This is a genomic window from Bacillus sp. JJ634, assembly GCF_036962285.1.
GTDB lineage: Bacteria > Bacillota > Bacilli > Bacillales > DSM-1321 > Peribacillus > Peribacillus asahii_A.
Genome location: NZ_JBALMU010000018.1, coordinates 1 through 56,419, shown reverse-complemented (window position 1 = coordinate 56,419; position 56,419 = coordinate 1). Strand labels below are relative to the sequence as shown.

General features: G+C 37.1%; 54 protein-coding genes and 2 pseudogenes. 49 read left to right on the top strand and 7 right to left on the bottom strand.

Features of this window, described 5'->3' with window-relative positions; all coding sequences use genetic code 11:
• A pseudogene (locus tag V7068_RS03630) lies at positions 1-231 on the top strand (hypothetical protein); the annotation flags it as partial.
• Between the two features lie 139 nt (positions 232-370).
• Positions 371-586: a hypothetical protein gene (locus V7068_RS03625; protein ID WP_499711109.1), complete on the top strand. Its 216-nt coding sequence runs from the start codon at positions 371-373 to the stop codon at positions 584-586.
• A gap of 222 nt (positions 587-808) precedes the next feature.
• On the opposite strand, the gene V7068_RS03620 is transcribed toward V7068_RS03625, so the two are convergent.
• Positions 809-1,300: an RrF2 family transcriptional regulator gene (locus tag V7068_RS03620; protein ID WP_499711108.1), complete on the bottom strand. Its 492-nt coding sequence runs from the start codon at positions 1,298-1,300 to the stop codon at positions 809-811.
• A 135-nt stretch (positions 1,301-1,435) separates the two neighbouring features.
• On the opposite strand from V7068_RS03620, the gene V7068_RS03615 reads away from it, so the two are divergent.
• The 3 genes from V7068_RS03615 (at position 1,436) to V7068_RS03605 (ending at position 4,365) form a co-directional block, all read left to right on the top strand.
• Positions 1,436-2,077, top strand: coding sequence for an FMN-dependent NADH-azoreductase (locus V7068_RS03615; protein ID WP_499711106.1), 642 nt, complete (start codon positions 1,436-1,438; stop codon positions 2,075-2,077).
• Between the two features lie 1,025 nt (positions 2,078-3,102).
• Positions 3,103-3,570 (top strand): hypothetical protein, encoded by a 468-nt coding sequence (locus V7068_RS03610; protein ID WP_375348733.1) that lies wholly within the window; start codon positions 3,103-3,105, stop codon positions 3,568-3,570.
• Between the two features lie 384 nt (positions 3,571-3,954).
• On the top strand, positions 3,955-4,365 hold the full coding sequence (locus tag V7068_RS03605; protein ID WP_499711104.1) for a putative periplasmic lipoprotein: 411 nt from the start codon (positions 3,955-3,957) through the stop codon (positions 4,363-4,365).
• Between the two features lie 373 nt (positions 4,366-4,738).
• Here V7068_RS03605 and V7068_RS03600 read toward each other — a convergent pair whose 3' ends face one another.
• Positions 4,739-6,421 (bottom strand): GMC family oxidoreductase, encoded by a 1,683-nt coding sequence (locus tag V7068_RS03600; RefSeq protein WP_499711102.1) that lies wholly within the window; start codon positions 6,419-6,421, stop codon positions 4,739-4,741.
• A gap of 622 nt (positions 6,422-7,043) precedes the next feature.
• On the opposite strand from V7068_RS03600, the gene V7068_RS03595 reads away from it, so the two are divergent.
• The 16 genes from V7068_RS03595 (at position 7,044) to V7068_RS03520 (ending at position 25,633) form a co-directional block, all read left to right on the top strand.
• Positions 7,044-7,484 carry a YaiI/YqxD family protein gene (locus tag V7068_RS03595; RefSeq protein WP_127759208.1) on the top strand — a complete coding sequence of 147 codons (441 nt, stop codon included), beginning with the start codon at positions 7,044-7,046 and terminating at the stop codon, positions 7,482-7,484.
• Positions 7,485-7,527: 43 nt separating this feature from the next.
• Positions 7,528-7,719: a hypothetical protein gene (locus tag V7068_RS03590; RefSeq protein ID WP_127759209.1), complete on the top strand. Its 192-nt coding sequence runs from the start codon at positions 7,528-7,530 to the stop codon at positions 7,717-7,719.
• A gap of 337 nt (positions 7,720-8,056) precedes the next feature.
• On the top strand, positions 8,057-8,431 hold the full coding sequence (locus tag V7068_RS03585; RefSeq protein ID WP_499711099.1) for a hypothetical protein: 375 nt from the start codon (positions 8,057-8,059) through the stop codon (positions 8,429-8,431).
• Positions 8,432-9,226: 795 nt separating this feature from the next.
• Positions 9,227-11,122 (top strand): sigma 54-interacting transcriptional regulator, encoded by a 1,896-nt coding sequence (locus V7068_RS03580; protein WP_499711096.1) that lies wholly within the window; start codon positions 9,227-9,229, stop codon positions 11,120-11,122.
• Between the two features lie 195 nt (positions 11,123-11,317).
• Positions 11,318-12,094, top strand: a complete 777-nt coding sequence (locus tag V7068_RS03575; protein WP_499711094.1) for an enoyl-CoA hydratase/isomerase family protein — start codon at positions 11,318-11,320, stop codon at positions 12,092-12,094.
• Between the two features lie 319 nt (positions 12,095-12,413).
• Entirely contained in the window at positions 12,414-13,397 is a 984-nt protein-coding gene (locus V7068_RS03570) for a Bug family tripartite tricarboxylate transporter substrate binding protein (protein WP_499711093.1), read from the top strand.
• A 108-nt stretch (positions 13,398-13,505) separates the two neighbouring features.
• Positions 13,506-13,997 carry a tripartite tricarboxylate transporter TctB family protein gene (locus V7068_RS03565; RefSeq protein WP_499711090.1) on the top strand — a complete coding sequence of 164 codons (492 nt, stop codon included), beginning with the start codon at positions 13,506-13,508 and terminating at the stop codon, positions 13,995-13,997.
• 16 nt (positions 13,998-14,013) lie between these two features.
• The gene (locus V7068_RS03560) at positions 14,014-15,519 is read left to right on the top strand and encodes a tripartite tricarboxylate transporter permease (protein WP_499711089.1); all 1,506 of its coding nucleotides are present in this window, start codon (positions 14,014-14,016) and stop codon (positions 15,517-15,519) included.
• Between the two features lie 194 nt (positions 15,520-15,713).
• Positions 15,714-16,106, top strand: a complete 393-nt coding sequence (locus V7068_RS03555) for a PaaI family thioesterase (RefSeq protein ID WP_499711088.1) — start codon at positions 15,714-15,716, stop codon at positions 16,104-16,106.
• Positions 16,107-16,365: 259 nt separating this feature from the next.
• Complete coding sequence (locus V7068_RS03550) at positions 16,366-17,541, top strand: MFS transporter (RefSeq protein ID WP_499711087.1); 1,176 nt, start codon at positions 16,366-16,368, stop codon at positions 17,539-17,541.
• 74 nt (positions 17,542-17,615) lie between these two features.
• Positions 17,616-19,016: an MmgE/PrpD family protein gene (locus tag V7068_RS03545; RefSeq protein ID WP_499711085.1), complete on the top strand. Its 1,401-nt coding sequence runs from the start codon at positions 17,616-17,618 to the stop codon at positions 19,014-19,016.
• A gap of 28 nt (positions 19,017-19,044) precedes the next feature.
• Positions 19,045-19,821 carry an enoyl-CoA hydratase/isomerase family protein gene (locus V7068_RS03540; RefSeq protein ID WP_499711083.1) on the top strand — a complete coding sequence of 259 codons (777 nt, stop codon included), beginning with the start codon at positions 19,045-19,047 and terminating at the stop codon, positions 19,819-19,821.
• 379 nt (positions 19,822-20,200) lie between these two features.
• Positions 20,201-21,379 carry an acyl-CoA dehydrogenase family protein gene (locus tag V7068_RS03535; protein WP_499711081.1) on the top strand — a complete coding sequence of 393 codons (1,179 nt, stop codon included), beginning with the start codon at positions 20,201-20,203 and terminating at the stop codon, positions 21,377-21,379.
• Entirely contained in the window at positions 21,366-23,486 is a 2,121-nt protein-coding gene (locus tag V7068_RS03530; RefSeq protein ID WP_499711079.1) for an acetate--CoA ligase family protein, read from the top strand. Before V7068_RS03535 ends, V7068_RS03530 begins: the two co-directional genes overlap by 14 nt.
• A gap of 93 nt (positions 23,487-23,579) precedes the next feature.
• Positions 23,580-24,443, top strand: coding sequence for a 3-hydroxyacyl-CoA dehydrogenase (locus tag V7068_RS03525; RefSeq protein WP_499711110.1), 864 nt, complete (start codon positions 23,580-23,582; stop codon positions 24,441-24,443).
• Complete coding sequence (locus V7068_RS03520; RefSeq protein ID WP_499711077.1) at positions 24,440-25,633, top strand: thiolase family protein; 1,194 nt, start codon at positions 24,440-24,442, stop codon at positions 25,631-25,633. The genes V7068_RS03525 and V7068_RS03520 overlap by 4 nt, the downstream gene beginning before the upstream one ends.
• Positions 25,634-25,933: 300 nt before the next feature.
• On the opposite strand, the gene V7068_RS03515 is transcribed toward V7068_RS03520, so the two are convergent.
• Both V7068_RS03515 and V7068_RS03510 read right to left on the bottom strand, forming a co-directional pair.
• On the bottom strand, positions 25,934-27,067 hold the full coding sequence (locus tag V7068_RS03515) for a zinc-dependent alcohol dehydrogenase (RefSeq protein WP_499711075.1): 1,134 nt from the start codon (positions 27,065-27,067) through the stop codon (positions 25,934-25,936).
• Positions 27,068-27,175: 108 nt separating this feature from the next.
• Positions 27,176-27,319 carry a hypothetical protein gene (locus V7068_RS03510; protein WP_182480471.1) on the bottom strand — a complete coding sequence of 48 codons (144 nt, stop codon included), beginning with the start codon at positions 27,317-27,319 and terminating at the stop codon, positions 27,176-27,178.
• 279 nt (positions 27,320-27,598) lie between these two features.
• Between V7068_RS03510 and V7068_RS03505 the strand changes: the two genes are divergently transcribed.
• A complete protein-coding gene (locus tag V7068_RS03505; protein ID WP_499711073.1) occupies positions 27,599-28,456 on the top strand; it encodes an MBL fold metallo-hydrolase in 858 nt (285 codons plus the stop codon).
• 263 nt (positions 28,457-28,719) lie between these two features.
• Entirely contained in the window at positions 28,720-29,601 is an 882-nt protein-coding gene (locus V7068_RS03500) for a patatin-like phospholipase family protein (RefSeq protein WP_499711071.1), read from the top strand.
• A 21-nt stretch (positions 29,602-29,622) separates the two neighbouring features.
• Here V7068_RS03500 and V7068_RS03495 read toward each other — a convergent pair whose 3' ends face one another.
• Positions 29,623-30,000: an SA1362 family protein gene (locus V7068_RS03495; protein WP_127761318.1), complete on the bottom strand. Its 378-nt coding sequence runs from the start codon at positions 29,998-30,000 to the stop codon at positions 29,623-29,625.
• 95 nt (positions 30,001-30,095) lie between these two features.
• Positions 30,096-31,031, bottom strand: coding sequence for a DUF1385 domain-containing protein (locus V7068_RS03490; RefSeq protein WP_252290698.1), 936 nt, complete (start codon positions 31,029-31,031; stop codon positions 30,096-30,098).
• A 178-nt stretch (positions 31,032-31,209) separates the two neighbouring features.
• Between V7068_RS03490 and V7068_RS03485 the strand changes: the two genes are divergently transcribed.
• The 18 genes and pseudogenes from V7068_RS03485 to V7068_RS03400 all read left to right on the top strand — a co-directional run bounded on the left by V7068_RS03485 (position 31,210) and on the right by V7068_RS03400 (position 50,205).
• Positions 31,210-31,725: a YqhR family membrane protein gene (locus V7068_RS03485; RefSeq protein ID WP_499711068.1), complete on the top strand. Its 516-nt coding sequence runs from the start codon at positions 31,210-31,212 to the stop codon at positions 31,723-31,725.
• A gap of 73 nt (positions 31,726-31,798) precedes the next feature.
• Positions 31,799-32,245 carry a type II 3-dehydroquinate dehydratase gene (gene aroQ, locus V7068_RS03480; protein ID WP_127761315.1) on the top strand — a complete coding sequence of 149 codons (447 nt, stop codon included), beginning with the start codon at positions 31,799-31,801 and terminating at the stop codon, positions 32,243-32,245.
• A complete protein-coding gene (locus tag V7068_RS03475; RefSeq protein WP_499711065.1) occupies positions 32,246-33,307 on the top strand; it encodes a M24 family metallopeptidase in 1,062 nt (353 codons plus the stop codon). It begins immediately after the preceding gene.
• A 25-nt stretch (positions 33,308-33,332) separates the two neighbouring features.
• The gene (gene efp / locus V7068_RS03470; RefSeq protein ID WP_127761313.1) at positions 33,333-33,890 is read left to right on the top strand and encodes an elongation factor P; all 558 of its coding nucleotides are present in this window, start codon (positions 33,333-33,335) and stop codon (positions 33,888-33,890) included.
• 112 nt (positions 33,891-34,002) lie between these two features.
• Positions 34,003-34,995, top strand: a complete 993-nt coding sequence (locus V7068_RS03465; RefSeq protein ID WP_499711062.1) for a zinc-dependent alcohol dehydrogenase family protein — start codon at positions 34,003-34,005, stop codon at positions 34,993-34,995.
• Positions 34,996-35,363: 368 nt separating this feature from the next.
• Positions 35,364-35,657: a WXG100 family type VII secretion target gene (locus V7068_RS03460; protein WP_252286703.1), complete on the top strand. Its 294-nt coding sequence runs from the start codon at positions 35,364-35,366 to the stop codon at positions 35,655-35,657.
• A gap of 80 nt (positions 35,658-35,737) precedes the next feature.
• The gene (gene yukD, locus V7068_RS03455; protein WP_499711060.1) at positions 35,738-35,977 is read left to right on the top strand and encodes an ESX secretion system protein YukD; all 240 of its coding nucleotides are present in this window, start codon (positions 35,738-35,740) and stop codon (positions 35,975-35,977) included.
• Between the two features lie 14 nt (positions 35,978-35,991).
• Positions 35,992-37,314, top strand: coding sequence for a type VII secretion protein EssB (essB, locus tag V7068_RS03450; protein ID WP_499711058.1), 1,323 nt, complete (start codon positions 35,992-35,994; stop codon positions 37,312-37,314).
• 24 nt (positions 37,315-37,338) lie between these two features.
• On the top strand, positions 37,339-41,814 hold the full coding sequence (essC, locus tag V7068_RS03445; RefSeq protein WP_499711056.1) for a type VII secretion protein EssC: 4,476 nt from the start codon (positions 37,339-37,341) through the stop codon (positions 41,812-41,814).
• Positions 41,811-44,573, top strand: a complete 2,763-nt coding sequence (gene esaA / locus V7068_RS03440) for a type VII secretion protein EsaA (RefSeq protein WP_499711054.1) — start codon at positions 41,811-41,813, stop codon at positions 44,571-44,573. The genes essC and esaA overlap by 4 nt, the downstream gene beginning before the upstream one ends.
• Positions 44,563-45,051 carry a type VII secretion protein EssA gene (essA, locus tag V7068_RS03435; RefSeq protein WP_499711052.1) on the top strand — a complete coding sequence of 163 codons (489 nt, stop codon included), beginning with the start codon at positions 44,563-44,565 and terminating at the stop codon, positions 45,049-45,051. The genes esaA and essA overlap by 11 nt, the downstream gene beginning before the upstream one ends.
• A 114-nt stretch (positions 45,052-45,165) precedes the next feature.
• Positions 45,166-45,594: a YwqH-like family protein gene (locus V7068_RS03430; RefSeq protein WP_499711050.1), complete on the top strand. Its 429-nt coding sequence runs from the start codon at positions 45,166-45,168 to the stop codon at positions 45,592-45,594.
• Entirely contained in the window at positions 45,594-45,857 is a 264-nt protein-coding gene (locus V7068_RS03425; RefSeq protein WP_499711048.1) for a YwqI/YxiC family protein, read from the top strand. Before V7068_RS03430 ends, V7068_RS03425 begins: the two co-directional genes overlap by 1 nt.
• A 21-nt stretch (positions 45,858-45,878) precedes the next feature.
• Positions 45,879-47,789 carry a ribonuclease YeeF family protein gene (locus V7068_RS03420; protein WP_499711046.1) on the top strand — a complete coding sequence of 637 codons (1,911 nt, stop codon included), beginning with the start codon at positions 45,879-45,881 and terminating at the stop codon, positions 47,787-47,789.
• A gap of 9 nt (positions 47,790-47,798) precedes the next feature.
• Complete coding sequence (locus V7068_RS03415) at positions 47,799-48,281, top strand: UCP033725 family protein (protein WP_499711044.1); 483 nt, start codon at positions 47,799-47,801, stop codon at positions 48,279-48,281.
• Between the two features lie 115 nt (positions 48,282-48,396).
• A pseudogene (locus V7068_RS03410) lies at positions 48,397-48,849 on the top strand (pre-toxin TG domain-containing protein); the annotation flags it as partial.
• A 739-nt stretch (positions 48,850-49,588) separates the two neighbouring features.
• Positions 49,589-49,855, top strand: coding sequence for a hypothetical protein (locus V7068_RS03405; RefSeq protein ID WP_499711042.1), 267 nt, complete (start codon positions 49,589-49,591; stop codon positions 49,853-49,855).
• A complete protein-coding gene (locus tag V7068_RS03400; RefSeq protein ID WP_499711040.1) occupies positions 49,852-50,205 on the top strand; it encodes an Imm3 family immunity protein in 354 nt (117 codons plus the stop codon). Before V7068_RS03405 ends, V7068_RS03400 begins: the two co-directional genes overlap by 4 nt.
• Before the next feature lie 67 nt (positions 50,206-50,272).
• Here the strand turns inward: V7068_RS03400 and V7068_RS03395 are convergent, their stop codons facing one another.
• Entirely contained in the window at positions 50,273-50,860 is a 588-nt protein-coding gene (locus V7068_RS03395; protein WP_499711038.1) for a hypothetical protein, read from the bottom strand.
• A 176-nt stretch (positions 50,861-51,036) separates the two neighbouring features.
• Between V7068_RS03395 and spoIIIAA the strand changes: the two genes are divergently transcribed.
• The 8 genes from spoIIIAA to V7068_RS03355 are packed head-to-tail and all read left to right on the top strand — an operon-like array spanning position 51,037 to position 56,287.
• Positions 51,037-51,969 (top strand): stage III sporulation protein AA, encoded by a 933-nt coding sequence (gene spoIIIAA, locus V7068_RS03390; protein WP_127761298.1) that lies wholly within the window; start codon positions 51,037-51,039, stop codon positions 51,967-51,969.
• A complete protein-coding gene (spoIIIAB, locus tag V7068_RS03385) occupies positions 51,962-52,477 on the top strand; it encodes a stage III sporulation protein SpoIIIAB (RefSeq protein ID WP_499711036.1) in 516 nt (171 codons plus the stop codon). Before spoIIIAA ends, spoIIIAB begins: the two co-directional genes overlap by 8 nt.
• Before the next feature lie 21 nt (positions 52,478-52,498).
• Positions 52,499-52,702: a stage III sporulation protein AC gene (spoIIIAC, locus tag V7068_RS03380; RefSeq protein ID WP_110927473.1), complete on the top strand. Its 204-nt coding sequence runs from the start codon at positions 52,499-52,501 to the stop codon at positions 52,700-52,702.
• Between the two features lie 15 nt (positions 52,703-52,717).
• Positions 52,718-53,107, top strand: a complete 390-nt coding sequence (gene spoIIIAD, locus V7068_RS03375) for a stage III sporulation protein AD (protein WP_257467714.1) — start codon at positions 52,718-52,720, stop codon at positions 53,105-53,107.
• Positions 53,108-53,140: 33 nt separating this feature from the next.
• Positions 53,141-54,340, top strand: coding sequence for a stage III sporulation protein AE (spoIIIAE, locus tag V7068_RS03370; RefSeq protein ID WP_499711033.1), 1,200 nt, complete (start codon positions 53,141-53,143; stop codon positions 54,338-54,340).
• Positions 54,341-54,355: 15 nt separating this feature from the next.
• Positions 54,356-54,961, top strand: coding sequence for a stage III sporulation protein AF (gene spoIIIAF / locus V7068_RS03365; RefSeq protein WP_403031197.1), 606 nt, complete (start codon positions 54,356-54,358; stop codon positions 54,959-54,961).
• Between the two features lie 4 nt (positions 54,962-54,965).
• Positions 54,966-55,622, top strand: coding sequence for a stage III sporulation protein AG (gene spoIIIAG, locus V7068_RS03360; protein WP_499711030.1), 657 nt, complete (start codon positions 54,966-54,968; stop codon positions 55,620-55,622).
• 14 nt (positions 55,623-55,636) lie between these two features.
• The gene (locus V7068_RS03355) at positions 55,637-56,287 is read left to right on the top strand and encodes a SpoIIIAH-like family protein (protein ID WP_499711028.1); all 651 of its coding nucleotides are present in this window, start codon (positions 55,637-55,639) and stop codon (positions 56,285-56,287) included.
• Positions 56,288-56,419 lie beyond the last annotated feature (132 nt).

Here is a 56,419-nt window from a genome sequence, read left to right as displayed (position 1 = left end):
GAAGATACGAAAGCCTATTACCAAGACCAACTTGACGACATCCTTTCAAAAGAAGAAGTAAAAATGAAAATGAAGAGCGAACGAAAAGAATTCGCTCTTTTTGTCATGGAGAATTTTAAGAAGTTTCAATCTTTACTCTTTTTGTGTTATGACGGTAATTTAAAAGATGTTGATTTAAGAAAATTCATTTACCGGAAGAGATATGGAACAAGAAAAAATTATTTAAAATAAGAAAAAAATAAACTATCGAGGGCGTTAGTTCAAGAAGAACAGTCACTTCTTGCACTAACGAATGCAGGTTAGTGAAAGAAGAACTGGCTAAAATATTCTTATAGGTAGTATTGATATAATTAGTAAATGGAGGCAAATGATGAACTTTTTTGATTGGAAAATCGAAATGGCAGACGGTTTAAAACCGTATATAGATATTAAAAATAAAAGAATGGTTATTCTTACAACTGAGGATGATGAAATTCATATGGCTTTAGAATTTGATGAAAACAACAATTTAGTTATGCACCCAAGATGGAATATAAACATTATTATCTTAGGTGATAAACATTTGAAATTCACTACAAATTCATAAAGTTATTCTTCAAGTAACGGGTGCGATGCTTTAATAGCACAGGATCGCTTTTTCTTATTGAAGTAACGGGCAGGTTAGTTGAAGAGTGGTGTATATTTTTTGTTCAACAATCGGGCCAGCGCGACAAGTTCTGTTCTACTATTGTGGAATAAAAGTATGTTTTTTAACAAAATAAAGCAGCATAATTTAATATGCTGCTTTCACGGAGATATACGTTTATTTCTAGTTAAAAAACGCTTTGGATTTTTCAATCGTTTCTTTCGATAATACACGCCCTAATTCTTCTGAAAGCCACGACAATGTTTTCATTTTTAAAAAGTCTTTCATCACGCTTTCAGCTTCTAGCATAACCTGATTAATTGTACAGGTAGTATTTGTTGTGCAAGATTGACAAGTTTCATCGTCTTTATATAACTGATTCGATTTTAATATATTTTGACACTGAAAAATCGGCTTCGGTCCCTCAATAGCACGAATCACATCCCAAAAAGAGATGTCTTCAGGTTCTTTTGCTAAAATATAGCCACCTTTTACGCCTGATACAGACACGACAATCCCTGCTTTCGCTAATTTACTGAAAGCTTTTGATAAATACGTTTCTGATAACCCTTGAAATGCTGCTAAATCTTTTATTCCAATGGGCTGTTTCTGTTCACTTTGTAATAAATATACTAAACTATGCATTGTATATTCTACTGTTACACTATATTTCACGCTCAAATCACCTCACTTTTCCATCATAACACGAGAAGTCTTTTTATTGACATAACATTGATGTAGGTATATTTTAATTATAGACAATAATTATCCGCGATAAAAGTTGTCTATAATATTTTAGAGGTGAACAACTTGAAAAAAACATTAATCATTAACGCCCATCCCATCTCAGATTCAACATCTTCCGTTGCGTTAATGGGCTTACAGCATTTTTTAAACACATATAATAAACTAAAAGCTGAGGATGAAATTATTGAAACAATTTCACTATATGATGTAGAAATTCCACCATTATCAAGAACAGTATTTTCTGCTTGGGAAAAGCAAGCTGCTGGTAAAGAATTAACTACTGAAGAAGCACAAACTCTTGCACGTATGACGGAAATATTACAGCAATTCAAATCAGCACAAAAATATATAATCGTTTATCCACTCCATAACTTTAATATCCCTTCAAAATTAAAGGATTATATGGACAATATCTTTATTGCGAAGGAAACATTTAAATATACCGAAAACGGCTCTGTTGGTCTTTTAAAAGATGGTCGTAGTATGCTAATCATTCAAGGTAGTGGTGGGGTTTATACAAATAATGATTGGTATACAGAGGTGGAATATTCTTATAAATATTTAAAATCGATGTTTAACTTCTTTGGTATTGAGGATTTAGACATTTTCCGTGTACAAGGTTCATCAATTTATTCACGTGAGGAATTAGAAGAAAGAGCGAAAGCAGAAGCAACTACATTCGCAAAAGTATTTGCGACTAAATAAATATTCCTCGATAAAAATGAATCAAATTTTTAACAATGGTTCCTAACCATATAAACTAACTAAACAAAAAACCTTTCTAAATGAAAATTTAGGAATACACAAAAACCCGAGAATTGGTGTGAAAACAACATTTTTCGGGTTTTACTTTGAATATAATTACAGGGCTTTAGTTAAAAAAACGCTCTTCAACAATCAGGCACAATTCTTCAATAAGGAATGCGTCTATTTGAATCCCATAACAAAAAGGTATTAAGTTTACGATGGTGTAAAATAAAATTGTGAAGTATTGTACTTAAACTCCCATGAAAATTAAAAAAGCTAAAAAACTGAAAATAAGCATAACAAAATGGACCCATTAAAAACCCTTTTTAAAAAAGGCTGAGCCTCTGAGTAGTATCATTATAGAGTTGGATTGAAAAGTAAAAGCATCATCCTTCTCGTTAGAGTAAAGGCAGGGCTGGTGCAACCAATCAAAAAAAGGATTAATCTCCCATAAGTGCTACCCATAAAGGGCGCAACAGTCTGTGATGCACCGAGATCGTTGGAGTCAGACTAACGGATGGGCTCTATGGCACCATAGTGTATCGACCTTCTTCGCCAGCCGTAGAAACAGTATAGACAGGGATATCCATTTTCATTCTCTGTGGTGAAGCGCTGATTTTTGCGCTTCATGGATGGCTAACGGGTGCTTTAGTTGAAGAAGACCATCGAAATGATGGTCTATTTTTTATGTCTTAAATATCAACATTATTATTGTTTAACAGAGCCTATTTTACAAGCATTAAAAAACGTTAGTTCGATTGTTAAAGTAAGCATTTGTGAATTCGAATGCGTTACAAGGTGAAATATAAATATGGAGAGAGATGTATGAGGTAATATTTTTCTTTCACTAACAAGTGCAAGAGTTGAGGATTGAGGGTTGTTTAGGCAATCCTTTTTCTTATTTGACTAACGGGTCAGATTAATTGAAGAGGAACAACTGATGAAATAGCTATAAATGAAATTTAAAAAGGTGTTGTTATTTTGTGGGACAAGTAAGATTGTACAGAATATCTCTGCTATTAATATTGTTTTTTATGGTTGCAGGAATATTATTGTTTATATTGTCCATTATGGCTTTAAGGGCTGCCCCCATTGTGTCAATTTTGATGGTTATTTTTTCAACTTTCACGATAGGTTCTTCAATTTATCTTTGGCGAAAAAGAAATGAAGGTAAAGGATTTTATTGGGATGATGAAGGAATTGTAATCGACTTAAAAGGAAATAAGGTTTATTGGGATGAAATTGAAGACATTCAATCTTTTAAAAGTAGTACCACCAGTTTTTCAAAGGCTACTGTAATTTACCCTCACTATACAAATCACGAAAAAATAAGAATGCGTCGTAAGAAGTTACTGCCAACACCTGCACATTCAATTGATTGGATTTTAATCGAAAAGCCAAAGGAATTTCACAATAATTTAATGAAAGTTTGGGAAGAAAAAAATAATTAGCAAACATAAAGTCAGATTGCTATTGTTAAGATATATTATGGATTTTTGGATGGTGTTAATCTTGCGGAGGATACCTAATCTTTACTCTTATTTTTTATTTATACTTGGTATTATAGTTATTGGCAGATTTTTATATAAGGATTATGCAGATTATTTTGATTTAGCTTTTATTATCATTTTATTACTTCAAACAATTTATTTGTATCAAAGGAACAAATCAAAAAGACATCAACGTTAATATCCAAGTTGACTAAAATTGTTGAGTATTTCTTAAACAATGAGTCTTTTAGAGTTGCTGCTGCAACTCTTTTTCTTGTTCCACTAACAAAACAGGTTAGCACAATAACCATATATAGTAAAATTAAGAAGAGGTGGTGTTTAAAGATGAAAAAAATCATCAGTTTGACCTTTTTATTTGTTTCAAGTTTGTTACTTGTCGCTTGTTCTGACAAAGAAGAACCATTAACAAGAGTGGATGTTCAACAAGTGAATGAAGAAGGCAATGATGGAGAGGTTGTGATGATTACAGCCCAAGAAAAAATCGATATGATAAGTAAATCTTTAAAACATGTGAAATGGGAGCCTAACACAGAAGTGTCAATGGCGAGAAAAGAGGATATCTTCGCTACTCTATTTTACACATACGATGAAAACGTGCCAGAGAGACTTTATGAATATCGAATTTGGTTTAACGAAAATGAAACAGCAGAAATTATCAGCAACAATGAAAAAGAAGGATATGGAACATTAGATAAAGAGAATTCAAAAAATCTAAAAAATGCTTTATTAAAGTAACGGGTGCTTATGTTAAACAATGGGGTTGCTGTGGCAATCCTTTTTCTTATTCGACTAACTGGCAGGTTTGTTGAATAAGATAAACATTGATAGAAGGTGCATCGCATCAACGTTTTTTGCTGATACTGTATATAACTGCCACGTTAGTAGAAAAAGGTTCAAGAATTACGGAATAAAAAACTCACCAATACTATGGCGAGTTTTGCTTTTTTTAAATAGCTATGATAAAAGGAATGTGATTTTTGATAAAAATTTAGAGAAACTCAACTCAAAACGCAACTCTTTATTTCTAATAAACGACTTTTTCATTATTAATAACAGATGGACTTCTTGTTATTTAGCTTATTCTTAAATTATGCCTGATTTCATTTACTCATTTTTGGTCCCGAATAAATTTAACAGCATTTAATCCAATCATTTGTGCCGGAATGGTAGTATTGCCGTCTGGCAAAATGGGGGAGATAGAAAGATCGGCGACTTTCAGGTTCTTGGTGCCAAAGACATTCAGATATCCATCTACAACGCCGTCACGAATACTTCTGCCCATCCTGCATTGACCTCCAAAGTGGAAGATATTGCGATATGAAGCCTTTACGTAACTTTCTAATTTTTTACGCTGTTCTTCTTTATTGCTTATCTCAAAGATCTTTTCAGGTGGGTAAACAACTTTATAAATGCCTTCAGGGTCGAGTTCACGTGCTTTCTTCATAATGTGATAGGTCTCAATATACTGATTAACCATGAAAGCTAGGTCATCAGGATCTCCAAGCGGATTAAGGTCGATGGAAGGATAAGCTTCAGGGTCGCTGTGTGCAGCCAATATAGTTCCTCTGCTTTTTGGATTTAGGTCAAAAAGTCCAATGCTCATAATATTGCTCTTCTTTTTAGGATCAAAACCCCAATTATTAGCAAGTACATCTTGAGTAGGGAGAAACGTTGGTGTTGAGGATCCATATATTTGTAGGCGGCGACCTCCACTTCTTCCGTCTCCTTTAAAAGCACCCAGTGGAAATGGATTGTCTGGATCTGCAGACATGAGATCTAAAATTCGCTTGGTATTAACTCTCACTCCCATTCCGATTGTAAAATGGGCTTGAAAGTTGTGCCCTACATTAGGGCTGCTTATAAGTGTATCAATACCAGCTCTAGCCAGGTCATCCGGGTTCCCAATTCCAGAACGTTGTAAAATAACAGAGGAAAAATTACCTGCACAAATAATAATCCCCTTTTTAGCGTATGCTCTATTTGTTTTACCGTTTCTGACAAATTCAACGCCCACGGCGACTTGAATTGTTCCATCTTCCTCGAATAGAATTTTATTAACTGTTGTTTTGGAAAAAATAAACAAATTCCTGTTCCCAACTCCAACTTCATCTGGGTGGAACTCATTTCCTCGTGTGACAATTTTTCTATTTAAATATCCTGTAGCAGTAGATGAACGAACGAAGTGTCCATTCACTTCCTTATTTAAAAATTGTGATTTGAAAAATGTACAATCCCTTATTCTGGTATTGTAATCCTCAACAATGGGAATATTCAATACATCTGATGCTGCTTTTGCTAACGTAACGGTTAGCCCATCCTTGGGAATAGTTTGCTGTCTGACAAAAATGGGTCCGCTTCTTCCGCGTTCTTTGGGTTCTTGAGTATTTCCTGTATATGTTTCATTTTTTATGAATAAAGAACTGACATTGTTATAACTCCACTGAGATCCAACTAAGCGCGCCCACTCATCATAAAGTTCACCGCTTCCCCGTACTGCATACATGGCATTATGTTCGGAGCTTCCACCAATTGTTCTACCGCTTGATATTCTAAGCTGCTGATTCCCAATGTTTGGCTCTGGATTTGTAAACATATTAAAGGAATGCCTATTATCAGAAGCCAAAATCCCTGATACCGCACCAGAAGGACTACTTAGCTCTTTAACCATATTTGTTCCTTGTTCAAGGACAATTACAGAGTTTGTTATGTCATCCGATAATTTTTTTGCAATTACTCCACCAGCAGTTCCAGCACCGATTACAATATAATCAAAGGTATTCTTCGGAAACATTACATCATTCCTCTCAAAGTCTAACAAGTTTGATTAAAATCCTTATATTATATGTATGACGAATATCTATGTTTGGTTGAGTGCCCAGTTCATTTCCCTACCTCTGATTCTTTGACGTCTGTTGCCAATTTAATCAATAAATGGGGGGCGAAATTTTTAAAAATAAATAGTAACAAACTAATCAGTTTACTTTTATTGTAAAAAGGAGTAATTTGCGAATAATTTTACTTAAACTAAAGGGTGCTTTACTTCAATAAGGAGTAGAGCCTTTTTTTCTTGCTCCACTAACGAAGCAGTTTAATGTATACAGGTAATCATTCTGTTCATCTATCCTTTTTCTTTTACACCTATAAAATGTGTGACAGTATAATCAAGTATTTATTTCTAAGGTATCCTAGATGCTTTGTTGACTTGTAACTAAAAGCAGATGATTTAACAACCTATTTTCTGGGCGTTTAACTTGGACGACCAATTGCCAAAAAATCCTATAAAGTATAATATGAGGATAAAAATACAGCAGAAGAACTCCTTTATATTATTATATAAAAGTCACCAGTCCCTTTTATAGTTGAAAAAGATTCAGTTAAATAGTAAGTCGAACTTCTTAACAGGAGGAAGAAGGATGAAAATTTATGTGGATGCAGATGCTTGTCCGGTGAAAGATATTATTATTTCTGAAGCAAGGAATTTAGAAATCCCGGTTATCCTTGTTACAAGCTTTTCTCATTTTTCTAATGCAGAACAGCCAACAGGAGTGGAAACCATTTATGTTGATTCTGGAGCAGATGCTGCAGATTATCGGATTGTGAAGTTGGTAGAAAAAGGAGATATTATTGTGACGCAAGATTATGGTCTTGCGTCGCTAGGTTTAGCAAAAGGAATTATCGTCCTCCACCATACAGGATTCAGTTATACAAATGAAAATATTGACCAATTATTGCAAACACGTTATTTAAGTGCAATGGCTCGAAAAAGCGGACAGCGAACAAAGGGACCAAAGCCTTTTACAGCAGAAGACCGGGAGCGATTTAGGGGTCTTTTTAAACAGGTTATTTCTATTTAAAAAATTAGGCTAAACTCAGAGATTCAGAAAGGAGCTAAATATTTTGAAGTACATAAAATCGCAAATGCAACAACTAATTAAGGAAAATAAAGAACTGCATACCCGCTTTAAAGAACTGAAGGCAGAAATGGGTCTTGAAAAAAACAATGCCCTCAAGGCCTTGTACCATTCGGAAGTTGCCGATGGAGGAAAGTACCAGGTAGCTTACCAAGCACTTGATCAGTCCAAAAAGTAAATTCTTTTCTTTTGTTTATTCTTACTAAAATTTTGTTATAAATGTTGGATGGTTATAGGTGAATTAAGTTAAAGGGGTGCTTATCTTTAAGAAGGATAAGTCCCCTTTTTGCGGAAGTTATTAAGCTAACGGGCAGTTTAGTTCAACAAGAATACCTAGCCGATGTTTTTTGCTCTGTTTAAGAATAATGGTGATTTTTGATAACTCTTCGAAATCTTGCTTTCAGTTACCTGTCAGATGGTAAGAGATATAGGAATAGTATATTACTGGATTAATAAAATTGAAACAGGAAGAAAAATGAGGTGATTTTATTTTAGAAAAACTTAGGAAAATTAATATGAAAACTGCTGTATTTATGGGAATTATTTTTTACTCTTTGACTATCTTAATCCACTTTCTTATTATAAGCAAAAGTATTCCATTCATATGGGTTAATGGTGGAAGGTCTGAATCATTCGCTGAACAGCTACCAATATCTGTTATAAATATCGTTATTTCTATTATTGGAGTAGTTTTTACGTTGATTGTTGGTAGAATTAAACTATATAAATACAAAAGAGGAATAACCGTTATATGTTGGTTTTTTGTTGTACTTTGGTCTTTTGGATTTATACAACAATTGTTTGGAACACCTTTTGAAAAAATGGTTTGTTCGTTAGTATTGCTTATTGGAGTTATCTCGAACTTGCGTATGGCGATTGAAAAAAAATAGATGTAACTATTTAATTAATAAGTTTGTGAACAATTACACTTAAACTAAAGGGTAGCTTTAGTGAAATAAGAAATAATTGATTTTATGATTAAGAGCATATTTAGTTATTCCAGAAAAGGGCGTTTTAATGGAATAACAATCACAGAAATAATCAAACTTTTTTATAAAAATAAGATTTAAATCTACTAGATAAGAATCCATTTTGATTAATCTTTTCAAAATAGATGCTTTTTATTTATCGCAAAATACCGGTTTGTGAGATGCTTTTGATTAAACTTTATTTTAAAATTACATTTAATTTAAGTCACCAATATAGATTAGATGATTGCATAAATTTCATATATAAGAGATTTCATTAAAAAGATTGTTGACCTAACTTGGCTTTGACCAGTAGGAAGGCAATCTTTTTACTGTTTTGATTAACTGCTATTCCATGGAACTTTTGACAAAGAGTTTCTTGAAATTAGTACATGGATGGAATAGGTATGTCATTATCTTCTCCTTTGCCCCTGCTAGTACATGTCCGTGCGCTTTTTATGAAATAGGGCATACCAATTCACTCAATTCTGTATACTTTAAAGGTTCCAAATCATATTGTGGTTTCTTTTGAAAGACCAAACACTGTTTAATTTTTAGATGGTTATATAATATTATGTGAAAATAAGAAATGGTATATTATTACTTTTTTGTTAACTGTTCAGTTATTGTCATGTATGATTAAAATATGAACGTTTACCATTTTTTTGCTATTAAAAAGACCATTTAATAGATTATAAGAAAGCGGGGGAATTATAGATGTATTCTAAGATGATTATGACATCGGGGAATCCAGAGTTGACAGCTAAGATTGAAAGAATTGCGAAGGAACTTAACTTTTCAGTAACTGTTGTTGAGGGAATTTTAAACGAAGCAGCCCAAGAAGTAAAAGGACTTGTGTCCCAGGGCGGATTTGAAGTAGTGATAAGTCGGGCAGGGACTGCTAAGGAAATTGCTAAATTAGTCCAATTGCCTATTGTTCATAGTGCTTCTAGTAATTATGATATCTTAGATTCTTTTAAAAGAGCAAAAGATTTCGGAGATAAAATTTGTTTTATTACATACCCGGAAGAAGGTTTTGCCTTTAATTTTGATCAAGTAAATGAAATCGTTGGCTTTGATGTAACGATATTGCCGTATCATACATGGGATGAGCTGGTCAAACAAATAAAAAGGGCAAAAGAAATGGGAATGGAAGTAGTAGTGGGTGGCGGTATTCGGGCACATGAAATTGTTCAAAATTATGGAATGAAGAGTATGAACATTATTACAAGTGATAGAACAATTAAAAGAACATTAATCTTAGCTAGTCAAGTAGCGCAAGACCGAATATTGATTAAAAAAGAGACTGAAAGAATGAAGGCTGTTATTAATGTGACAGAAGAAGGGATTCTCTTTCTATCAAAAGAGGGTCAGATAGAAACCTTTAACCCTGCGGCCGAAAGAATTTTCGGGATAAAGGAATCATTTGTTACAGGGAAGAAAATTGAGGAAATACGAAATCCCCTCCTCTCAAATCTGTTGCGGGAAAAAAAGATTTATACGGACAATGGAAGTTTCCGGTTGCAAAATCTAATTGTTAATTATGAACCGCTTATTGTTGGATTAGATCGGATTGGCACGGTTATTATTTGCCGAGAGATTAGTAAGATTCAAAAATTAGAGAGTGAGATAAGAAGAGAATTGCATTCAAAGGGGTTAATAGCCCGTTTTACATTAGAAGATATTCGGCATAAAAGCGAGCAGATGGAACTCGCCATTAATCTTGCCAAAGAATATGCCTTGACGGATTCGACTGTTTTGATTATTGGAGAAAGCGGAACGGGGAAGGAGTTAATGGCCCAAGGTATTCATAATGCCAGCAACAGAAAGGACGGTCCTTTTGTGGCTGTTAACTGTGCAGCACTGCCAGAAAATTTAATTGAAAGTGAATTATTTGGGTATGTTGCAGGGGCCTTTACTGGTGCGAATAAGGGAGGTAAACAAGGTTTCTTTGAATTGGCCCATGGAGGAACAATTTTCCTTGATGAAATTGGAGAAATTCCTGATTTTATTCAAACAAGATTATTAAGGGTGCTTCAGGAAAGAGAAGTCATGCGAATTGGCGGTGATCGGGTGATTCCCGTTGATATTCGCGTCGTCGCAGCAACAAATCGTAAACTTTGGGATTTAGTAAAAGAAGGAAAGTTTCGGGCTGATTTGTATTTTAGACTAAATGTGCTTCATATGGGGCTTCCTGCTTTGCGATACAGAAAGGAGGATATTCCGATTCTAGTGAATTCCTTCTTACAGAAGGTGGGTTCAAAACTTTCCTTTGAAGATTTCTCTGATAGCCTAAAAAACTTTTTTATGACATACAGCTGGCCAGGGAATATTAGGCAGCTTGAAAATATTATCGAAAGAATACAGCTTGGTGTACAGGTATTTAAAGGAGAAAATGCCTTTATTAATGACATTTTAAGCGAAACAGAAGATGAAGACAGTCAGTTAAATCCAAACGAGTCAATCATGGTCCAATTTGGCACCATGGAAGAGATTGAAAAACAAGTGATTGATAGAATGATGGAATTAAATGATCATAATAAAACAGTCGTTGCAGAAAAATTGGGCATTAGCCGTACTACGTTATGGAAAAAGCTTAGTGAAAATGCTTAATTGTTAAAAATGTGAACGGAGGATAAGGGTTACGTTACTATAATGAACAGGATAATAGCGTTTTTGATTCATTTTAATAGGTATTAAATTGGCACAGTTATTGCTTATATTATTAGTGTAATCAGGACTAATTTTGGTGTGAACGGATTTTTCATCAAAGTAAAGCTGAAAATCAAATGATAGGAGGTGTTGTTATTGGATTGTGTTATTTTGGAAAAGCATCATCATTACGCAATAATTTACTTAAATGAACCTGAAACATTAAATGCGTTTAGCAGAGGATTAAAAGAACAACTATTACTCACTTTACAAGAAGTTGAAAAGGATGAGTCGATCCATATTATCATTCTTGCAGGCAAAGGAAAATCTTTTTGTGCTGGCGGGGATTTAAAGGGAATGGCACAGAAACTCACGACATTAGAGATTAAACAAGGAATGGATCAAGCAGCTAAGATTGTAGAATTAATCCGTCGAATGCCAAAGTTAGTGATTTCCGCAGTTCATGGATATGCAGCGGGAGCGGGGATGAGTCTAGCGTTAGCTTCAGATCTTATTATCGCAGAAGAAGGTTCAAAGTTTTCTTTATCATTTAAAAATGTTGGTTTAATTCCTGATTTAGGTCTTCTTTATCACCTCCCGAAAAAAGTAGGAGAGTGGAAGGCGAAAGAGTGGATTTGGAAGGGAGTCACCATTCCGGTTGAAGAAGCTTATGATTATGGATTCATCTATGAAATTGCTGAGAAAAATCAGTCCTTGGAGAGAGCGCTTGTATTGGCGGAGGATTTAAGGAGTGGTGCACTGCAAGCGTTTATCCATTCGAAATTCATTATTAATAGCTCATCATCGCTGTCCTTCGAAGAGGTTGTTCAAAAGGAGAATATGAGCCAAACATTTTTACGTACGACATTGGATTATAGTGAAGGGGTAAGGTCCTTTATTGAGAAACGAAAGCCTGAATTTACAGGAAAATGAAACTAATATTAGGTTAAAAATTTGAACGATTAAAATACAGATTGTTTAATAACGAAACAGTTAGATGAAAAATTGAGGGATTTTGATGAGGTTAAGTTTGGCATAATTCTTGCTGGTAAAATGAAGTAGGATGAAATTTTTACTATCAGAAATCAGAATATTTACACTTATTTTACGGTTTTGCATTTAATTGAAGGGGGGAATTAGGAAAATAGATAATAGAAAATATTAATTTATAAACTCCGTGTTCAACAAATATTGAAAGCGTTATATTATTTTTTCTGGCTATCAAACTATCTCATATAAGAAGGAGAAATAAATGAAAAAAATTTCATTGTATTTAGTTGTAGTTGCCATGATTATCTTAAGCGCCTGTTCGAAACCTACTGGAAATGCTGCAACGAGTAAAGCAGATGCAGATTTCCCAACGAAACCAATAGAACTTATTGTGCCATATGATGCTGGCGGAGGGACTGATCTGGCAGCAAGGGCATTAGCCAGCAAAGTCAGCGAATATTTACCAAACAAGCAAGCAGTAGTAGTAGTTAACAAGCCTGGCGGAGGAGGTACGGTAGGAAATACTCAAGTATTAAATGCAAAACCAGATGGCTATACATTATTAATGACTTCAACAGGAGCCTTATCTATCCAGCCTAATTATGGAAAAGCAACATATTCCCACGATAGTTTTGCACCTATCATGCGTGTGCTTTCTAATCCGCAAGCAATTATTGTCAAAGAAGATGCTCCTTGGGAAACATATGATGAGTGGTTAGCTTATGTGAAAAAGAATCCTGGGAAATTTACTTATGGTACTGCAGGTACAGGTCTAACTGGTCATATTGCGATGGAGGCTATATCAATGGATGAAAAAGTTAAAGCAAAACATGTTCCGTTCGATGGTGCGGGTCCAGCACTGACTGCATTGTTAGGTGGACATGTTCAGGGTGTAGTCGTTCAAGCTCAAAATCCACGAGCTTTAGTTGAATCTGGTGAGGTTCGTCCGTTAATTAACATTGGCAGTAATAAAAAAGAAGGCTTTGATGGTTTCCCTTGGACTAGCGAAAAAGTTTCAGTAGATGTTTACCATGGACTATTAGCACCTAAAGATACACCAAAGGAAGTTTTAGATATTTTGCATGATGCTTTCAAAAAAGCATTGGAGGATCCAGCTGTTATTGACAAAATTAATAAAGGTGGAGCAAATCCGGCTTATGCAGGACCAGAAGATTTTCAAAAAGAAATCACTGGAAGTTATGAGAAAAGTAGAAATGTATTAAAAGAAGTGGGATTAATTAAGTAAATCTAAAACAATTATACATGTCATCTAAATCATTAATTAGAGTAATGATTTAGATGATAGATGTTCATTCTTTTAGAAAAAAGAAAACATGATAAGGGTGGTGAGTTCGTGCTTAATAATAAAAGCGAAATAGGAGCCGGAGTGTTTTTATTCCTTTTTGCATCGGTTTTTTTTGTACAAGCTCTCGGATATGAATATTTGGGATCGTTAGGTCCAGGACCAGGTTTTTTTTCAACTTGGATAAGTGGAGCGCTTGCTATTTTATCACTTTTATATATTTATCAATCTTATAAAAAGGGTAAAACAAAAGAAAAAACAGTAGAAATAGAGGAAGAAGATAGCACATCAGAAGAAAGTGCGCCAAAAGAGAAGTCATTTGGAAAAATAGCCTATATCGTTGGATGCATGGTGTTTTACGTACTAGCACTTAATTTTTTGGGTTTTGTATTAACAACGGCGATTTTCCTTTTTGCACTGCTTTTTAAGGAATATAAATGGTATACGAGTCTTGGTATTGCTATTTTCGTATCAATCCTCTTGTTCTGGTTATTTGGATCTTTATTAAATGTGGCTTTGCCGGTTAATGTATTAGGTTGGTAAGGAAGGGAGGAAAGGTATGGAATCTTTGCAAGGACTATTGGTTGGTTTTCAGGAAGCACTAACCGTTTGGAATATTATCTATTGTATTATTGGTGTGTCAATGGGGATGTTTGTAGGTGTTTTGCCCGGGCTGGGTCCTGTTGCTGGAACAGCCCTGTTAATCCCAATGACATTTGGGATGGAACCTGTATCTGCGATTATTATGTTAGCAGGTATTTACTATGGTTCAATGTATGGCGGGACGATTACATCCGTTCTTATTAATACCCCTGGTGAATCAGCGTCTGTTATCACTTGTATCGATGGACATCAACTAGCGAAGCAGGGGAGGGGCGGAACAGCCCTAGGAGTTGCTGCAATTGGTTCCTTTGTCGGTGGAATTGTGGCCGTTTTAGGACTTACTTTTCTAGGTCCTCCATTAGCACGCTTTGCCTTAAAATTTGGTCCTCCTGAGTATTTTGCTCTCATGCTGCTTGGATTGTTATTAATTGTAGGGTTAATGGGGAAGTCAATAATAAGAGGGCTTATCGCTGCTTTATTTGGATTACTATTAGCGTTAATTGGTATGGATCCGATTTCAGGAGAATTTCGATTTACTTTTGGACAAATGAATTTAATTGAAGGTATTGATTTTGTGATTGTGGCTATGGGTCTTTTTGGAATATCAGAGATTCTTCTCAATGCTGAAAATAAAATGAAAATGGATAAGCCAGCTAAAGTTCAAGGGATGCTGCCAAGGAGAGAAGAATGGAAGCCAACAATGAAATCGGTTGGAAGAGGAACAGGTATTGGAATGTTAGTAGGATTAATACCTGGTGCGGGGGCAACTATCTCCTCCCTTATCTCTTACTCTGTTGAGAAAAAAGTGGCAAAGGATTCTTCTCGATTCGGGAAAGGGGCAGTTGAAGGAGTTGCAGGACCTGAAACGGCTAACAATGCTCATAGTGGTGCCGCCCTCATTCCACTTTTTACACTCGGTATTCCTAGTTCGCCAACGATTGCTGTATTATTAGGAGCCTTTATGATGCATGGTTTGGCTCCGGGACCACAATTATTCCAAAATAACCCTAATTTTGTTTGGGGCATTATTGCAAGTATGTTTATTGGTAATATTATCCTCCTTATTTTTAATCTTCCATTAGCAGGATTATGGGCGAAGATTGCACTTGTTCCATATAAGCTATTATTCCCATTGATTCTTATTATAACAATGGTGGGAACCTACAGTATTAATAATAGCTTGTGGGACGTAGGGTTAATGATTTTATTTGGAATCGTGGGTTATATCATGAAAAAATTAGATATTCCTGCTGCAGTAACCGTCTTAACATTTGTTTTGGGAGGTCAAATTGAGTCTTCATTTCTTCAATCACTTGCGTCATCAACAGATGGTTTTCTCATCTTCTTTATGCGCCCGATTTCTGGTACTTTAGTTGCTATCGGTTTGCTTTTACTCATTTTCAGCACATTAAATGGATTTAAAAAGAAGAAAGAATTATTAGATGGTGATTTTGAAGTTTAAATAAGTTCTCTATTAAATGGTACTTTCCAGTTTAATAACTTTTTAGAAAAGGGTATACCCTGAAAACATTGGTTCAGGTACCGCGATACACAGCAGTAGTTTATATAATAGTAAGTCGAGCTCGCAGTAATTAAAGAAGTAAAGGATTTAGTTACTGCGGGATTGAAAAAAATAAAAAGTGTTAGGTGAGGAAAATGGATAAACAGATAAACAATGGAATGAAGAATAATCCTTATTGGAAGCATATTGGCTTAAAAGAGATAGAGTTAAGGGAAGGGACTGCTATTTTAGAACTTCCCATTATCTACGAGATTACACAGAGCAGAGGTAATGTTCATGGAGGAGTGATTGCGAGTTTAGTTGATGCAGCTGTGGGTGCAGCACTTCGATCTCTCCTTCCTGATGGTAAAGCAGGGGTTACAGTGGAATTAAAAGTGAATTACCTTCGTCCTGCATCAGGTGATAAGTTGATTGCAAAAGGTCGAGTCATCAAAAAGGGCAATTCCCTTGTAGTTGGAGAAGCTACCATTTTAAATGATGAGGAAAAAGAAGTTGCTGTTGGGTTGGTAACTTATATTTTGAATTAGCTACTAGATATTTTTTATCTTCTGTACGCATCGGATTCTGGTGCTTTAATTCCTAAAATTTAATAGAAGGTGATTTGGAAGTTTAAATAAGTCCTTCCATTAAACAGGATATCACTTTCCAGTTTAATAACTTATTAGAAAATCCCTGTTTTAGATATGAAAACAGGGATTTATTGTTCTAACAAGATGTACCGATGAAAAGAGAGTAATGTTTGATATATGTATAAATCATTTTACAATGATTCATCGTGGAGGAAGTATGAAGCGGAACCTTTTATATATGGTTACTCCTTTTATTTTTATTTCAGTCTTTGCAGCAAGACCTATGACATCATTATTTGCAAACGAGTTAGATGCAACAATGTTCGAAATTGGGATGATCACTGCCTGTTATTCGATTGCACCGCTTATTATCGCCATTTTTGCCGGGCGTTATATTGATCGATATGGAGAGAGAATTCCGATATTCATTGGGTCATTAGGGTTATTTATTTCTTTATGTCTTCCATACCTTTTTCCAAGTGTTCAAATTTTATTTATTTCACAGCTCATGTTAGGTGGGTCTCAATTACTTGCTATTCTGGCCATTCAAAATGGAGTAGCGAAGTCAACAACAAATAAGAATCGTGATCGTTCAGTTGGGACATTTAGTCTTTTCTCTTCAGCTGGGATGCTAATCGGTCCTATTATTGGCGGATATGCAACCGAGCATTACGGCTTTCAGCTGTCATTTATGATTCTAGCATTTGTTCCATTTGTCCCTATGGTTCTATCTTTTTTCATTTCTAAATCTTCTAGAACTTCTTCCCTGTCAAAGAAAGAAAACTCTACGAGTATAAAAGAGTTGTTTCGAATTCCTGGCTTATCCCGATTGGTGCTGGTCAGTATGATAATCTTATCAGCCTTAGATATATTCTATGTCTATTTTCCGTTGTATGCCCAATCCATTGGATTAAGCTTTTCACAAATAGGATTACTTTTAGGAGCACAGGCGACTTCCAATGTTTTGGTAAGGATTTTTATGCCAAGATTAATCCTTATGTTTGGCAGGGTGACTGTACTGTGGATATTTATGATGATTGGTGCCATTTCTTACGGGATGATTCCGTTTCTTCATCAATTTTCTTTGCTTTTTGCCGCTTCCTTTCTATTAGGAGCAGGTCTAGGTGTCACCCAGCCATTAACGATTGTCCTCTCATACAATGTTTCCCCTCTTGGGCGAACTGGGGAGGTATTAGGAATTCGGCTGGCCTCCAACAGGCTTGGCCAAACGGTTATTCCATTTATTTTTGCTAATTTGAGTACATTAATCGGGTTAGGACCAATTTTATTTATGAAAGCGATTGTGCTCGTTGCAGGTGCATTAACGGCCCGCGGAATTATTGACAAGGTGAAGCAAGAAGAAATGTCAGAAGGAAAGGTAAAGGTTCGTTAAATAATAGACTTACTATTAAATACAAAAATAATATCGGTGAGAAACGTTATTATAAATTAGGAGGAAAAATGAATATGAATGGCAAGAACACAATCAGCGTTTTAAGTTCAGAAAAAGGTAATCAGTTCATAGACTATCAAAATATTACAGAAAGATTGGCAGCCCATGTAGCTAATGTTAGAAATGTTCAGTTGGATGAAGGGGTAGTTCATCAAGTGAAAAGAACTTGTTTAGATTATCTCTGTGCAGCAATTACAGGATCGAACACGGAGGTAAGCAGACTTGTATATGAATACTTAATAGCATCTGAAGGAAGAGGAACGACAAACCTCATTGGGTATCACTTGGGATTATCAAAAGGGAATGCTGCCTTCTTAAATGGGACGAGTGCTCATTGCCTTGATATGGACGATGGACATACAGGGGGATCGGTTCATCCTGGAACTGTTGTATATCCAGTTGTATTTGCTATAGCGCAATATGTAAAACCAACATTTGATGAATTGGTAAAAGCCATTGTCATCGGTTATGACGTTTGCCTAAGAATATCATCTGCTATTCATCCATCATCAAGGCAGCGAGGTTTTCATAATACACCAGTAGCTGGTATTTTTGGTGCTGTAGCAGCGGCAAGCGTATTATATGGATTGAGAAAGGAAGAAGTCCAGAATGCTTTTGGAATAGCTGGAAGCTTTGCCGGCGGGATTTTTGCTTTTTTAGGCACGGGATCGGAAGTGAAACGGATCCATCCTGGACAGGCTGCACGTGATGGAATTGCCGCAGTTGAACTGACAAGGAAGGGATTGTCAGGGCCGAAGGAAGTGCTGGAAGGAGAAAACGGTCTTTTTCAGGCCTTTGCAGATGGGAAAGTATCCGTGGAACGAATGTTTAAAGATATCGGTGAAACATATGAAATTATGAATATATATTTTAAGCCATATCCTTGCTGCAGGCACTTACATTCTTCGATTGATGCTGTTTATGAATTAAAAACGAATGCACAGATTCAGCCGCAAGAGATTGCTGAAATTCGTATAGGCGTTAATAAGATTGCTTATTTACATCGCCATAAGAATTGTCAAACACTGTTGGATGCACAAATGAGTTTGCCGTATGCGATTGCTGCAGCGGTGTATCATCCAGTATTGGAGGTTAATCATTTTCAACCTGAGCAGACAAAAGAAACTATTAGCAAGCTAGCGCAATTAGTTGAAGTATATGTGGATGAAGAAGCTGATCAACATTATCCTGCACAACGGGCGGCAAGGCTAGAAATCAAGCTCAAGGATAGCACGACACTGACCTGTTATGTGAAAAACCCTCTAGGAGAGCCTTCAAAACCATTAACAGATGAAAAACTAGAAATGAAATTTATTGCCAATTGTTCTTCTATTATTGGTGAAGAAAAAGCCAAGTCGATTGTACAAAATATTAAAAATCTCGAGAGGAATGTAGAAACTCTTTATTCTATTTAAATTCAATATGTAAAAGGAGGAAATAGAAATGTGCTTTGAAAATATTCTTATGTATAAAGATGGAGCTATTGGTGTAATCAAGATTAATCGGCCTGAAGTGAGAAATGCACTAGATAATCAAACCGTTAGTGAAATTGAACAAGCATTACTGCAATGGGAAAATCATGAAGGCGTGAAAGTTATTTTACTTACAGGGGAAGGAACGAAATCCTTTGCTGCAGGTGCTGATATTAGGCAGTTAAGAGAAAAGAGTGCAGCCGATGCCTTGTTACCGGGTCTTTCGGGATTATGTCAAAAGATCGAGCAAAGTACGAAAGTGACCATTGCAGCGATTAATGGTTACGCTCTTGGAGGCGGATGCGAACTAGCCATTGCCTGTGATATCCGTGTGGCTGCTTCACATGCTAAAATTGGCTTGCCAGAGCTTAGTTTATCAATCATTCCAGGTGCTGGAGGAACTCAAAGATTGTCAAGGATGCTCGGGAAAGGGACAGCTCTTGATATGATCTTAACGGGTGACATCATTACGGCGGAAAAGGCTGAAAGGATTGGCTTAGTTTCGACTGTTGTACCGATAGAGGAATTATGGGAAACAGTCGTTGGAAAAGCTCACAAAATCATTGAAAAAGGGCCAATGGCAGTAAAATTAGCGAAGATGGTGATTCATCAAGGGTATGATATAGATATAAAGGCCGCTTTAACATTAGAAAAATTTGCTCAAGCTATTCTTTTTAATTCTGATGATAAATTAGAGGGGACAACGGCCTTTTTAGAAAAGAGAACACCTCATTATCAAGGAAAGTAACATCATTTGTTCACGAACTAAACACCGCTATTTAAAAAATAAACAGACGAGCTCAAATGAGTTCGTCTGTTTTTGTTTGTTTTTTAAACAGTTGTGTTCAAATGATAAACAAGGAAGCGGAATTTTTGCATTTTTGTAAAAAGTCTTTGTTCATGATGAATGTTGAAAAATGCTTGCGGGACATGTGGTCAGATTTCTTATTTAGCATAGATAACAGGATGAACCCATGCCCCATAGGCATTCGGAGCATCAAAACCAGTGCTCGACAGTGCCAATAAAAACATTATGATAAGCGTTTATTAAAGTTGGCACGCATCTTGCTAATATTAATTATGAAAGCAATTATTTATCAATCATACCAAAAGGGGGAGAATTTAAAATGGATTTTAACTTAACTGAAGATTTACTAGAATTACAAAAATGGGCAAGAAGCCTTGCGAAGGAAAAGTTCTCAGAAAAAGCATATACATGGACAAAAAATCATGAAGTACCTTGGGAAAACGCTAAAATTCTAGCGGAAAATGGCTTAATGGGTATGACCCTTCCGATTGAGGATGGCGGTCAAGGAATGTCATTAGTAGAAGCGATTATTGTCATGGAAGAAGTAGCTAAAGTTTGTCCAAGTACAGCTGATATGCTGCAAGTCGGAAACTTCGGGGCGATTCGTCAATTGGCTGCCTATGGATCAAGAGAACTGAAACAGCGTGTCCTTCCAACGATTTTAGCTGGTGAGAAGCTTATCTCTGTTGCGATGTCAGAGCCTAACGCAGGTTCTGCGGTTACAGACTTAAAGACAAAAGCTCGTATTGAAGGCGATAAAGTCATTATTAATGGATCAAAAGTGTTTAATACACATGGACCGCATAATTCTTATTATGTTGTTTGGGTTAATTTTGGAGACAGTGTGAAAACGTGTGGTGCTGTATTAGTGGAAAGAGGCGCTCCTGGCTTTACGATTGGAAAAACGGAAACGCATATGTCTGGTGAAGAGCATTGCGCATTGTATTTTGAAGATTGTGAAGTCCCAGTTGGTAATATTTTAGTTCCTGATAATGGATTTAAACGATTGTTTACGATGTTTAACATTGAACGGATGGGAAATACATCAAGATCATTAGCATTAGCACAAGCTGCCTTTGATATGGCTGTACAGCATGCAAAGGAGAGGGAACAATTTGGACGTCCGTTAGCTGAATTCCAAGGAACTCAATGGAAAATAGCTGAAATGAAAATGAAGTTAGAAGCTGGAAGACTTCTATTATATAAAGCTGCATCAAATGCGGATAAAGGTGCTCCAAATCCTTTAGAAGCGAATATGGCAAAGGCTTATATTAATACTACTGCATTTGAAGTAGCACATGAAGCAGTTCAAATATTTGGCGGTTATGGTTATTCTACAGACTACCCGTTAGAGTACATTTTTAGAAGAGTTAGAGGTTGGATGATTGCCGGTGGGACTCCGGAAGTATTGAAAAATAAAATTGCTGAAGATGTATTGGGTATGAGATTTAGTCAAAGAAGACCAAAGACAGGGGGAGAAAAAGTTGTCACAAAGTAATGCTAGCGTTGCTGTAGAAGAACAACAACTCTTTTTAATGGAGCATGAAGGAGCCCAGCTTTTACAAGAGCTGGGGCTTCCAGTTGCACAATCCCAACTAGTTAAAACGAAGCAAGAAGCAGTTCAGTTTGCAGAGAAAATCGGATATCCTGTTGTACTGAAAGGGATGTCTAGAGATATTGTCCATAAGACAGAAGCAGGAATCGTTAAAATAAATGTCCAGAATGCGGATGAAGTGGAAGCAGCCTTTACCGAGATTATGCAGAACGCTTCAAATTACGATAATAAGGCGATCATGGCAGGAATTCTCGTACAAAAAATGGCTCCAAAAGGAACAGAATTAATCTTTGGAGTGAAAAAAGATCCTGTATTTGGGCACCAGCTTGTGATTGGATTTGGAGGAATCTTTGTTGAAATTATGAAGGATTTTGCCATGAGAATGATGCCAGTTTCACTAGAAGATGTTGAAGAAATGCTGCAAGAATTGAAAACATATCCGATTATTAAAGGCTACCGTAAACAAGAAGGATTGAATCAGAAGGTTATAGCAGACATTTGTCTTGGATTAAATGAATTAGTAGAGCAAAGACCCGAAATTGAAGAGTTAGACTTAAATCCAGTTATTTTTGCAGCCCAAGATGCTTTCATTTGTGATGTTAGGATTTTACTAGGGGATAAGAATGGAACAGGACACAAGCAAAGATCACTTGAAAATCTTGAGAAAATGATTAACCCTGCCTCTATAGCAGTGGTCGGTGCATCGGCAAACGAAAAGAAAAATGGAGGACGGCTTTTTCGCTACCTGGTTGAAAATCAATTCCCAGGCAAGCTATACCCTATAAATCCAGGTGCCTCAGAAATTAAAGGGTATAAAGCTTACGGAAATATCAGAGAGGTTCAAGAGGATATTGATTTAGCTTGTATCATTGTCGAGGCAAAAAGCGTTCCAAAAGTCATGGAGGATTGTATTGCAAAAGGTGTAAAAGCAGTTATTGTATACTCCTCCGGCTTTGCGGAAGTAGGGGAAGAAGGGAAAAAACTTCAAGAAGAGCTCTTGAATCTTGCAGAAAAAGGAAACATTCGTGTGCTTGGGCCAAATTCCATCGGGATTGCCAGCCCATCTAAAAATATTTATACCGCATTTGGAGCTGCATTAGAATCAAAAGTGAAGCCAGCGGGAAATATTGGCTTTATTTCACAAAGCGGTGCAATGGGAAGTGCCCTCTTAAGCCGTGCATGGGAACAGGGTGCCGGTTTTAGCAGATGGGTCAGTGTTGGAAATGAAGCTGACTTAACCACGACAGATTTTATCGAAATATTGGCTGAAGATGAATCAACAAAGGTGATTACTGTCTTTATGGAAGGAATAAAAGATGTCAATGCATTTGAAAAAGCAACAGCCAAAGCTTTGAAGGCAAAGAAACCAGTATTGGTGTTTAAAACAGGAAGATCCGCAGTTGGAAAAAGAGCCGTGCAATCACATACAGGTTCTATTGCAGGGGATGATGCAGTTTATTCAGCTGCTTTCCAAAAGCTAGGCGCTCTAAGAATTACGAATTTAGATGAAATGATTGATGTGTCAAGAGCCTTTACTGTTCAAAAGTTACCAAAGGGTAATCGTATTGGTGTATTGACCGCTTCAGGCGGCGCCTGCAGTGTCATTGCGGATCTGTGTTCGGAAAAGGGGTTAGTGGTTCCTGAATTAGCAGAAAGTTCAGAAATAATAAAAGAGCTCATCCCACCATTTGGTAACGCACAAAATCCAGTAGATGTGACAGCAGAAGTCATTGCTAAACCTGAAATGTTCAAAAAAGTGTTGCAAATACTTGCCGAAGATCAGGAGATTGATGGAGTCATTGTAATGTTAACCACGAATGCTGATCCGGGTGCTGCGGTTATTGCTGAAGCCATTATGAAGGTTCAGAGAGAGCAAGACAAACCGATTGTTGTTGGGCGCTTGGGAGCAGATGGTATTGCTCCAAAAGCAATGGCACTATACGAGGAAAGAAATTTCCCTGTCTACGCGTCTCCAGAACGAGTCGTGAGTGTCATGAATTATCTAGTGAAATATAGTCAATTGCTAAAAAATGATATAGACCTCTATTGAATACGATGTTTGCCTGCGTGAAAGAAGAAAGCAATGAAACGAACCTTTCACGCAGGATTGATTAAAAAGCATAATGAGAACGGAGCGGAAACGATGAAGAAAATAGCTGTAATCGGAAGCGGCCTAATGGGAACGGGAATTGCCTATGCCGCTAGTGTGAATCATTTTCAAGTACAGCTTCAGGATATTAGCACGAAAGCATTAGAGAAAGCTGAAGCTTATCTTAAGGCAGAAATGAAAAAAGCTGTTGAACGAGGATTTATGACAGCAGAAGAAGAAATCGAAAGCTTTAACCGAATTACCTTTACAACAAGTATAGAGGAAGCAGCAGGGGAGGCAGATCTTGTCATTGAGGCAGTCCTCGAGAAGATGGATCTAAAAATCGAAATCTTTAAAAAGCTGGATGACATTTGCCCAGAACACGCAATCCTGGCGACCAATACGTCCACGATGAGCCCTACTGAAATTGCAGCCCAAACGTCAAGGCCTGATAAATGTATCGCCATGCATTTCTTCAATCCACCTCACAAAATGAAACTCGTGGAAATCATCAGAGGGTTAAATACATCGGATGAAACCTATGAATTAGTTAGGCAGGTTGCAGAGCAAATGAAAAAGGAAACCGTTGAAGTCAATGAATTTCCCGGATTTGTCACAAGCCGAATGAATTGCTTAATAGGGAATGAAGCGATGAATATGCTGATGGAAGGTGTCGCATCTGCTGCAGATATTGATAAAGCCATCAAATTAGGATTAAACCATCCAATGGGGCCGCTTGAAATGGCAGATCTTGTAGGGTTGGATACGCGGCTTCGTAATATGGAATATTTGTATCAAACCTTAGGAGAAAAATATCGACCATGCCCACTTATAACAAAATATGTGAAGGCTGGAAGACTTGGAAAGAAATCAGGAATTGGTTTCTATGATTATCGTAATGAGGTGGAAAGCAAATGAGAAATGCAGTTATTGTTGATTCAGTTAGAACAGCTATCGGTCGTTTAGGCGGCAGTTTAAAAGATGTCGAAGTAGATTATCTGTCAGCAAAAGTATTGGATGAAATTATCCTCCGTACAGGGATTGATAAAAATCAAGTGGATGAAGTGATTTTAGGACAAGGTAAACAAAGTGCTGATTCTTCTAATCTAGCAAGACTTTCATTATTGCGGGCTGGATATCCAATAGAAGTACCAGGCTACACTATTCATCGTCAATGTGGTTCAGGACTTCAAGCCATTAACAATGCCGTGCAGCAGATTCAATGCGGGCTGTCAGATGTGGTTGTTGCTGGCGGTGCGGAAAGCATGAGCACTGCCCCTTATTATCTTCGAAATGCTCGATATGGATATGGTGCTGGGAACGGTGAGATTTTAGATCCAAATACGGAAAGTCAGCCTAGGTCACAGCCAATAGATGTTTATGGGAAATTGAATATGGGAATCACAGCAGAAAATTTAGCGGAAAAATATCATATTTCCCGTGCTGAACAGGATGAATTTGCTGCCCGCAGTCAAGAGTTGGCTCTATCAGCTATAGAAAAGGGTATTTTTAATAAAGAGATTGTTCCATTTGAGATAAAAGGGAAAAAACAAACGGTTGTATTTGATCGAGACGAACATCCACGTCAAACATCCTATGAGAAACTCTCTACCTTAAAGCCTGTTTTTAAAGCTGATGGAACCGTTACAGCTGGAAATAGCAGTGGGAGAAATGATGGTGCTTCGGCATTGCTTGTTATGTCAGAAGAATCGGCAGCAAAACAAGGATTACAGCCAAAGGCAAGAGTGATTGCACAAGCAGCATCTGGTGTTTCTCCAGAAATCATGGGAATTGGACCTGTTCCTTCTACATTGAAGGCATTAAGAATGGCAGGGCTAACCTTTGATGATATTGGCTTGATTGAATTAAACGAAGCTTTCTCGGCCCAAGCATTGTCCGTTATAAAAGAATGGAATATAGGCTGGGATAAAGTCAATGTAAACGGCGGTGCCATTGCTCTTGGCCACCCGATTGGAGCATCAGGCGCTATCTTAATGACAAAATTATTGCACCAAATGGAAAGACACGGCGAAAAGTATGGCCTAGTAACTCTTTGTATTGCTGGAGGTCTAGGTATTACGACAATCGTTGAGAATTTACAAATTTAATTATAAAGGGATTTATTAAAGGGTATGAATTTCCATTTGGTGAAGCGTTGGAAAGGAAAATAGTCAGGGAATAGCGATTGTATAACTTTTCTTCATATCAGTGAAAGTGGCGGCACAGTACCGTCGAAGCTTGTAATGAACGTGAAGGGATAGCCACTAGACTAATAAAAGATTCATTTACCATGTAGGACAGTTCTTCAATGATTAATAAGGTTCTTGTAAGACTAATAGAGGTTCAGCTACAAAAGCCGATTAGAGAGGCAGTTCTCTAATCGGCTTTTTCATGTATTAATGTCTAACCTAAGGCTTTAAAATCACCTTGATACAATCATCTTGTTTATTGTTAAAGATTGTATAACCATGCGCGGCTTCCTCTAGTGGAAGCTTATGCGTAATAATAGCAGTCGGATCAATTTTCCCTTTTACAATTTGTTCGTATAGGGTTGGCATATAGCTGCGAGCATGAGCTTGGCCCATTTTTAATGTAATATTTCGAGTGAAGAATGGCCCTAATGGAAACATATTATATAATCCGCCATAAACCCCTGTAAGTTGGACAGTTCCGCATTTTTTTACGGCTTTTGTGGCGATTTGTATAGGCCCGAGTGTTCCTCCTTGCAGCTTTAATTTTTGTTCGACATATTCAAGCGGTGATTTTTTTCCATCCATACCGACACAATCAATAACAACATCGGCTCCTCCTTTTGTTAATTCTTTTAAGGTTTCGCCCATATCATCATATTGTGTAAAATCGAAAATCTCTGTTCGATTCATTTTTTTTGAATGGTTTAGTCGATAGTCGAAATAATCAACTGCAATGACGCGTTCGGCTCCTTTTTGCCAAGCGAATTGTTGAGCCATTAAGCCAACTGGTCCACAACCTAATACGATAACAGTATCTCCTTTTTTGACACCAGCATGTTCAACACTCCAATATGCGGTCGGCAAAACATCGGATAAAAATAAAAGCTGTTCGTCCTCTAGTTCACATTCTTCGGGGATGAGAAAAGGTGTGTAATTTCCGAATGGAACTCGAAGATATTCCGCTTGTCCCCCTGGATAATTTCCAAATTTTTCAGAGTATCCAAGATAACCACCGGAGTCATAGTGAGGGTTTGCATTGTCACATTGACTTTCTAAATGTTGGTCACAATACGGGCAAGTCCCGCAGGCAACAGTAAACGGAATGACAACACGGTCTCCTTTTTTTACTTTTGTTACGTCTGGTCCCACTTCTTCTACAATTCCCATTGGTTCATGACCAATGACATAACCGATAGGGAGTGGAAAGTTTCCTTGGTACAGATGCAAATCTGAGCCGCAAATAGCAGTCGAGGTGATTTTGACAATCACATCTTGAGAGTCAACGATTTTAGGATTCTCTACTTCCTTTACAGCGATAGACTGCTTACCTTGATAGGTTACAGCTTTCATAATTGGCAGCACCTCCTAAGTCAATTAAGATTCCTTTTATGATTGAAAAAAAGAGTAAACCAAAACAGTTCACTCTTTAAGAAAACTCTTCAGTTTTCATAAAATACTTTATCCTTTTATTCCTTGAAGCCATTCTTGATAACATTCATCGCATAGTGTTTCATCTCTATGTTCATCAGTAACATGGAACGTCACATGATGAATTCCATTTTCTTGAATATCATTTGTGCAATAAAAGCATTTTTCACTCATTATAATTTCCCTCCATAAAAAGTAAGTGTTAGTAGTTTGAGACGCTAGAGCGTTTTTTATGCAGATATAGTGAGGGGGATTGCAAAGAAAATATTTTCATAAATATTTTGGTGAATTTATTAGGATGAGGGACATACGTTCTAGTGAATATTATCATTCATAATGATATTCAAAATGCTCAGAAAGCAATAAAGATGCAATATTAGCCTTTTGTATAAATAGAATATATGGTGAAAAAACTATCCTTGATTTTCAATTTAAATAACAAGGAGTTTTTTCATGGAGAATAATCTTTCATACGGAAGCGATTATAAATATATTCCTGCAACATCAATCGGTAGCGGCATTGGTATAGAGGTATTGCCGGATTTGTTTTGTTATACAGTGCAAATCGTCAATGTTATTGTAGTTGGTCGTCCTAACACGAAAGAATTTGTATTAGTAGATGCGGGTATGCCTGAATCCGCTGATAAAATTATTGAGATGGTTGAGGAACGTTTTGGAGAGAATAGTCGGCCTAAAGCTATTGTTCTAACACATGGTCATTTTGATCATGTAGGGGCGATTATTGAGTTGGTCAAGCATTGGGACATCCCTGTATATGCTCATGAATTAGAACTGCCTTTTCTAACAGGAAAAATGAGTTATCCTAAACCGGACCCGACTGTAGAAGGTGGGATGATTGCTAAAATGTCACCGATGTTTCCTAATGAGCCGATTAATTTGGGGAATCAAATAGAAGCGCTTCCTGCTGATGGAAGTGTTCCTTATATGGATGGGTTCCGTTGGATTCATACGCCAGGGCACACCCCCGGTCACGTATCTTTTTTTAGAGAGGAAGATAAGGCTTTAATTGTCGGCGATGCATTCGTTACAGTAAGGCAGGAGTTTCTTTATAAAGTACTAACACAGGAACAAGAAATCAGTGGTCCTCCTAGATATTTTACGCCGGATTGGGCAGCAACATGGGAATCTGTAAAGAAATTAGAGGCTTTGAAACCATCTATAGCTATAACAGGTCATGGTTTGCCGATGACTGGTGAACTATTAACAGATAGTTTACAAATGCTTGTACGTGAGTTTGACCGTATTGCTATTCCCGATCATGGGAGATTTATTAATAAAAATATTCATTAAATCAGCTGATTTTTTATTACGATCTTGTTTTACATAGTTTATTTTTATAAAAGAAAGGCTCCTGCTCGTGTAACAACGCAATCTCACACGAGCAGGAGCCTCAATCGTTTTATTTTTAACACATTCAAAGGAAAACAAAGGTTTCAGCCCTCTATGAGTGAGCTTAGTTGAAACGTTTAGGACTTAGTTGTTCTCGTATTAAACTGTCATAATTTCTCACCCCCTAGATTAAAAATGTAAAGAGCATCTAGGGGAGGGCAATTATGATTATTGATGGGGTTTTTTCTGGAGGCGGTATTAAAGGATTTGGTCTAGTTGGTGGACTGCAAGTTTTAGAAGAGAAAGGATATACGTTTCAAAGAACGGCTGGAACGAGTGCAGGCTCGATTATAGCAGCGTTAGTAGTTGCTGGCTATTCAAGTAAACAAATTGAAGAACTCTTTCGAAAAATAGATACCGATGATTTGTTAGATCGTCGGCGCGGTTGGTCACAACTTCCCTTTGCTAAATGGTTACTTCTGTATTGGAAGTTAGGTTTATATAAGGGAGATGCGTTAGAAGCGTGGGTTGCGGAGCAACTTAAGATGAAAGGAGTAGTCACGTTTCAAGACGTTCCACCAAACTCTTTACGAATTATCACTTCAGATATTACGAATGGTCGTTTAGTTGTCCTGCCCAATGATTTAAGTCATTACGGGATTGAATCACAATCCTTTTCGGTTGCAAAAGCGGTGCGAATGAGTTGTAGCGTGCCTTATTTCTTTGAACCTGTAAAAATTAAAACAGGGAATCAAACCAATGTATTTGTCGATGGCGGTGTTCTTAGTAATTTTCCGATGTGGTTATTTAACACAGATCGTGGAACAAGGGAAAGACCGGTTGTCGGTTTGAAGCTAACAGGTGATGAAGTGGGGAAAGCCCATGAGGTAGATGATCCAATTGAGATGTTTACAGCTTTATTTAAAACGATGACGAATGCTCATGATTCTCGTTATATTTCTAAAAAACATGTAAACAATATTGCCTTTATTCCAATGAAGGGGATCTCTGGTTTAGATTTTAAATTGAATGAGGAAAAGAAAGATGAGCTGATTCAAAGAGGTCGAGTGTATACAACTCAATTTTTGAAAAAGTGGAGCTATTGAAGAAAAGAAAAAATCGGGCTGTTAAAAGGAAGCCCGATTTTTTTTCTTATTTTTTTTGCCTTCAATAACGGTTAATTGTACATCCGACTTCTTACGAGCTTTAAGTTTATATAATGATTTAGCAGAGGACATGTTTGCTACATTATTTTGTTTCGGCTTGATTGTGCGTTCTTTCGTTCGTTTTTTAGATTGTCGAACAGCTTTTCTAAAAGCACGTTGCTCTTTTGGATTGGCTTTTCCTTGTATTAATCGAAAAATGAGATAAAAAATCCCTGCAAAGACGGCTAGCATGGCAATTTGTTTTAAAAAGCCAATCGTGTTTGTTGTAAGCTGACTAATTAAACCGAGTGCACCAAGGGCGATGATACCATAAATGACATAGGATACTATACGATTCAACAAAGACACCTCCATATGAGCATCATAAGCTAATATAGCTTGTTTTAAACACTGTTTTTTACAAATTTTAGAATAAATTATTAAATATATTTATTCTAGACAAGGTTGTTTGATTCTAACCCTTGTTCGGTCTCTCTCTCTAAGCGTAATAATTCATTGAATGAGGCGAGAGCGACTTCTACTTGATCATCGGTTGGTTCTTTCGTTGTTAACAGTTGAAGCCATAATCCAGGATAACCTAGGAAACGAAGGAAAGGAATGTCTCTTACTTTATTCGTTATTTGCAACACTTCAAAGGCTACTCCAAGTACAACTGGAATGAGTAGAATTCTGTTGACAACTCTTACCCATAGTGGATCGGTTGGTACGAGTAAATAGACAAACATTCCAACGATAACAGTGAATAAGATAAAGCTACTGCCACAGCGATAATGGAGACGAGAACTTGCTTGAACATTAGCGATAGTTAATTCCTTGCCTGCTTCAAAGCAATTGATGACTTTGTGTTCAGCACCATGATATTGGAAGACTCGCTTGATCATAGGGGTCATAGAGACAATATAAATATAACTGAGTAACAATATAAGTTTGAAGACGCTTTCTATAATAATTTGTGCGACATCGCTTTGGAAAATCGGTCTTGTCAGTTCAGCAAGAAAGACTGGAATGAGCGTAAATAATAATTTTCCAAATAAGAAGGACAGCACACCGATAACCGCGACCCCTAGCCATAAGCTTAGTTTGGAAGGCTCTTTTGTTTTTTTCGGTGTTTCATCATTTTCCAATTGCTCGGTGGAAAAATTTAGATGTTTAGAGCCCGTTGAACTTGCTTGAATAAGGGCAATAATTCCGCGTACAAAAGGTACTTTCTTTAAAGTATTCATCATAGGTGTTGATTTGCGTGGTAGATGATAGTACGCAATTGTTGAATCTGTGCGGCGAACAGCGGTTACAGTATGATGTTTACCTCCAAACATAACACCCTCTACGACTGCTTGCCCTCCATAAACAGGTTTTTGAACCTCAGACATTTCTACACCAACCTAACAGTAATTTCACGTTGTTTGCTCGTGATTGCTAATATGAGTTTTATATTTCCATCATACCGAAAAAAGTGAAAAACCTCTAGTATAACTCATGCGTTCGACATAAAAAAAGAAAATATTTCAAAAAAATCGAGGACATACTACGTAGTGGAGGTGTTTTTGTATGTCAAATAACAAAAATCGATATTATAGTAAAGGTACGCTTATAACAAATGTGTGGATTATCGGATTGGTTGGCGGTATGTTGGCAAGCTTTCTTGGGATTGTGTCTCATTATTTTCACTTTATGGAGTTTAGCCCGAACTTTATTTTAACATCGTGGTCGAATGGAGATTGGGTGAAAGCATGGCAAGGTTCATTAGTGACCATTCTTTTGTTTGGGATTATATCCATTATCATTGCTTTTATATACTATGCGTTGTTTAAGAAAATGAAGAATATGATTGCCTATATACTATTTGGTATTCTTTGGTGGGTTATTCTTCTTTTTGTCTTTGGACCAATATTTAATGATTTACCGTCTGTTGCAAAAATGTCTTCAGACTCTATTGTTACAAGTATTTGTATTTTTGCTCTATATGGTGTCTTTATCGGTTATTCTATTTCTTTTGATTATCAAGAGTATATGCATGAACAAACGGAACAAATTGAACAAACGGAGCCTCAACCAGGCAGCTAAAAAATGGAGGAACACCTGAAATAATTATGGTAAAATGATACTGCTCGGTATTTCAAAAAAGCAGGTGTGGAACATGACAAGAATTCTATTAATAAATGGACCAAATTTAAATCGCTTAGGAAAGCGTGAGCCAGCTCATTATGGAAGTGCGACACTGCGTGATGTAGAGGAAGGCTTACAAAAGCAAGCAGAAGCTTTGCAAGTGGAATTAAGTTGTTATCAGTCCAATTATGAAGGCGCAATTATTGATAAATTGCATTGGGCTGAGGACGAAGGGATCAATGGAATTATTATCAATCCAGGAGCCTATACGCATTACAGCTATGCGATTCGAGATGCGATTGCTGGTATCGATGTTCCTGTCATTGAAGTACATATTTCTAATATCCATGCTAGAGAGAGTTTTAGACATCAATCCGTTACGGCACCCGTTACAGCCGGGCAAATTGTTGGCCTTGGCGTACAAGGATATAACTTAGCAATGCAGGCAATTGTAAACATTGCAAAGGGGAGAAGCTAAATGGAAAAACTAACTCGTTTACGTGAGGCTATGGAAAAAGTCAATGTGGATGGTTTACTCATTACAAGTTCTTATAATCGCCGATATATGACTGGTTTTACAGGAAGTGCAGGTGTTGTCTTAGTTTCCTTAAAAGAAGCAAAGTTCATTACAGATTTTCGTTATGTAGAACAAGCGGGCAAACAAGCACAAGGGTATACTATCATTCAGCATAAAGGAACACTTATTGAAGAAGTAGCTAAGCAAGTAAAAGAAATGAAAATTGAAAAGCTTGGTTTTGAGCAAGAGTATGTTACTTTTTCAGCTTATAAAACTTATGAAAACGCAGTTAGTGCTAAACTTGTCCCTATCTCAGGTATTATTGAGAATTTACGCTTGATTAAGACACCGTCAGAGATTAAGATATTAAAGGAAGCGGCTAGCGTTGCAGATCGAGCATTTACACATATTTTGGACTTTATTCGTCCAGGTATTACCGAGCTTGATGTTTCGAATGAGTTGGAGTTCTTTATGAGAAAAGAAGGAGCTACTTCGTCTTCTTTCGATACAATTGTTGCATCTGGGGTCCGTTCAGCGTTGCCGCATGGTGTAGCTACAGATAAAATTATTGAAAAAGGCGACTTTGTTACATTAGACTATGGGGCATATTATAATGGATATGTGTCTGATATTACTCGAACAGTAGCAGTCGGTGAGCCGAGTGAAGAACTTATAAAAATTTATGACATTGTTTTAGAAGCGCAACTTCGTGGAATGTCTGGCATTAAGCCAGGCATGACTGGCAAAGAAGCAGATGCATTAACTCGAAATTTCATTGTAGAAAAAGGGTATGGTGAATATTTTGGCCATTCAACTGGGCACGGAATTGGTCTTGAGGTTCATGAAGGTCCAGCTTTATCGATGAAATCAGATACTATTTTGCAGTCAGGAATGATTGTCACGGTTGAACCAGGGATTTACTTACCTGGCGTTGGCGGTGTTCGGATTGAAGATGATACGATGATTACGATAGATAGCAATGAAGCACTGACCCATTCGACAAAAGAGTTAATGATTCTTTAAACATGTACATGTAGGAGGACAACAAATGATTTCTGTAAATGATTTTCGTACAGGCTTAACAATTGAAGTAGATAACGGTATTTGGCAAGTTATCGATTTCCAACACGTAAAACCAGGTAAAGGGGCTGCGTTTGTACGTTCTAAACTTCGTAACCTACGTAACGGCTCAATTCAGGAAAAAACATTCCGTGCAGGTGAAAAAGTAGCGAAAGCACGTATCGAAAACCGTAAAATGCAATATTTATATGCAAGCGGTGACAGCCATGTATTCATGGATAATGAATCTTATGAGCAAATCGAGCTGCCAGCATCAAGCATCGAGCGCGAATTAAAGTTCTTAAAAGAAAACATGGAAGTACACATCATGACATTCAACAGCGAAACGTTAGGTGTTGAACTTCCAAAAACAGTTGTTCTAAAAGTAGCAGAAACAGAACCAGGCATTAAAGGAGATACATCTTCTGGCGGTACAAAAACAGCTGTTCTTGAAACAGGTCTTTCTGTTCAAGTTCCTTTCTTCATTAATGAAGGAGACGATTTAATCATTAATACAGTTGAAGGTACGTATAATTCACGTGCTTAATAAGAAACAAACAAAGGAGTCTGAGATGAATCATCTTAGACTCTTTTTGTTTGTTCTAAAGGGCCCTTGTATAATTAAATAAATCTGATTTATATGAAGGAGAGTTATAGTTTTGGATGCGAAATGTATTAAATTCTACGAATTTGGTAGTCCTCAAAATGTATTAAAAGTTGAAGATAAAAGTATAGAACCACCAAAAGATCATCAAGTCCTTGTTCGAATGTTAGCCCGGCCTATAAATCCTTCTGATTTAATACCGATTAGAGGGGCATATGCTCAGCGGATTTCTTTACCGAATATTCCTGGTTATGAAGGAGTGGGTATTGTAGAAGATGTAGGTCCTTTAGTTTCTAAAAACCTTATTGGTAAGCGTGTTTTACCTTTACGCGGGGAAGGCACGTGGCAAGAGTTTGTTAAGACATCAGCAGAATTTGCCGTTCCTATACCTGATTCTATTGATGATTTTACGGCAGCACAGATGTATATCAATCCGGTTACAGCTTGGGTAACTTGTACGGAAGTTTTAAAATTACAATCGAATGATGTTTTATTAGTTAACGCGTGTGGTTCTTCTATTGGGCATATTTTTGCTCAATTATCGAAGGTTTTAGGTTTTCGATTGATTGCAGTTACTAGAAATAATAAATATACAGAAGATTTACTTCATCTTGGTGCTTCTTATGTCATAGATACTTCTAAAGTTCCACTCTATGAAACAGTTATGGAATTAACAAATGGAATTGGTGCAGATGCTGCTATTGATTCCGTTGGAGGTTCATTTGGAAACGATTTGGCTTTTTGTGTGCACCCTAATGGGAGTTTTTTAACTATCGGTCTGTTATCAGGGGTACAAGTAAACTGGGCAGAAATTATAAGTAAAGCAAAAGTGCATGCTAATATGTTTCATTTACGGAATTGGAATAAGAATGTCTCAGCGGATAAATGGCAGGAGACCTTTAACCGCTTAATAAATCTAATAAATGATAAAAAATTACGTTTGATGATGGTAGATTCTAAGTATGACTTGTCGAATGTAAAAAAAGCTATCGATGTTGCTGAATCTTCTAAAGAAACCAAAGGAAAAGTGTTTTTAACAAGTTATTGAGTCGATTATTTTTCAAAGGGTGTCATACTTTAAGAAGGAAGTATGGCCCTTTTTATTTCAAAATATGCTCTTTCTATGCCTCTGCGCGTGTGAGAACGTAGTCTTGCACGCATAGGGGCCAAAAATCGTTCCGCTGACTAGATGGAATGTGATGATGTCCAAAAACAAATTGGACTCATATAGATTGTTAAGGAATATCGACTAGAATTAAGCGTAAATTCCTATTGTAATAAAATCAATAATCTAATATAACTATTAATACCTTGGGTAATTATAACTGTTATTCCTTTATTAACTAATCTATTATTGACCGTGTAGAATAATGTTTCTTACAATTAACATATTATCAAAGAAGAGGAGAGATGTATATGTCAGGGATTATTCGTGTAACACCAGCAGAGTTAGAAAGCATGTCTACCCGCTACAATGGTGAGAGCAGTCAAGTAGGGGAACAAATTGTCCGCCTAAATTCAATGATTAAAGAATTAGAAGGAGCTTGGGAAGGGGAAGCTAGTAGAGCATTTAGCGAGCAATACGAGGCATTAAAACCTTCATTTATTCAAATGCAGCAATTGCTTGAAGATATCGCTGTTCAGCTTAGCAATACGGGTAAAGCTCTTGCAGATGCTGACAATCAAATTGCAAGTCAAATTCGTGGTTAACTTCATCTGAAGTCTATGAAGTAAAGGAAGAGCGCCCATTCTATTGGAGGAAGGCGCTTTTTTCATTTTGAGGTGAAAAAATGTATATTGAAATAACGATAGACTTAAAGCATTATACCAATGAAGTTTTTGATTTACGCCTATCTGATTATCACTCTGTAAAAAAAGTAATCGATATTGTTTGGCAAGCCAAATCCATTTCTGAATCGCCTAGAGAAGGTTATTGGGTGCGGATACCGAACAAACGCCTTGTCCTCTCAGGAACAGAAAGGTTAATAGATCGTGGGATTACTACAGGAGACCGTCTTGAAATTATATAAGGGAGTATCCGAACATGTCAGAAAAGAAACAATCGTATCTCGAAAAGCAGCTTGAAGCGGTCATAAAAAAAGAAAAAAATACGGTTCAGATCATTTTCCAAAGAGAAAAAATTAGGTTAGATGATGCACTAGAAATGGAAATGCTTAAGTATAGTGATCCTTCTATCAAGAAGGAAATAACATTAACGGAGGCCGAATTAAAACTCGGTATTGAAACACCCTCAAGCTATCTGCCTTTTACCCAATTAAAAAAGAAAGATGAGAAGAGCCGATGGATTTTTGCTTCGCAGCTTATTAAAAAGGCCGAAAATCATTCTTTGAATCGATTACATATTATTGTATGTCCAGAAAATATTGTAGTTGATGAAAGTCTAACCCCATATTTTCTTCACTATGGGGTAAAGGAGAGCTTGCCGCCTTATGAACAGGATGAAGAAAGACTATTACAAGAATTAAGAGCAACGGTGGCAGAAATAGTCGATAAAAAGTATAGTTTTTTTCAATATTTATATTTATATCAAACGCTCGAACTTTCCCCTATGGCAGCCAAAATACTGGCTGCCAGTAATATAAATGAACTCCAAGAAAGGATTCGAGAGCATTTGACCGTCTTAGAGCAGAGGGCAAAGGAGGAGATTACGGTTACAAAGAAAAAGTGGAATGTGGCCCGTTACACAGCTCTCGGTCTTCTTATTGCGTTGGTTCCTGCTCTTCTATTTAGTTTGTATACCCTCGTACTCGCTCAACCAAAACAGTCAGCATTCATTAATAGTCAGGAAGCTTTCTTGAAGAATCAATATAGTGAAGTAATTAATTCTTTGTTGGACTACGAGGTTGAAGATATGCCAAATGTTGTTCAATATCAATTAGCACAGTCTTATATCATGGTTAGTAAGGATTTAGAGTTAAAGGACCACCAAAAGGATACTTTGCAACAGGTTATTACATTACAAACTGATCCACAATATTATGATTATTGGATTCAAATTGGAAGAGGTAATGCGAAGGAAGCTCTTGATATTGCCTATTCTCTAGAGGATATATCCATCATTATATATGGGCTATATCAATACAAAAAGGAAGTAAAGGCTGATGATGAGTTAAAGGCAGAAGAAAAACAACAGAAGCTGAAAGAGATTCAGTCTGAATTAGATCAATATGAACGAGAATGGGAAGAAGAACAAGAAAAAAGGGAAGCTGAAGAAAAGGCGAAAAAAGAAGCTGAAGCAAAAGTGAAGAATGAACAGATTCAACAAGAGAAAAGTTCTCAAAAACCTAAAGAATCAAAAGAATCGCAAACAAAGAATACGGAGTCATCTGAATCAAATTCAAATTAGGTAGATATTACAGGAGATGATAGCATGAGTAATCTCTGGTTGTTTTATGATCAATATTACCAGAGGGTGCCCTTGAGCAAAGGTCAACAGCATTCCTTAACTGTTGGTCCAGAAGCCAAACAAATGATTACATTAAGACACTATCCATTTACAGAGGGACCAATTACCATCGAAGTAGAGGAATCAGGGTTCGCGGTATGGAGAAAAGGGAGCGTGATTGGCAGGGCAAATGAAAATCATTCCTTTCAATTAAAAGAACAAGATCAGCTATTAACTATTTTTCTAACGGTATCCGATGAAACGGTAAAAACCTATTATTTAGGCTATCAGTCTGAAATTACATATTCATCATTTGACAATAAGGCAGGAATCTTTCATTCAAATTCTTTTCCCATAGAGCAAGCAAAGAACGCTTTTACTCTATTAAAGGTCGGAAATGGCTGGGTTATTGAGCCTGAGATGTCCAATCTCTATTTGAATGGAAAGAGGATTCCGCAGAAGACAGAAGTGAAAGTGGGAGACTTGCTATTGTGTCCTTTTATGACTTTTCAGCTTCTTGAAGATGATGTGTTAGAGATAAAGAGTATAGGAGATTATGAGACCGAGCTTCCGATTATACAACAGCCGCAATCTGTTATGAGCAAGAAATACCCGATGTATCGGCGAACACCAAGGATGGTGTATGAACTTCCGACAGAAAAGGTTTCTTTATCCTTTCCAGTTCAAGAGTCCGAAGATTCCAATAGGGGCCTATGGCTTATTATTATGCCACCGCTCATTATGCTAATTGTTATGGGGATTGTTGCACTTATCCAACCTAGAGGGATCTTTATTATTATTTCGATGGTTATGTTCATGACTACACTTGTCACATCAACTGTTCAATTCTTTAAAGATAAAGGAACTCAAAAAAAGCGGAAAGAACGGAGACGCCGAATTTACAATCATTATTTAGAGAATAAAAGAAATGAGCTATTAGAACTATCCGAAAAGCAAAAAGAGGTACTGCATTTTCATTTTCCATCATTCGAAAAAATGAAGTACTTGACAGAGCAACTATCGGATCGTCTGTGGGAACGTTCATTAGATAGCTATGATCTTCTTCAATTTAGACTTGGAAAAGGGACAGTGCCGGCAAGCTATCAAATCTCGATTAATTCTGGAGATATGGCAAATCGAGAGATGGATGATCTATTAGAACAATCTCAGCAAATGGAGAATGTGTATAGGGAAATAGAAGATGTTCCGATTGTTGCCGATTTATCAAAAGGGACAATCGGTTTAATCGGTAAAGAAAATGTTGTGAAAAATGAGCTTCATCAAATTATTGGACAGCTCGCTTTTTTTCATAGTTATCATGATGTACGGATGGTCTTTATTTTTGATGAAGAAGAATATAGCGATTGGGAATGGATGAAATGGCTTCCTCATTTTCAATTGCCTCATGTTCATGCAAAAGGGCTTATATATAATGAGAAAACCCGGGATCAATTGCTTTCATCCATCTACGAAATGCTGCGGGAACGTGATTCTCAGGAGGATAAAGAGAAAACAAAATTTTCCCCGCATCTCGTGTTTATTATTGCCAATCAGCAATTAATAACGGATCATGTCATCCTAGAGTATTTGGAAGGAGAACATCCATCCCTTGGACTATCCGTCATATTTGCTGCGGAAGCAAAAGAAAGTTTAACAGAGCATATTCATACTCTCGTCAGATATATCAATGATGAAGAGGGAGATATTTTAATCCAAGATAAAAAAGCCGTGTCGATTCCATTTAGACTCGATGCTCATCAACAAAAAGGCAATGAAAGGTTCGCTCGTCTACTTAAAACATTGAATCACCAAGTAGGAGTGACGAATTCTATTCCTAACAGTGTTTCTTTTTTACAAATGATGCATATGCAAGATGTAGATCAATTACCGATTAAGCAAAACTGGCTGACGAATGAATCAGCCAAGTCTTTAGCTGCTCCAATCGGTTTAAAGGGAAAAAAAGATGTTGTGGAACTGAACTTGCATGAAAAAGCACACGGGCCGCATGGACTGCTTGCTGGAACGACAGGGTCGGGGAAAAGTGAGTTTTTACAAACATACATCTTGTCATTAGCTGTTCATTTTCATCCACATGAAGTTGCCTTTTTACTTATTGACTATAAAGGCGGCGGAATGGCGCAGCCTTTTAAAAATATGCCGCATCTACTTGGAACGATTACGAATATTGAAGGAAGTAAAAACTTCAGTGAACGAGCACTTGCTTCTATTAAAAGTGAATTAAAGAAGAGACAACGTTTGTTTGATGAATATCAGGTGAATCATATTGATGATTATACGGATTTGTATAAACAAGGTAGAGCAAAAGATCCATTACCACATTTATTTCTTATATCCGATGAATTTGCAGAGTTAAAAAGTGAAGAGCCTGACTTTATTAGGGAGCTTGTCAGTGCCGCTCGAATCGGGCGAAGTTTAGGCGTGCATTTAATTCTAGCCACACAAAAGCCTGGTGGAGTCATTGATGAACAAATTTGGAGTAACGCACGGTTTAAAGTGGCCTTGAAAGTGCAGGATGCCAATGACAGTAGAGAAATTCTTAAAAACGGCGATGCTGCAACGATTACTGAGACAGGAAGAGGCTATTTACAAGTAGGCAATAATGAAGTGTATGAGCTATTCCAGTCAGCATGGAGCGGTTCACCGTATCTCGAAGATACTTCCCAATCGGAAGATGAAATTGCTCTCGTAACGGATCTTGGTTTAATTCCATTATCGAATGTTACGACCCATGATAGAAAGAAAGTAAACAAAAAAACTGAAATGGAAGCAATTGTAGAAAAAATAGAAGGCATACAAGCTGAAATGGGAATTGAGAAACTGCCAAGTCCATGGCTGCCGCCTCTTGCTCATTGGATATCTAGAAAATCTTATCGAGCATCTAATAGAAATGAAATTAGTTTCGCCTTAGTAGATGAGCCCGAGAAGCAAAGTCAAACCGCCTTTCATTATGATGTGCTTGATGATGGAAATATAGGGATTTTTGGCTCTTCAGGATACGGGAAATCCTATACGGTCATCACTCTTTTACTTAGTATGGCGGAAAGATTCAGCCCTGAAGAAATGTATTATTACTTGTTTGATTTTGGAAATGGTACTCTTCTTCCATTAAAGCAGCTTCCACATACAGCCGACTTTTTCTTAATGGATGAAGGGCGAAAGATTGAGAAGTTTATGAATCTATTAAAAGGTGAAATCGCACAAAGAAAGCAACTATTCCAACAGCAGGAAGTAAACAGTATTAAAATGTTTAATCAATTAAGTGATGAGAAACTGCCGCTTCTTTTTATTGCGATTGATAATTTTGATTTGATAAAAGAAGAAATGCAGGAACTTGAAGCACAAATTACACAATTTGCAAGGGATGGTCAGTCGTTAGGGATTTATATGATTTTTACGGCTACAAGGATTAATGCAGTTCGTCAACCTCTTATGAATAATTTGAAGACGAAAATTGTTCATTACTTAATGGACAGCGGTGAAGCTTACTCTATATTAGGGAGAATTCCTTTTACACCTGAACCGATTCCAGGCAGAGCGATTATTAGGAAAGATGAGTCCTATTTTTCGCAAGTATTTTTGCCAACGGAAGGTAAGGATGATTATGAAGTACTGGAATCAATCAAACAAGATGTTCAGTTGTTGAAAGCAAAATATGAAGGCTTTAATGGGCCTAAACCGGTTCCAATGCTGCCATCTGAATTAACGATGTTGAACTTTACATCATATATAGAGAAAGCTCAGACGATTGGCAAATTCCCTATTGGTCTTGACGAAGAGTCGGTTCAACCGGTTTATATCGATTTTGCGAAAAATAAACATTGTATCGTTCTTGGTCCAGCGCAAAAAGGGAAGACCAACGTTCTAAAGGTATTAGTAAATTCTTTAATCGCTCAGGGAACAGAATCAGTAGGAGTATTTGATTCATTTGATCGAGGATTATCGAGTTATTCATCAGAGCAAGCTGTCACGTATTTAGAAACGAAAGAGCAAATTACAGATTGGTTGAGTCATATTGAACATCTGTTAGCGGGAAGAGAACAGGATTATCTCGCAAACATTCAACAAGGTCCTGTAAGAACGGAATATTCACCAATTGTACTCGTTATTGATGGGTATTCACGATTCTCTCAATCTATTGACAGTTTGTTGCAGGATCGAATTTCAAAGCTTATGAAAAATTACAGCCACCTTGGTTTCCACGTATTTGTTTCTGGAAGTAATAATGACTTAACAAAAGGGTATGATTCATTAACCGTTGAAATTAAGCAGATTCGTCAAGCTGTTGTATTAATGAAAAAATCAGAACAAACGTTATTTACCTTATCGTATGAGCGAAAAGAAGAGGAAATCTATCCGGGGTATGGCTATTATGTCATTAATGGCAAGGAGACGAAAATACAAATTCCATTATGCTCTACTGAAACGAGGGTTTATTTATGATAAGTAAAACAAGATATATGATGAAAATGATTTTAGTTATAATTCTTATTCTTGCCACCCCGGCAGTCTTCTTTGGTTCTATTGGTGATCACCCTTTCCAAGTTAGGGAAAACGCAACGCGTACAATCGCCGTAGTAAATGAAGATATAAAGGCAGAGAAGGAAAATAAAGCGATCGATTTTGGGACGCAAATTATGACCATTCTTGAAGAGGATTCCAATTATCAATGGGTGGCAATGAGCCGAAGCGCTGCGGTCAATGGTCTTAAAAACACAAAGTACGATGCAGTCGTTTATATTCCTTCCGATTTTTCGAGTAATATTATGACGTACGAAGATAAACAACCAGATAAAGCTAAATTTGAGTATGATGTTCAAGAACAATTAAATGTCGTGAACCGTGAGAAAGTGTTGCGTGAAATGGAGCGTGCGACTAATCGTGTCAATGGAAAAATATCTACGTTGTATTGGATGTACATTTCACAAGATCTAGAAGGTGTTCGAGGTCATTTTGATGAGATTGTACAGAAAGAAATTGACTTCCAAAAGGCGATGTTAGCATTTTATAGTCCAAGTTCGAAAAGTCTGGCTGGTGAGATCGAGCAGCAAAAAAACATGCTTGAAAGTATTCAAACAGCAACGAAGTCACTAGATAAAGCGGCTCCGAACAGAATCGATAATATTAATCAATTTGAACAGAATTTAACAGCATTTGTTGAATTTGTAGAAAAATATAAAGAATATCAAGAAGCTCAGCAGCAAATATTGCAGCAATTGCAAGAGGAAAGCCTTGGAACAATTGAGGCATTTGCTTCCAATCAGATTCCGACCTTGACGGATTCTATCAATTCTTTTAATCAACAAGGCGGACAGCTGTCCCTTGAACTAGAAGAAATGGGGAAACAGTTAGAAGAAAATAGTGAAAATGTTAATAACCTTTCTGCTATTCGATTAGATCAAATCGATCGTCAGAAGGAGGAGTTGATTGCCTACTTTAGAGAACGAGAGACAGAATCTCTGAATCAGGCAGTGAACAAGCTTCAGACTTTAAAATCGGAATTAACGAACGGACCTCAACAACCAGATAATCAGGGAGCAGCGGATACTGCTCAAACCCCGACCGAACAATCATCGGCGGGAACTGTTAACACGGAAAAAGAACGAGAAGAATTACAGTCGATTGCTAAAGAGCTGAATGATATAAAGACGAACTTAGAAGCGATTGCTGAACCGCAACCAGAGCAGGTAACTGCTACGATTAACAGTATACCGCTGTTGGCAGAGCGAATGTCTAAGGTGGAACAACAGCTTGCTGCGATGGACGCTGAGGAAAATCCATTACAGCCAATTGTGGATGAACTAAATGCAAAGATTAAAGATTTATTAGATAATGCTAATTCCCAAGTTGATCAAATGGATGAATTGATTGAGGAGATTAAGAAGAAAGAGCAAGCGGTTCTTGCTTCTCCTGTTTTAACTCAGGAGAAAAAGGATGTGTTATCCACTGTATTTTCCAAAGAGATTGAAGGTGGATCTTCAAATGCTATTTTGAATTATTATGCTGGACTTGTTCAATTAGAAACATTGTTACAAGATAGCTTGAATGCAAGTAATGAAAATCTTCAAGCTGTACAGGAAAGAATTAGTCCAATTCTTGGGATAAACGAGCAAGAACAAACTATGTGGAATGAGCTTTCTACAGATATGCCATCAGCAACAGGACAAATAACGACTTTACAAGAGCAATTGAATACGTTTTTAGCAGGATACAGTGAAGAGGTTGAAGAACAACATTCTACTATTATGGAAGATTTATCTTCACTTGAAGACAGCTCCGAGCAAATAATGAATCATGTTCAATTCATTTCTGCTGATGCTCCGGCTTCAACGGAAGAAGTGGATGGACAGTCCGTCGTTACTCATCAGAAGGGTCTTGCGCAAGAAATGGCTATGATTCATGATTTAGTGAATTCTCTTGGAGACAGTCAAGATCAAATTGTTACGTATACAGATGACCTGCAATCAAAGGTTGAGAATGTACAACAAGATGCCAATACGCTTAATAATAAATGGGCAGCAAATGTGGATACAACCAAAATGTTCCGAGATGATATTTTTAATGTTTTAGGAAATGCGTATGTAGATGGCCAAAAGAATGGGCCGGTTTATGATCATTTAGCCCAACCGCTTCAAATTAGCGGAGATAGCACGTCGAAGAAGGAAGAAAAGAATATACCGCCTGTTATCATCCTGGTCATTGTGTTAATTGCTAGTTTATTAATTGGATATTTCAGTCATTATTTCAAAGGGGCACCTAAACTTGTCCAAGTGGCTGTGTTTGCGCTGCTAAATTTAATTGTTGGTTTAATTATTAGCATATATGGCTTAAATATCTATCCATTAGAAGAAGTGCGAGCAATTGAATGGACGATTATGACAGTTCTTCTTCTTACTGCTGTTTCTACTATCGTTCTTGTTAGCTTTACGTTTGGAAACTTATTAGGGTGGCTGGTGAGTGTGGCGCTAGTGGTGTTCTTTGTTAGTCCATTACTTGCTTTAATAGCACCAAATATTGATTATGAAGATCCAATGTCAAAAGTATATATGTCGATTCAATATGAACCTGAATCGTTATTTATTCCAGCTGTTACTGTGTTAATGGGCATCATTGTCGTTCTGACCGTTATTCCGTTAGCTATACAAATCTGGAAGAATAAACGAGCAAGAAGTATCGAAGAGGAAGAGTCATATGAAGCTTAATCGAAGGATGATGTTTGCTTTGTTGCTTCCTATGAGTCTCTTTATAAACGCAAATGTGACAGAGGCAGCTGCACCTGATCTTGAAACACTAACACCGAATGAGTATGAAAAAAAAGAGTTTAAGGAAAATACAGAGTATTTACATGAAAAGGCACTATATGAAAATAAGCAATCCATTCCGGAACAGCAAAAGGAATTAACGTTTGAACTTCCAACGTCTAATGCTAATGAAGAAATATTAAATCAGTTATTCGTTGGAGAGATAAACGCCCAACATACCATTGCTGAGAAAGCCGAACAAATGAATCTTTTTTCGGATAAGAAACCAGAGGACCTTCGGCTTAAAGACAAAAGTGAACATCCTCCGAATCGACAAATACAATTAATGATTATAATTGGCTTACTAGCCATTGGACTGATGGTAATGCTCGTTTTGCTTATTCCTAAAATGGTGCAAGGAAACCAGCAATTGAAGTGAGGGATAAGCGAGCTGAGGGAAGAATTAAGCCTTCTCTCAGCTCGTCTTATTTTAAAGAATGCCTTTACGTTCTTCCCCCACTGATGGAAGTTTCACTTTACAGGAGGTGTAAATATGAGTTTTTCAGACGCACTTAATCAAATTTACAATGAGATTTCCAGTCAATCGGCAGCTATAGATGAAAAAATTTCCCGGCTAGAGCAAGCGAAACAGAAAATAAAGGAAGAACAATATATTAGTTTGCAAGAAATCCCGAAAATTCTAGAACCTCAACTAGGTGCTTTATGGACGGGGAGCCGCTCAAATTCTTTTGATAATTCTAGAGAGAAAGCCCATACAGCGATGGTCACCATCATCAATGATGATTATGATGACTACGTGCAAAGTATTGAAAATAAAATCAATCTATTAAAGGTGGAACGCAGCATATTGGACTTTACAAGTGGATTGGCTAATGAAGCGAGTCAATTGATAGGGAAGGGAGAAGAGGTATTCGATGAGTTAGAAAGTAAAATCAGTGATTTGAAAGGGAGGCTGTTTTAATGCAAAATATCAAACTGGATTATTCAGAAGTGATTCAACAATTAAATGATGTGAAAAAGAAGCTTAGTGAATTACATCTCCCAAGTCCTTCTGAAACAGAACTTGGACAGAATCAGCTTACATTTACAAAAGAATGGCTTCAAAGAGAAGAGAATCTACAAAAAATGGTTATACAGTATATGCAGGCCGTTCAAAAAAACGTGGAAGATACATATGCGAATGTAGACATTTTGAAAAAACAAGATGAAGCGATCGTTAAATAATGTAAAGGGGCTTTATGAACAATGGAAATGAAAATATATGAAGCCGACACGTTGGTTCATTCTGTTGAAGAACGTGCCAAGCAATATAAAGCATTAAAAGATCAATTTCAGCAATTAAAAATAGAGTTTGCTAAGATTGTAGATAATGGGAATTTTCTCGGCAACGGAGCAGAAGCCATCAAAGGCTTTTACCAAGCACAAATCGATGTAGCGAATGTATGGATTCAACTCATTGACCAGCAGGTAGCTTTTTTCGAAGGTATTCAAGGAATGACAGAAGATGTTCAACTATCAGGAGACACCGTTGTAAAAGTACCTTTCCTAGAAGAAAATTTGTCCCAATCTAATCAGTTAGCGAAAGAAATGGTCACCCAGCAGCAAGAAGATCTCCAGCAAATCTTTAACGATATTGAAGATTTAATTTCCCTCCAGGTGTTCTCTAAGGAAGAATTTGATGAAAACATCAACGAGGCCGAAAAAGAACGCAATGAAACCATTCAAAAAGTCAATAAGCTAGATGAAGATTTAACGACAGAATATGCGCTATCTGAACAAACAGAAACGTATGTCTATGCTCTGTTCAATCAACTGATAGAGGCGACCAGAAAGGGAGAGAACATATCTCCTCTCTACTTTAATGCTAAAGCGTATAAGACGAGTGAAATCTATCAGCTGAAAGATGATGTAGCGAAGCAAACGAATCAATATTTGACCTTCAAAAAGGATCAGCACGAAGCAAGAGAGCTAGCCAAAGAAATCGAAGCTAAGGAAAACCGCCCATGGTACGAAAAAGCGTGGGAGGCGACAAAAACCTTTACAGGTGAAATCACCGGCTATTATGATACTAAGAGAGCCGTAGAAGGTGTTGATCCTGTAACAGGCCGAAAGCTATCCGAAGCTGAACGAATCACAGCGGGAGCCATGGCCGCAGCAGGCTTTATCCCTGTCGTCGGCTGGGCTGGAAGAGCGTTCAAAGGTGGAAAAGCAATTTATTCAACAGCTAAAGGAATGGATGCCGCAAGCACTGCTCTCGATGCCTACAAAACATCCAAGTCTCTATCTATTCTACAAAAAAGCGAGATGGGCATTTACGGTTTAGTCTCGGCTAACGGACTAAGCGAAGCGATGCTCGGTAAGGATATGTTTGGGAATGAGCTGACGGATGAGCAGAGGCAGAATAGTCTATTGACGGCACTTGGGATTATTGGGGTTGCGGGAGCAGCTCACTATATAGATAATCGTTCAGTGAAGAAAAATAGCGAAATTGTGCAAGGTAAAAACGGTGAGGTCAACGAAAATATAAAAACAAGTGAAGGTATTCAAAAGATTATTCATGAAAATGGATATCAAGTAGATGAATTTAAAGAGTTATTGCATCCTGATAGAGTATTAACTATTGCTGAGAAAAATAAAGTAAGTGCTATAAGAAGTCAAATTGGAATTCCATCAGATGATACAATGATGGCTAAAGTAATACCACAGAGTGATATTTATAAATACTTATATAATGAGTATAATAGCGTAAGGGGTTTTTCGGCAGTTAAAGAGCATTCAAAGAAGTTAGAAACTTTATATGACAACTTTGAAGGTGCTCGACTAGATTATAATAACACTGCATTTAAAGTAACAAATGGTGTGGATGGAATTTCCCAATCTGTGGGAGAACCTGATAAGTTTTATGGGGTAATTGAGTACCGACTAAATGATTCTAGTAAGATATCAATTCCAGATTGGGAAGCTAAACCAGATTCGTACCCATATACAGGAAGAGGTTTCACTGGAAGTAAAGAAGTGGTTTTACCGGAGTATTACCAAAGCGAAAGAAGTTTCGTAAAAGGGGATATATTAAAGATAGTAGATGCAAAGAATGGAGAGTTAGCTCTTACATTTATTTATGATAATAAATTAAAAACATGGATGAGAATGGATTGAGGTGGAAAAATGATAAGAACATATGGAGTATATGGTAATAAAGAGTATGAACTTGAAGTTAATGACGGTCAATTAGAGTTAACTAGTCATGATCTTAATGATAAGCAAAATGGATTTACTGAATATGTGGACGTCTTAGGAAATAAACATAATGATTTGCTGATAAAATTAGTAAAAATAGATGAATTAAAACTGGCTTTTGAGGTTCAGTTGAAGGTTAAATATAAAGGAAATGAATATGAAACTTACTCGTTAGGCATGCGTAATTTAGAAGAAAATAGAATTTCCCTTGTTAGTATGGATAGTGATGATGTGGAGAAATATGGATTTGAGAAGCAAGAGCAGTTCGTGTTTAAAAAGGAAGTTAGTTTAGACGATATAGAAGCCCTTATTGAAATAAAGAAGCCAATATTAACATTTAAAGAAAATCTAGAGAGTAGAAGTGTCATACCGGGGAATTTAGTGAGAGAGTATCTTAAAAGATTGGAATAGACTATGAAATATATAGAGGGAGATCTGGCGAATTATTATGGCTAGGTCTTTTTCTTTTATACTTAACAAACAAAAAATGGAAGAGGAGTTGACTTTAGAATGAAGAAGTAAAACCTTTACAGGTGAAATCACCGGCTATAATGATACTAAGAGAGCCGCGGAAGGGGTTGACCCCGTAACAGGCAGAAAACTATCCGAAGCCGAACGAATCACAGCGGGAGCCATGGCCGCAGCAGGCTTTATCCCCGTCGTCGGCTGGGCTGGAAGAGCATTCAAAGGCGGAAAAGCCATCTATTCAACAGCTAAAGGAATGGATGCCGCGAATCATGCTCTCGATGCCTACAAAACATCCAAGTCTCTATCTATTCTACAAAAAAGTGAGATGGGCATCTACGGTTTAGTCTCGGCTAACGGACTAAGCGAAGCGATGCTTGGTAAGGATATGTTTGGGAATGAGCTGACGGATGAACAGCGCCAGCAAAGCTTGATGACGGCACTGGGGATTGTCGGGGTTGCGGGAGCAGCGAAGCTTGTAGACAAAGCCGGAACGAACGTCCCATACAGCAAGGCATACATACAACAGCAAGTCCAACACGCTCAAACAATCCTTAAGGATATGGGAAGAGCCGGCTATGACACGTTAAAAAATGTTGGGAAATCAGGAGCCTTCACAGCCAAGGCAATCGGCAGAGAACTTGGAAAAGTAGAAGTCCCTACCCATATCAAAGCCGAGCAATTACTTGCCAGCAACGGAACGAGATTTGTTCATGTTGGGGTGGATAAGACGCAGATCAAGGATATTGTTCAGCAGTTTGCGGTGGAGAAGAGTTCGGGGAATACGATTGATAAGGGTATGGTTAAGGATAAACCATTTGGTAAGTATTCAACAGCTATTGATGATAAAGTAAAAGTCATTGAAAAAGTAGATTTAGCAGATTGGATAAGTGAGTCATTTACTGACGGTAACTACAGAACTGTGGTTACAGAAGAAAATATCACATTCTATAGGACTTATGGTGGCGGTGCAAAAGCAGGTGGAGCATTTGTCACTACTAGCCCAGCTGGAAATAGAATAAATGCAAAAATAAGTACAGCATTAGTGCCTGATTGGAAAAATTCTAGGCAATATGAAGCGGTTATAGAAGTACCAAAAGGACAAATTTTAAATATAGGTAGAGTGGAGAAACAGTATACAAAAACTGGAGCATTACTAGAAGGCGATGGAGACCAAATATTACTACCACAAGGATGGCCCTCTGAATGGATAAAAGAGACACGAGAGGTTCCTAGTAGATAGGAGAATATAAATGGATAAGAAAAAGCAGTTAATTGACCAAATAAAAGTTGTGATGAATAAATTTGAGGAAGAGTATGCTAAAGATATAAATAGTGGTGTTTTACAGCTTATATATATAAGATATAAGAAGGCATTAGAAATATTAGAAAATAATGAGGATATTAAAGGGATAAATATTTTAGGTGGTGTACGTGCATATATGGATAGCTACAATGACTATCAAAATACACTATTAGGAGAATTGCATAAGGCTGAAAAGATAATTAAAGAATTATGATGAATGAATTATTTGAAGTTATCCAGGATGATTATCAAGAGTATTTAAATAAAAATAGAGGATATAGATATGCTATTGCTAGGGCCTTTAACGAGAATCTTGATATGGGTAATATAGAGGATTTTATTGTTTATACCGCTATTGGTGAAATATTGATTACGCATGATAAAGTATTCAACGGATATCTTGAAGCTATAACAAATAAATTAAATAGTTTCAATCCTAAAGAAGCGTCAGGAGAATTGACAGCCGTAGAGATAGAGGATTTATCTAAAAGAATTAAAGAAGTATTAGAGGGGCTCAATCATGTTGAAGTAGATTATGAGCCTAATACAGACAATAGAGATTAAAAATGAAGAACCTTTGGGAATAGTGAATTTATTCTCATAAGGTTCTTCTTTAGTATTCAGCGGTCAATTAGATTATTTTTAATAACCGCAGAAGGTTCAGCCACTTGTTTACTTTGATGGGCAGATGAGTAAATCTATCATCAATGATAATTAGATTAGTCGGTATGTCCGTTATTTTTAATTTCTTGCTGATTAAACTGATTAAATCATTCAATTCGATTTCGTGGATGTTATCTAAAATATTCCTGCCAAGCATATTCGTTCCAATTTTCTTTTGAACCTTGTTTAGTGTTTCGATATTCAATAGGTACACATTTCTAAAATCAATTTCACTTAGTTTGTTTTTGAACGTGTTTTCATCATACATAAATCTGTTGAAATAATTTTTGGGGCTCATAAAGATTCTGTATTGGTAGTAATCATCATCTGTACAGAAGAGAGTTGAGTGGCAATGATTGCATTCAATTTCTCCTACTTGTCCATATCGTGAGCCACTGTAATGGAAAAGCCCGCTCACCTGCTGGTTACAGTTTAGACAAAAAGCAGGAGTAATGTGTGCATCGACTATATACGCACTTTTGGATTGTAAATCCATATGCACAACAATATTAATATTCATTTCTTCATTAATATCTTCTATATATCTGATTCCCATAAAATCCCCTCTTAGTTTAAAAGATTTTCTCCATTCTTTACATTGCTGTTTAGATGTGTTGTTATCCCACGGTTTATTTTCCTCTCTTAGCCTAGCATACTTTTCGAAAGCTTGTCATGAATGCTAAGCGATTTGCATACATATTAGGGAAATGGTGGATACAGGAGGAACGTTAGATGGAATCAGTACTTGCTCTTTTGCCTAAAAAAATTCAAGATCCGCTTCTTAGAGTACCACCGGATATTTTGTCGCGCAGTGAAGAGGTACGCATTCGTGTTGGAAAACCAATTGAAGTAACTGTGGCGGGGCAGCCATATTTTATTCCTTATGAAGTAAGTGCACGGGATGCGGAACAATTATTAAGTCATTTGAGTCAGTTTTCGTTATATACATTAGAAGAGGAATTGAAGCGCGGCTATATAACAATTGCTGGTGGACATCGTGTTGGTCTTGCAGGCAAGGTTATTTTAGAAAACGGTACAGTAAAAGCAATTCGTGATATTTCTTCATTTAATATTCGTATTGCACGGCAAAAGATTGGTGTTGCCGAATCGCTTATTCCTTCTATATATAACGATCAATGGCATCATACATTGATTATCGGTGCACCGCAAACTGGAAAAACGACCGTTCTTCGTGATATTGCAAGAATTATGTCTACAGGTCATGAGCCGCTCAATATCCCTGCTAAAAAGGTAGGAATTGTCGATGAGCGTTCTGAAATTGCCGGCTGCGTTCATGGTGTACCGCAGTTAGAGTTTGGGATTCGCGTCGATGTGTTAGACGGATGTCCGAAAGCAGAAGGAATGATGATGATGATCCGGTCGATGTCACCGGATATATTAGTTGTGGACGAGATTGGTAGACAAGAAGATGCGTCGGCTGTTTTAGATGCAGTAAATGCGGGAATTAAACTCATTATTACAACGCATGGTCATACATTTCAAGAAGTTCAAAAACGTCCCTTTATTGCGAATCTGTTAGCTCAAAATATTTTTGAACGCTTTATTGAAATTAGACGAGATGATAAAGGAAATCGGAGCTATCATATTTTGAATGAAAAAGGACAACAGTTGTACGTGAAGGCAGGTGCTGGACTTCATGTTTAAATTGTTAGGCGCAGCGATTATTATCATGGCTACCACTTGGGCTGGTTTTGAGGCTGCCCGAAAATTAAGTACAAGGCCCCGGCAATTACGGCAACTAAAAGTCGCTTTGCAATCACTCGAAGCGGAAATTATGTACGGGCATACCCCGTTGAAAGAAGCCGCGCAAAAATTACAAAAACAGCTGCCCAAGCCGCTGAATCATTTGTTTGCTGCGTTTGCTAAACGGCTTGATCAAGGGGAAACAACGGTTAAAGAAGCATGGGATGAAAGTTTAACAGAAGTGTGGAGCGCTCTTTCTTTAAAGCAAGGAGAGTATGAAATTCTTACGCAATTTGGAGAAATGTTAGGTAAAAGCGATAAGTACCACCAGCAAAAGCAAATTATGCTGACAATGGCTCATTTAGACCGTGAAGAGAGCGAAGCTATTGACCTGCAAGGAAAGTACGAAAAAATGATGAAAAGTCTTGGTTTTTTATCAGGGTTATTATTAATCATTTTGCTGATGTAGCAGAAGTGGGAGGAATGGAAGATGGGCATTGAAGTAGACATCATTTTTAAAATCGCAGGAGTGGGCTTAGTTGTCGCCTTTTTGCATACGATTCTTGATCAAGTTGGAAAAAAAGAATATGCCCAGTGGGTTACTTTATTCGGCTTTATTTATATTTTGTTTATGGTTGCTTCTATTGTAGAAGATTTATTTCAAAAAATTAAATCGGTCTTTTTGTTCCAGTAAAGGAGGGGATGCGTCATTGAGATCATAAAGATTGTAGGGATTGCTCTCGTGGCTGCTTTTCTTGCTTTAGTTGTAAAAGAACAAAAGCCGAATTTTGCTTTTTTATTAGTTGTTTTTGTAGGCTGTTCTATTTTCTTGTTTTTAGCAGACAAAATTTATGAAATTATTATGATGCTTGAAAAGCTGGCCATTAATGCAAATGTAAATACGGTTTACTTAGAAACGATTCTTAAAATTATCGGCATTGCCTATATTGCTGAATTTGCCTCTCAGATTACGAAAGATGCCGGCCTTGGCTCATTGGCTTCTAAAATTGAGTTAAGTGGGAAAATTTTAATTTTAGCGATGGCCATTCCGATTTTAACGGTCATTATCGAAACCATCTTACAGATGCTCCCAAGTTAATGAACAATTTCTACTAGTCGATGAGGTGAAGTTATGAAGCAGCGGCATCTTTTTTTTATCGTCGTATACACGCTGTTCCTTTTTTTTCAAACGACCGTTGGACAGGCTGCTGAAGAAGATGAATTGAAACAAGAGCCAATTATGCAGTCGGATTTAGTACAAGATCAACTTGAGAGAATTGACTTTGATGAGTTAAAAACCTTTTGGGATAGCGTAATTACGGAGTATGGTGGTTTTTTGCCAGAAAGTCAAAAAGGCAGCTTTATGGATTTTGTAAGTGGAGAGAAGCAATTTTCCTTTAGCGAGTGGTTTAAAGGCATTGCTAAGTTTGTCTTTCATGAGCTGCTTGTGAATGGAAAGCTGCTTGGTTCGCTTCTTTTGCTGACAATCTTTAGTATGTTTTTGCAATCTTTACAAAATGCTTTTGAACAAAGCTCCATTAGTAAAGTCGCGTATGCCATTGTGTATATGGTGCTTATTATATTAGCGTTAAATAGCTTTCATGTAGCAATGGAATATACGAAAGAGACCATTAACATGATGACTTCTTTTCTAATGGCGCTTATCCCATTGTTACTTGCGCTAATTGCTACTTCAGGAGGGCTCATTTCAGCCGCCTTCTTTCACCCGCTTTTGATGTTTCTGATGAATACAAGCGGTATTTTAGTTCAATATGTCGTGCTGCCGCTCTTGTTTTTTTCGGCAATTTTAAGCATTGTTAGCACACTTACCGATCATTATAAAGCGACACAGCTTGCCCAGTTATTGCGAAACTTTGCCATCGGTATTCTCGGTGCATTTATGACGGTTTTTCTTGGGGTCATTTCCGTACAAGGAACTTCTTCGGCTGTAGCTGATGGCGTGACGATTCGGACAGCTAAGTTTATAACAGGAAATTTTATTCCGGTGGTTGGCCGAATGTTCACCGATGCTACAGATACGGTCATTAATGCATCGGTCTTATTAAAAAATACAGTGGGAATGGCTGGAGTGGTTATTTTATTAGCGATTATCACATTTCCTGCACTTAAAATTTTAATGATTTCATTTATCTATAAGTTAGCGGCGAGTTTACTGCAGCCGCTTGGTGGAGGACCGGTTATTGCTTGTCTCGGTATTATTAGCAAAAGTATCATCTTTATTTTTGCGGCGCTTGCGATTGTTTCACTTATGTTTTTTTTAAGTATTACCGTTATTATTGCTGCGGGGAATATTACGCTCATGGTTCGTTAGAGAGGAGGAGATATCGTGGATTTTTTAGCTAGTTGGATCTCGAATATTATTATCTTTATTCTATTAGCGACCGTAATCGATATGCTTCTTCCGAACTCAGCTCTGCAAAAGTATTCAAAAATGGTGATTGGGCTGCTGCTTATAGCGGTTATTATTACCCCAATTTTACGTTTACTTCATACAAATTTTGACGATGTTCTAGCCTCTGCGACGATTCAATTTGAACAGGGAGAGGCTCAGTCACTTGGAAATTTAACAGAATCGAAGAAAAAAGAAATACAAGCTGCCCAAAGTGCATATATTTTAGAACAAATGGCTGTCCAATTACAGGCAGAGGCAGAAGAGGAGCTGATGGAGAAGTATCAAATGGAGATTCAGGATATTCAGGTAACTGTTAAGGATGAAGAGAAACCGGAACCAGAGAATTTACAGCATATTACGATTAGCCTATCAGAAGTAAAAGAGGATGAAACCATTGAAGCCATTGCGAAGGTAGAGATTGATACAAAGCGTGCTCTTGTGACAGATGATGCACGCTATGCAGATGTGAAACAATTCCTAGCAAATACTTGGTCCATTGATGAAGAAATGATTCAAATTGCCGGGGAAAGGAGGGACTAAACCATTGAAAAATGAAAAAGGTCCATTATCCTGGCTCACTCAATTTTTGAACAAACATAAAAATCAAAAGGATAAGAAGCCATCACTCTATGTATATGTCTTTATCATCGTTCTACTTGGAATGGGGATTATGATGGTCGGTAATTTATTTACGGCTAATCAACCGGAACAAAATGAGAAACTTCAATCCGTATTTAACAATAAGGAAGAACCAAAGGACACCGAAGTATTTGGTCAGAAAAACGAATCAGAATTTAAAACAACACGAGAGTATGAAGTGTATTTACAAAATGAGATGAAGGAAGCGCTGGAGATGATTGCGGGTGTCAGGGATGTGAAAGTTGTCATCTATGTGGATGCAACAGAGAAAAAAGAATTTGAAAGAAATAAAGTAACCCAAAAACAGGTGACAGAAGAAGCTGATCAAGAAGGCGGGAAGCGAACGGTAGAAGATACTTCGATTGATGAACAGCTCGTTATTATAAAAAATGGTGATAAAGAGGGTCCAATTGTTACACAAACGAAAAAGCCTAGTGTTAGCGGTGTACTAGTTGTTGCCAAAGGTGCTGAAAATATCCAAATTAAAAAATGGATTGTAGAGGCGGTAACTCGTGCTTTAGATGTACCAAGCCATCGCGTATCTGTAATGCCTAAAAAATAGGAGGGTGTACAATTATGTTATTGAAAAAACAAACAGTATGGTTATTAACGATGTTAAGTCTTGTCGTCGTATTATCTGTCTATTATTTAACATCTCCTGAAAGTGTAGAAAATGCAGCCACAACCGAACAGCAAAAGAATGAACAAAATGAAAATGCTATGGTTGGAGACGAAATGGAATCAGAATCAGAATCAGTAGAGAAGCCTGATGCAAATGACACAAAGAAAGAAGAACAATCAGATACAAAGTCAGACACAAAATCAGATGAGAAAGCGGAAAAAGATTCTGAAGCATCCGTAGCGATTACTTCTGGAGACGATACATTTGACGCTTTACGTATGCAAATTGATGATGAACGATCTAAATTAAGCCAAGAATTAACAGAAAAAATGGGGAATACAGAGCTAAGTACGGAGGAAAGAAACGCTGCTTATGAAGCAGTCGAACAATTAAGTGAGATTAAGGTAAAGGAAAATATTTTAGAAGGAATGATTGTTTCGCTAGATTTTGATGCGGCTCTTGTACGTGTGGATGGGGACGATGTGAAGGTGACGGTAAAAGCTGAAGAGCAATCGGCAGCTGATGCAAATAAAATTATGCGCCTTGTTCGAGGAGAAATAGAAGAGGCTAACGATATTTCTGTAGAATTTCAGGTAGGGAAATAAGGAAAGAAATAGGATGATCTGATACACAACAGTTTTATAGATTAAAAGAGTAAAGCTTTAGTCCCTTTCGTAATAAAAGAAAGGGACTTTTTTTGAAATTTATTAGGAAATATAAGGGATGAGATAGAGGGA

Excerpts from the sequence above, each read along its gene's own strand:
- V7068_RS03535 (WP_499711081.1), top strand. The coding sequence starts at position 20,201 with ATGGATTTTAACTTAACTGAAGATTTACTAGAATTACAAAAATGGGCA.
- V7068_RS03570 (WP_499711093.1), top strand. The coding sequence starts at position 12,414 with ATGAAAAAAATTTCATTGTATTTAGTTGTAGTTGCCATGATTATCTTA.
- V7068_RS03560 (WP_499711089.1), top strand. The coding sequence starts at position 14,014 with ATGGAATCTTTGCAAGGACTATTGGTTGGTTTTCAGGAAGCACTAACC.
- yukD (WP_499711060.1), top strand. The coding sequence starts at position 35,738 with ATGTATATTGAAATAACGATAGACTTAAAGCATTATACCAATGAAGTT.
- V7068_RS03460 (WP_252286703.1), top strand. The coding sequence starts at position 35,364 with ATGTCAGGGATTATTCGTGTAACACCAGCAGAGTTAGAAAGCATGTCT.
- V7068_RS03430 (WP_499711050.1), top strand. The coding sequence starts at position 45,166 with ATGAGTTTTTCAGACGCACTTAATCAAATTTACAATGAGATTTCCAGT.
- V7068_RS03490 (WP_252290698.1), bottom strand. The coding sequence starts at position 31,031 with ATGTCTGAGGTTCAAAAACCTGTTTATGGAGGGCAAGCAGTCGTAGAG.
- V7068_RS03515 (WP_499711075.1), bottom strand. The coding sequence starts at position 27,067 with ATGAAAGCTGTAACCTATCAAGGTAAGCAGTCTATCGCTGTAAAGGAA.
- V7068_RS03580 (WP_499711096.1), top strand. The coding sequence starts at position 9,227 with ATGTATTCTAAGATGATTATGACATCGGGGAATCCAGAGTTGACAGCT.
- V7068_RS03475 (WP_499711065.1), top strand. The coding sequence starts at position 32,246 with ATGGAAAAACTAACTCGTTTACGTGAGGCTATGGAAAAAGTCAATGTG.
- V7068_RS03550 (WP_499711087.1), top strand. The coding sequence starts at position 16,366 with ATGAAGCGGAACCTTTTATATATGGTTACTCCTTTTATTTTTATTTCA.
- V7068_RS03555 (WP_499711088.1), top strand. The coding sequence starts at position 15,714 with ATGGATAAACAGATAAACAATGGAATGAAGAATAATCCTTATTGGAAG.
- V7068_RS03485 (WP_499711068.1), top strand. The coding sequence starts at position 31,210 with ATGTCAAATAACAAAAATCGATATTATAGTAAAGGTACGCTTATAACA.
- V7068_RS03595 (WP_127759208.1), top strand. The coding sequence starts at position 7,044 with ATGAAAATTTATGTGGATGCAGATGCTTGTCCGGTGAAAGATATTATT.
- V7068_RS03505 (WP_499711073.1), top strand. The coding sequence starts at position 27,599 with ATGGAGAATAATCTTTCATACGGAAGCGATTATAAATATATTCCTGCA.
- V7068_RS03510 (WP_182480471.1), bottom strand. The coding sequence starts at position 27,319 with ATGAGTGAAAAATGCTTTTATTGCACAAATGATATTCAAGAAAATGGA.
- V7068_RS03425 (WP_499711048.1), top strand. The coding sequence starts at position 45,594 with ATGCAAAATATCAAACTGGATTATTCAGAAGTGATTCAACAATTAAAT.
- efp (WP_127761313.1), top strand. The coding sequence starts at position 33,333 with ATGATTTCTGTAAATGATTTTCGTACAGGCTTAACAATTGAAGTAGAT.
- essC (WP_499711056.1), top strand. The coding sequence starts at position 37,339 with ATGAGTAATCTCTGGTTGTTTTATGATCAATATTACCAGAGGGTGCCC.
- V7068_RS03355 (WP_499711028.1), top strand. The coding sequence starts at position 55,637 with ATGTTATTGAAAAAACAAACAGTATGGTTATTAACGATGTTAAGTCTT.
- V7068_RS03600 (WP_499711102.1), bottom strand. The coding sequence starts at position 6,421 with ATGTTTCCGAAGAATACCTTTGATTATATTGTAATCGGTGCTGGAACT.
- V7068_RS03395 (WP_499711038.1), bottom strand. The coding sequence starts at position 50,860 with ATGGGAATCAGATATATAGAAGATATTAATGAAGAAATGAATATTAAT.
- V7068_RS03545 (WP_499711085.1), top strand. The coding sequence starts at position 17,616 with ATGAATGGCAAGAACACAATCAGCGTTTTAAGTTCAGAAAAAGGTAAT.
- V7068_RS03405 (WP_499711042.1), top strand. The coding sequence starts at position 49,589 with ATGGATAAGAAAAAGCAGTTAATTGACCAAATAAAAGTTGTGATGAAT.
- V7068_RS03500 (WP_499711071.1), top strand. The coding sequence starts at position 28,720 with ATGATTATTGATGGGGTTTTTTCTGGAGGCGGTATTAAAGGATTTGGT.
- V7068_RS03520 (WP_499711077.1), top strand. The coding sequence starts at position 24,440 with ATGAGAAATGCAGTTATTGTTGATTCAGTTAGAACAGCTATCGGTCGT.
- spoIIIAE (WP_499711033.1), top strand. The coding sequence starts at position 53,141 with ATGAAGCAGCGGCATCTTTTTTTTATCGTCGTATACACGCTGTTCCTT.
- V7068_RS03625 (WP_499711109.1), top strand. The coding sequence starts at position 371 with ATGAACTTTTTTGATTGGAAAATCGAAATGGCAGACGGTTTAAAACCG.
- V7068_RS03400 (WP_499711040.1), top strand. The coding sequence starts at position 49,852 with ATGATGAATGAATTATTTGAAGTTATCCAGGATGATTATCAAGAGTAT.
- V7068_RS03585 (WP_499711099.1), top strand. The coding sequence starts at position 8,057 with ATGAAAACTGCTGTATTTATGGGAATTATTTTTTACTCTTTGACTATC.
- V7068_RS03420 (WP_499711046.1), top strand. The coding sequence starts at position 45,879 with ATGGAAATGAAAATATATGAAGCCGACACGTTGGTTCATTCTGTTGAA.
- spoIIIAC (WP_110927473.1), top strand. The coding sequence starts at position 52,499 with ATGGGCATTGAAGTAGACATCATTTTTAAAATCGCAGGAGTGGGCTTA.
- V7068_RS03605 (WP_499711104.1), top strand. The coding sequence starts at position 3,955 with ATGAAAAAAATCATCAGTTTGACCTTTTTATTTGTTTCAAGTTTGTTA.
- essA (WP_499711052.1), top strand. The coding sequence starts at position 44,563 with ATGAAGCTTAATCGAAGGATGATGTTTGCTTTGTTGCTTCCTATGAGT.
- V7068_RS03540 (WP_499711083.1), top strand. The coding sequence starts at position 19,045 with ATGTGCTTTGAAAATATTCTTATGTATAAAGATGGAGCTATTGGTGTA.
- aroQ (WP_127761315.1), top strand. The coding sequence starts at position 31,799 with ATGACAAGAATTCTATTAATAAATGGACCAAATTTAAATCGCTTAGGA.
- spoIIIAA (WP_127761298.1), top strand. The coding sequence starts at position 51,037 with ATGGAATCAGTACTTGCTCTTTTGCCTAAAAAAATTCAAGATCCGCTT.
- spoIIIAB (WP_499711036.1), top strand. The coding sequence starts at position 51,962 with ATGTTTAAATTGTTAGGCGCAGCGATTATTATCATGGCTACCACTTGG.
- esaA (WP_499711054.1), top strand. The coding sequence starts at position 41,811 with ATGATAAGTAAAACAAGATATATGATGAAAATGATTTTAGTTATAATT.
- V7068_RS03415 (WP_499711044.1), top strand. The coding sequence starts at position 47,799 with ATGATAAGAACATATGGAGTATATGGTAATAAAGAGTATGAACTTGAA.
- essB (WP_499711058.1), top strand. The coding sequence starts at position 35,992 with ATGTCAGAAAAGAAACAATCGTATCTCGAAAAGCAGCTTGAAGCGGTC.
- V7068_RS03525 (WP_499711110.1), top strand. The coding sequence starts at position 23,580 with ATGAAGAAAATAGCTGTAATCGGAAGCGGCCTAATGGGAACGGGAATT.